Genomic DNA, 57,671 nt, shown 5'->3' with positions numbered 1-57,671 from the left:
TTATTATATGACTGACGTGTTGTTAAACTCGGCTCACATGAAAAATTAGGTGGACCTCCATTTCTTTCTTGTTCCCATTTCCTTCTTTTCATGTAAAAATTTTAGCGACTCTAAAGAGGAAAAACTTTATATCCAGCACTCCCCTGAATTGAGCCCTGAAGTCTTTTAGCTTGGCGTTAAATGATTCGGCGGCAGCGTTCGTGTCCCTGTTTGTTGCTGGTAACCTTTCTCGAACGAAGTTGCCATTTACGACGGCGAACGTGAAGGTAAACGGAACGACCACGTACTAGGAAATCCTGGAGGGTTGTCGTGCCGGTAAAGCTTTTAGATAAAGCACCTTGATCACTGCAATCGCACGGGGAAATGTTTTTATCGTCAAGGTATATATCGATTTGGGTGCTAGCGCTCGTCACCTTCATCACCTCGAATGAATCGAGGATCCCCCAGGGTAAGATTCAATCTAGAAGTTCTTTTATCGCCGTTATTTTGATTAAACACGCAAAGATAAGATATTTGAAGCCTCTCCACCTAATTTTTCATGTGAGCCAAAACAGAACATCTCATTTTTACAAATAACAATTCGACACCACAGATTTATTTTTACTTATCTTTTATTTATAGTTATGAAAATTGATGATAAAGAGTTAGACAACACTTACTTGTTAGATTACGTGGACGATGTTCATACTGTTCATTTACATTACACTCCTGCTAGAGAGTTGGTAAAAAAGTATTTCCCAACTTTATCTGACAAGTTATATGGACAAAAGAAATCTAGGCTTGTAAAGAGGAATAAACGGAAATAATTAATTAAAGCCAGTAGTTTTAGACCACTGGCTTTTTCTATATCAAGTCTACAAATCACTAATTTATAATCTTGTACATAATTCCCGCATTAACTCTTGAGAAGGATCTTTGCCCGCTCTAGAATGATATGTAAAAAGTACTGATGTCCCTTTCAAATTAGTTTCTAGTAAGCAATCGTAGCTTACCCTATCCGGATGATCAACTAAACCAACAATACGGCACAAATCCCCACAATCTAACGATTTTTCTAATTCGAACTTGTATCCCATCCAAATATTTCCACTAGGAGTGGCACTTTTTCCCCACAAATCCCATGAACTTTTATTCTTCACCACGATTAACCGAGGCTGTATAACCTGTTCAATCATTAACTGGCTAAATCGCAAGTTTTGTGCCACAAACTCTAATCCATTTCCATCTTTACAGAAGTCCCATACTACATTTTGATCCGTTTCTCTAAAATTTAATATATCCAAATACTCTACCTTAGCTTTCCAATATTCAGGAAAAAGTTTGTTTATAGCATGAAAATAATGATCATCCCCATTTCTAATAATTTTTTGGTAACTAAAGGTGCTAATGTCCTTGTTACAAGCTGTATCTCCATGTCGATATGAAGGGTTTATACCCGTTACTAGTATCGGGCATGCATGTTTTACTTCTGAATAACAAATTCCTCTTGCAAGAATCTCATTTAATTTATCAGAACTCATTTGTCTTTGGTATTTTTTCCAAAGCTCTACTAAGCGTTTTTCTAACATGGTATTAATCGAATATAGTTAATAGTATAATAATTAAAAATAAAGCACCAAATAAACAAACAGGTATACCTATTATACTCCAGACCTTTTTCCTGTAATAAGACTGTATTGTTTTTTGATAAGGCATTATTTCTGATGATGTCATTCCGTTCTGAACAAGCCTCTGAATCCCTTGTTGGTATTTGCATTTTAAAGCATCCATATACTGGTTTATATATGTTTTACCCTCTTCATTATTTCCAAAAGAATGTGATTTTAATTGAACATCCCACTTGGTTAGCAATCTAATTATTTCATCGTTTGCAAGTGGAAGTTCAAATGCAGCCAAGGCTTCTATCTTTTGTGTAACTTCAGAACGGATCTCGTTCAAACGCTTCTGCTTCAGGTGTTCTTGCTGTATCTCTAATTCCTTTTTTTCTAACTCCTGTTTGTTGCGCAAGCGTTGTCTCTCCAGATCTCGTTCATTTTCAAAACGTTCTTTTTCAAGTTTCATCTTTTCTTGGCGTACGCTAACACGTACAGGCGTAGAATGTTTGTCTCCAAAAATCAAGTTGGAAACAAACTTTCCCGTATCACGCCCTACTTGCCGTTTAAATGAATCTTCAAATTTTCCCATGTTATTTCCCTTTTAAACGTTTAATATCTTCTCTATGACGAGCAATTTCTCTTCGTAAAGCTGCAATGTTTTTTCTACAGCCTTCAATCTGGTATTTTATTTTGCTTTCCTTAGCTCTCGCTAGATTATTCTTTTCAGCCTCAATGTTTCTTTTACACTCCTCTATCCTTATTTTTAGATCGTTGATTGTAGGCTCTCCCGTGAACCAAGAAAAAAATCCCATAATTTGTATATTTTAGTGAGACATAATAAATACTATTTATAAATAATTACTGGTGGAGGCAGAGGTTTGAAATCTTTGGGAATTTCAGCAGTCCTTCGTAAAAGTTTAGGTATAGAGGAACAATTAATTGCGTCATATTCCACGAATTTTTCGTAATCATACTGCCAACTATCGCCATAAGCTAATTTCATTATTCGCTTGTAAATTACTTCTCGTTGTTGAGCGTTAAATCCACCCGTATTTGCCACCATAATACTATTTTCCGTCGCCCGATAAATGTTTTTTGCACAAAGGAAAGCTCCCTCGTATGCTCCTAGTTGTTCATTTGCATATCGTTCGTCTACAATAAACTTACTCCAGAGTATCTCGGAAAGATTATTAGTCATATCTACATTGAGCCACCATCCTTTGGAGTGAGACTCTTTTAAAACTTCTCGTTCAGAATCAGGCATAGTTGCTTCTTGATCATACCAATATTCATCAGCAAATCGGGCAAAGGCATGGCCTATAACCTCATGGTGAATCAATTGAGCAAATTCTTTAGATTCATGTCCATTCTCTGTTGGCAAATAGGAGATTCCTGGCCCGTTGTCAATCCAATAATTACTTCCTGCATGTACTAAAGAGTTCATTACAACAAGTATAACTGTTTCTGATAGATTAATTCCATTGATTTTCGAAGCATACTCTTGGCATTTCTCATGGTCACCCCCAGCACTAACAATTCCATCAAACCATCCATTAAAGACTGTTTCATAACCTTCAATGAATACATTATTTTTAGAAACAGCTTTTACCGTGTACACGTTAAACAAATGACGAAAAGATTTCATAGGTTCTGTGTTGAACAAATTTTCTTTGGCTTGCTGCATGACTTTGTCATATTTGCCACTAGCAAAATCTCTGTCTGTGAATCCATCTCCAAGGAGTACGATATTTACCCCCTTGCCCTCTGTTGCTTGTTGTAATTTTACGATTTTTCCATCCTCACTGTAATCTGTAGATGCATAAGCCGTAAATGTAAGACCATAACCTTCTTTTTGAGGGAGAATAAATGGAGCTCTACTACTCCAATTGGGATGCTCTGTAATTACAATAGGGATTTCCCCTGTCAAACAATTACCCCATACCCCAGGATTAGCATACATAATGTTAGCAAATTCTTCTGGCAAATTGCCCGTAAGATTATTACCCCCTATATAAAAACTTTCAAGGTTTTTATAGCGACAAATTTCAGGAGGTATGTTGCCTGTTAATTGATTATCACCTAATTGAAAATCTGTTAAATTTATTAAATCACCTAGAGTTGTAGGAATATTTCCAGTTAATTGATTCCAACCTAGATGAAGGCTTGTTAAGTTTTCTAATTTTCCAATACTTGAAGGAATATTCCCTGACAGTTGATTTTCAGATAAAGTTAAATTATTAAGGTTGGACAAATTTCCGATTTCAGAGGGTATTGATCCAGTTAAATTATTCTTTTGTAAAGAAAGGTTCATTAATTTCTCTAATTTACCAAGAGCCACAGGAATATTACCAGATAATTCATTGTGAGATAGAAGTAAAAATGCAAGATTAGATAAATCACCTATTTCTATGGGAATTGATCCTGTAAGTTTGTTTGCTTCTAATGCAAGAGTGGTTAAGTTTTCTAGTTTCCCAATACTTGAAGGAATATTCCCTGATAATTCATTTTGAGTTAAATTTAAGTAGGTCAGATTTTGCAAACTACCTATTTCCATAGGGATGCTTCCTGATAATTTATTTTCGCTTAATAACAAACTTTCCACATGCCCATTACTTCCAGAAACACCATACCATTCATTTAAAGGTTTATCACTACACCAATTCGTGTTATTTTTCCATTGATCCCCGTTCGTGGCATAATAAAGAGCAATTAATGCTTCACGTTCTTTCGCAATCTCTTCCTCTAATGCATTTCCTTGAATCACCGTGATTGTTTTGAGAACCTTACCACCGATATCTCGAACCTCGATATAGCCAGTCCGATTTAGTTCTCCCTCGTTTGCTTTGATTGTAAAACGAAAGTTATTCGTAACAAGAGCTCTACTTTTAGATTGTTCATTTGTCCCAATCCATTCAGTTTTAGAGACCGCTTGTATTGCCATGTTGGAAGTAACTTCTAGATTCAAATCACCACCACTTCCTCCAACTTTCACCGTGTTATCTTGTACATTTTCTAAAATAACGATACAAAATGAAATTGCAGACATCACTGTCTTTTCTTTGCCGTCAGAGATAAAAACCAGAACCTCATCATCCGTGATTGGTGTTGGTGCGGTGATCGAGAGCGTTCCACTTAGATTATCTTTTTTGTTCACCGTTGCTTTCCATCCATTTGATGTCATTGCTTTAACTAATGTCTTTTCATTTCCTTGCGAGAGCGTGTAAGCAATTTCCACGGTCTCTCCAGCGGTAATCTTTACTGGCAATGTCTCTGAAAAAGATATTGCAAACGTTGTTTTTTTAGGCACTTGTATCTCTGAACCATCTGCAAAAACGAATCTCACGAAATCTTCTGCGCTATTATCTACCTCTTTAAAAAAAGATTCTCCAGTAGCTTGCCCTACATCATTCCATGTTTTACCTGTATCAATCGAAACAAACCAACGTCCATTTTCTATTTTGAGCTGTGGAGTAACACCACTTACTTGCATTTTTTCCCCATCGTCATCAAACAACCAGTCCCCATCTAATACCCAATAGTACACGCCATCGGAATCTTTTCTTGCACCAAGAAAACTCCCGTTTTCTCCATTGTATATTGTAATTGGTTTATTCTTGGCAAACGTTATTGTATACCCGATTACCACTGTATTTTCTTCCACTGGATTAACCCCTGTAATGTAATCTTGTTGCTTTAAAGCTTCAATAATCGTTTGTATAGATGAAATATTTGTATTCATCTGGGCACATAAAGTTTCTAGAGTTATAACCCTCTGCTCCAGTTCATCTACTTGTTTTTGTAAATCATCATCTTTACATCCCGCAAAGAATACTGAAATACAAATAACTAATAAATAAATAATTTTTTTCATATTGATAATTTTAGATATTGAAAAATAAATTATAAAAATATTTTAGTTTAAATTACCAATCAAGTTCATAATGGTTCATAAAATTTATTTTTATCCTTTCGAAATTGAATTATTCCTCGTAACGTCAAAAAGTGCGTCAATAAAAAAAGTGCGAGTTTGTTAACCTATTTGTCGATGAAGATTTTGGACTACCCAACACGAATAAATCCTCCAACATCAAACTGCAAGTATTCAGGACTCAATTCAGGGGAGTGCTGGATATAAAGTTTTTCCTCTTTAGAGTCGCTAAAATTTTTGCATGAAAAGAAGGAAATGGAAACAAGAAAGAAATGGAGATCCACCTAATTTTTCATGTGAGCCTTAAACTCTTGCTTGTAAGAATTCGTCAATTATGTATAAATTTGTTTGATGGAAAGTGAAGTCTTTTATAGAACAATCGTTATGAGAAAGGTGGAGATTCCCGGATAAGATCTGACAATTGAAACCGAACGTTTTCGAAATAAAGAAATAGAGAAAGTTGGTACGCAAATTATACCTTATGCTAGGGATGATACGAGGCAATACATGGGGGTGGGTGTATTGATGGAGGTTTGTAGTTTGCCTGTTGCTTGTTGGCGTGGGAATATGGTCGATGTTATTTTTGCTTATTGTTTGTTAAAATGGCGGCTATGATCGGGCGATAATCGGGCGACAATGGGGCGATGGCGCCTAATTGCCGCCTAACAGTCAGGTAACGACCAGATAACAGGCAGGATTAAGGGTAGGAAAACCTTATTAAATCCCATGATTTCCGTGCTTGTAAAAAGAAAAGAAATTAAACCGGGATGTCATATTTTTGAAACTGATAAATGTTATTTTTGTGAAGATGTAAAAACAAAACGTGATAAATGGAGAAGACGGTTTATTTTTTGGGGTCGGGTTTTTCTAAGGAGGCCGGGGGATTGGTCCAGAACGAGATTATCAAGACTATTCTGGATGAAGATTTTACACGGGGAAACGAGCGTCTGATCAAGGCCAAGGATAATTTTATCGGGTTCTTGAAGGAGGAATTGCATATTTACGAGGATCATTATTGTAACGTGCAGTTGGAAGATATTTTCACGCCGATTGACCGTTGTGTCTGGGATGGGCTTTCTATCGGGCGGTATAGTGCGCGGGGGTTGGTGGAACTGCGGGAGGAGTTTAACGCGCTGATGGGGGCGGCGGTAAATTACAGTTTTCAGAAAAATAGGGCTTGTTGTGATTATATCGACGAGTTTGCCGAGTATATTAATCAAGTTGCCCGGCGGCGCATGGAGGATGGAGTGGATCGGGTGTCGGTGATCACGACGAACTGGGACGTGATGTTCGACCATGCCTTGAAACGGGCCATCGAAAACGGGCATCCGGAAAAGTTGAGCGTGGTGGATTACTGTTGCTACGTGAGTTCGTGGGAAGCGAATGACGACACGATTAAACCGGGATTGCTTGCCGTGGGGTATGGGGGATATAATATTAAGTTGTTGAAACTGCACGGGTCGATGAACTGGTTTCAATGCCCCATGTGCCAGCGTATGTACGTGCGATTCGGCGAGGAAATCGAGATCATGAAAGCTGCCTATTGTCGGCATTGCCGGAAAAATTATGGGATGTCGGAGATTAACTCGATCAAGTTGCAGAGTAATTTGTTGCTACCGACGTATTTAAAGAACTTGAGTAATATCCAGATCAAGCTGGTGTGGCAGAATGCGGCGATCGAGCTGTCGGAGGCGACGAGAATCGTGTTTATCGGTTATTCTTTACCTGCTGCCGATTTCGAGATCAGGCAGTTGCTGGCACGGATGATTCGTCCCGATGCGGAGATACAAGTTGTTCTTTATCCGAATACTCCGAACGTGGAGGCCGAAGCGGAGCGTTATCGTAATTTCTTCGGGAGCCGGATCTCTGAGCGGGACATCATGAGACTGACCGTGCCGGAATACGTGAAGGAGAAAACTAAAAACTAAAAGATAAAAACTAAAAGATAAAAGTTGTGAAGAGCGGGAGCTTGGGAGATACTTGTAATTTTTATCTTTTATTTTTTAACTTTTATCTTAAAAGTGGTATTTATACTCTATTATGGTAGGTCTGAATGCTTTATTTTTGTACATATAAAGAAATGTACAATTCAAGGAAAGAATTTATGACAAGTTATCATTTAGAGTCAGCATGTTGCGGGACTACTTTTGAGGATAAGGAGTGGGAGTTGGAATGTCCCCATAAGGATGGTGCGGCTTTGATCTATGCAAATTATGCAAAACGTCAATTCGAAGTGAGAAATGATCTGCCCGGTATTTACAGGTATGCTAACTGGATGCCTATTTGCCGGACTTTAGAAGGTTCCGGCGCTCCCGTGACTTACGAGAGCGAGGGGCTGGCTGAATATTTAGGGCTGTCTAATTTGTACATCACGTTTAATGGCTATTGGCCGGAACGGAATGCCATGATGAAAACCGGGTCGTTCAAGGAATGCGAGGCGTTTAGCGTGTGCGCTCGGACGAATGCTTTTAATGACAAGATCATGGTGGTGGCTTCTGCCGGTAATACGGCGCGGGCTTTCGGGCGTGTGTGTTCGGAGAATCATATCCCGTTGTTGTTGTGTATTCCGGAAGATAATTTGGAGGCAATTTGGGCAGATGGGCCGTGGAATGATTGCGTGAAACTGGTTTGCTCGGCTTCCGGGTGCGATTATTTTGATGCGATTCATCTGTCTAATATTATATGCGAGATGGAGTTTTTTTACCCGGAGGGAGGGGCTAAGAACGTGGCTCGTCGTGACGGGATGGGAACGACGGTTTTGTCGGCTGTGGAAAAGATCGGGCGTATCCCGGATTACTATTTTCAGGCCGTGGGTAGCGGAACCGGGGCTATTGCCGCTTGGGAGGCAAATAAACGTTTTGTTGCTGACGGGCGTTTCGGTTCGCATTTGATGAAATTGATGGTTTCACAAAATGCTCCTTTCTCGTTGATGTACGACGCGTGGAAGGCGGGTTCTCGAGCCTTGTTGCCATTGGATGAGGATGTTGCCCGGGAACAGGTGAAAGAGATGTGTGCTAAGGTGTTGTCCAATCGTAAGCCGCCGTATTCTTTGAAAGGCGGATTGTATGATGCGTTGGTGGCAACGGGTGGTGATATGCTGTTGGTGACGAACGAGGAGGCGATGGAAGCACAGAAGTTATTCGAAAAATTGGAAGGAATTGATATAGAACCGGCGGCAGGGGTTGCCTTGGCCTCGTTGATGCAAGCTGTTAAAGAACAGCGAGTGGAGGAGGATGCCGTGATTATGTTGAATATTACGGGTGGCGGTGTGGCTCGTTACAAGAAAGAGTTTAACCCGGTGATGCAGAAACCTGATCTGGTATTTCCGGTAAACCCGGACCCGGAGATGGTGAAGGCGAAGGTGAGAGAATTGATCGGGAAATAATAGACGCTATAAAAGCCCCGTGACGGAAGTCACGGGGCTTTTCATTGTGATTTTTTTATTGAATCAGCGTGAAAAGATTCGATTTTTCATTATGTTTGTCTTGATAAATGGAAATTTGGATGACAATGGGCGTGTCGGATTTGGAGATATTAACAGCTTTTCAAAAGGATATGAACGAGGGGGGAAAATTACTCTTCCAACGTTATTATAAGCCTTTGGTGCTATTCTCCGGTTCAATGCTTGATGATTGCACTTTCCCGGAAGATATTGTACAGGAGGTGTTTTACCATTTTATCAAGAATAATGTTTATCGACAGTTGTCCCCGGAAGTCTTGAGTACTTATTTGTTTCGTTGCGTGAAAAACGCTTGTTTGAACAAGATTCGGGATCAGAGGGAATTTGCACAAGCGGAATTACTGCGGTATGATGCCGTGGAGGAAGAGGCGATGACTGTTTCACAGGAATTGATCGAGGCTATTCGGAAAGCGATCGAGGAATTGCCGCAGAAGACTCGAATGGTGGTAATGGCTGTTGTCGTTGAAGGGAAAAAATACAAGGAGACGGCTGAGGAATTGGGTGTGTCCGTGAATACTGTGAAAACTTTATTGAGTGGTGGTTTGAAACAATTACGCCAACAATTTTCCGATACCCTTTTGCTATTTTTCATTTTGGAGAAAAATAATTTTTAAAAAACTTTCGAAAGTTATTCACCCATTTTTCAATTCTCGTGTTTGTCTTGTAAAATATGAATACAAATACGAGATGATAGATAAGAATGAAAAAGAGACACGAATCCGAGAGTATCTTTCGGGAGAATTAAGCGAGAAGGAAGAACGGGAGTTCAACGAGTGGCTTGTCGGGGACGTGGAGGCTCAACGAATTTTTAAGGAGAGGGTGAAACAGTATGATTTGATTCGTTGGGCAAAGCGGTGGGAATATATAGATGACGAGGTGGCTCGAAAACAAGTGGTGGGCCGGGTGCGTCGTTATCGCTTGAAGATAGGATTTGTAAGGTATGCTGCCGTGATTGCCGTGATACTGGTGTCCGGGGTAATGGTTTGGAATTGGAAATATCGGTCGGTGGAACCTGCCACTTTGGCCACCGTTTCTGTTCCCTTGACCAATGTACCGATTCTGAAATTGGCTGATGGAGAAGAGATCCCGATTTCCTCTCGAAACACGGAGATTATTCGTTCATCCCGGAGGGTTGATATCCAACTGGTTGATTCGGGGAGATTGGAATACGTGGCAAAATCGGATTCGATGGTCGGGCAGGTGGAATACAATACTCTCGTTATTCCCCGGGGGTGCGAGTTTAATCTCGTCTTGGCAGATGGGAGTCGGGTGTGGTTGAATGCGGGGAGTTCGTTGAAATATCCTGAAACATTTTCGAATAGTGAACGACGGGTTTATTTGGAAGGAGAGGCTTATTTTGAGGTGGAACATGATGGGAATGCCCCTTTTATCGTGAACACGAGGTCCATGGATTTGCGCGTACTTGGGACGAGTTTTAATATAAAGGCTTATGATGACGAAAACACGGTTATTACCACTCTCGTGTCCGGGAAAATCCGACAGGAATTCCCGGAAGTGGGTAAGGATGTTACGTTGACCCCTTCACGTCAATCGATATTCGACCGTGTTACCGGAAAGTTAGAAACGAAACAAACCGATGTACAAGCAGCCCTCGCTTGGAAAGAAGGTAAAATTATTGCGAATAACGAACGTTTGGAAGATATTTTCCGGCAATTATCCCGTTGGTATGATTTTAAGGTGGTATACACTCAGCCCTCACTGAAAGATGTCCGCTTTTATCTTCATTCCAACCGGTATGCGGAAGTACATACAATTCTGGAATATCTCCAAACAACGAAAGGGATTCATTTCACTTATGCTGAAAAAACAATTTACGTGAGTCAATAAAATAAGGAGATGCCCTCACATCCCCTTACCTGTTAGCCCCTCAGCTAACACTGTATTAATTTAATAATAAGCTAAACAAAGTTATGAGAAAAAAACGGAAATTTCAACAAACGTTGAGAAAAATGAAATTACTTGCATTTTTTATGCTTTTGGGTTTTTGTGCCTGTCACGCTACCATTAGCGCTCAGGAGGCTCGTATTGACTTGAAAATGTCTGATGCGACGTTAAGTCAAGTGTTCAGAAATATAGAACAGTTGACAGAATATATGTTTATTTATAAATCCGAAGACGTGCAATCTATCCAGCATATCAACGTGGATGTACGTCAAACTATGGTGCGGGATGTTCTGGAGAAATGTCTGGAAAATACCGGGTTGTCATTTTTGTTTAAGGAGAACGTGATTATTATTCAAAAAAAGACTACCGATCAAGAGAAGAAAGAGAACCGGATTACGGGTAAGGTGACGGATGAAAAGAAGGAACCTTTACCGGGCGTGACCGTGATTATCAAAGGCACGAAGTTAGGCACCGTGACGGACGTGGACGGGAAGTATACGTTGGCGGTTCCGGTAGGAAATAATGCCCTAGTGTTTTCAATGATTGGGATGAAACAAAAAGAAGAGGTGATTGGAAAACGTACACAGATTGATGTGGTGATGGAGGAGGAGATAAGTGAGTTAGAGGACGTCGTGGTTACCGGGTACTATACGCAGGCAAAAAATAGTTTTACCGGGGCTGCCCGGACCATCACGGCAGAGGAGTTGCAGATGGGGGGAAATCAAAATATCCTGACAGCTTTACAAAATGTTGATCCTTCTTTCATGAAAATAGATAATAATCTGGCCGGTTCGAACCCGAACGTGGTTCCTGAATTCCAGATCCGGGGAGCCGGGAGTATTTCCGGGATCGAGAGTGAATACGAGGGAAACCCGAACACGCCGGTATTTATCGTTGACGGGTTCGAAACGACGGCAGAGAAGGTGTATGACATGGACCCTTACCGGGTGGCATCTATTACATTGTTGAAGGATGCGGCAGCAACGGCAATTTACGGATCGCGAGCCTCCAATGGAGTCGTGGTTATCACGACCAATGCCCCGGCGAACGGTAAGATGCAGGTGAGTTATAATGTAGATGCCTCGTTTTATATTGCCGATTTGAGTGATTATAACGTGTGTAATGCGGTCGAGAAGTTAGAAATTGAAAAGTTAGCGGGGATGTACACGTCTAAGTCTGTGAATCAACAACTCACGTTGAATAAGTGGTATAACGAGAAGTTGGCGAATATCGAGAGGGGGTATGACACGTACTGGTTGGATAAGCCGTTGGATGCCGTGGCCGTGGCTAATAAACATTCATTACGTTTGGATGGCGGTAATGACAATATCCGGTATGGAATTGAACTGGGGTATAGTAATACACCGGGAGTAATGAAAGAATCCGGTCGTCGTCGTTTGGCTTTGGGAATGGAGTTACAGTATATTTATAAGAATCTGACTTTTAGGAATAATTTGACTTATTCGAATGTAAAGGCGATAAATTCTCCTTATGGCTCGTTTAGTGTTTACACGAAACGTAATCCTTACGTACGGTATAAGGATGATGATGGTAACTATATTTATAAAGTTGATGAATATGTTCCGATCGGTGGTGGCGGATTAGGGAAAGATTACTATAATCCGTTGTATAATACGACATTGAATACGACAGATGAGGAGAAATACAATGACGTGACGAATAATTTCGGGGTGGATTGGAGTATTATGGATGGATTGCGGTTAAAAGGGAGTTTTTCGTTTACACATCAAAATACATATAAGGATAATTTTAAGCCAGCCAAGCATACGGATTTTGCGGATTATGAGGACGATGATTTTGATCGTCGGGGATCTTATGTTGGAAGTCGCGGGGAGAATTACAGTTACGATGCCAGTTTGGTAATGACCTATTTTTATCAATTGGAAAAGCATGTGATTAATGCTAATTTAGGTTGGAATCTTCAGGAGAGTGTGACAAGGGAATTTACGGTAAAGACGGAAGGATTTCCGAATGAAAATTTGGATTATATCAGTTTTGCAACACAATACGAGAAAGACGGTTCTCCGGCTGGAGACGAATATACTTCTCGTTTAGTAGGTTTTTTGGGTAATTTGAATTACAGTTATGATGAACGTTATTTGTTGGATCTTTCTTTTCGTGAAGATGCATCTTCTCGTTTTGGTTCTGACAAGCGATGGGCTCCATTTTGGTCTGTGGGTTTAGGTTGGAATTTGCATAACGAGGGATTTCTGAAAAACGTAACTTTTATCAATCGGTTGAAGATTCGCGGTTCATACGGTTTGACAGGTAGCCAGAATTACAATCCTTATCAGGCGATGACGACTTATAAGTATTTGACGGGAGAGCGTTATCACCATACGGTGGGAGCCGAAGTGATGGCTTTGGGAAACGAAAAATTAGGGTGGCAGCGCACGTTGCAACAAAATTATGGAGTGGATATTGATTTGTGGGATGAACGGATTAATTTCACGGGTAACTATTACATAAAATTATCCAAAGATGTGTTGACTACTGTGACTTTACCGCCTTCTTTGGGTTTCAATTCGTATATGGATAACTTGGGCGAGGTGAAGAATTACGGGTACGAGTTGAATCTGCGCGTGGCGTTGGTGAAAAATCTTTCCAAGCAATTATATTGGAGTGTGAACGCAACAGCCTTACATAACAAGAATAAGCTACTGAAGATTTCGAATGCTTTACGTGCGTATAATGACAATCAGGATGAAGACACGATGTCCGGATCTAAAAGTAAAGAGTCAAATCGTCCTAAAGTTCGTTATGTTGAAGGGAAATCCATGAATTCTATTTGGGTAAATCAGTCATTGGGAGTGGACCCGGCAACAGGAAACGAGTTGTTTCAGGCTGTGAATGGAGATATCGTGACAACTTGGAGTACGGATAATTATGTAATTGGGGGATGTACGGATTCAGATTTGGAAGGTACGTTCGGGACAAATTTGGCGTGGAAAGGACTTCAGTTGAATGTCATTTTCCGTTACAGTTATGGGGGACAAATTTACAATCAGACGTTAGTGGATAAAGTGCAGGATGCGGATTTGCGGGAGAATGTTGATCGACGTGTATTTGAGGAACGTTGGCAGAAACCGGGTGACCGGGTGATGTTTACGAAACTTATCGGTGGTGCTACCGCAAATGCGACAAGTGTGACCAAACCGACATCCCGTTTTATCGAGGATAATAATTGGTTGGAGTTGTCCACCTTGAATTTGTCGTATGAATTTAAAATGCCTTGGATGAAGAAAATCGGATTAAAGCGATTGAAAGCCTTATTCTATATGAACGATGTGTTCCGGGTTTCGACAGTGAAACAGGAAAGAGGTATTGATTATCCGTTTGCCCGTAATTTTAGTATTGGTTTACAAGCCCGGTTTTAATTATTTATGAAATAAATAGGTCAGAATTATGAAATATAGAATTGTAAAATACATTGGGTTGGCAGGAGTCCTTTTGTTGGGTGGTTGCAGTGATTGGTTGGATGTGGACCCGAAATCACAAATAAAACAGGAAGCTTTGTTTGAGTCAGAAGCGGGCTTTCGGGATGCATTGACCGGTATATATACGGTTATGGCGAGAACGGAAATGTATGGTGGGAATGAGACGATGGGTTTTTTAGATATGGTAGGGCAGGTGTATACGGATGTGTCAATTAATTATGAGGATGCTCTCAAGTATGATTATGAGTCAACTAAGGTTGAAGAATGTATTGATGCTATCTGGCGGGGAAATTATAACGCGATAGCGAATTGTAATCATATTCTTGCTAATGTCGATGAAAAGAGAGGTGTTTTTAGTAGCGGTGTGTATGAGACCGTGAAGGCGGAGGCTATGGCATTACGGGGATTCTTGCATTTTGATGTGTTACGAGGGTTTGCTCCATCGTATTTGAGGGGGGCTAATGTGGCTGCAATTCCTTATGTAGAAGAGGTGACCAATAAACCAATAGCCCAATTGACTGTAGCAGAGGTGATCGATAAGGTGATTGATGATGTGGAGGCTGCACGAAAATTGATCAAGGAGGTAGATCCGATCGGGCCATCATTTGATTCGTATACAGAGAAAGGTTACGAGACAGAGGATTATATTCAGGGAGATGGTTTTTGGCTGTATCGGAAATCCCATTTGAATTATTACGGAATGACGGCCTTGCTAGCACGTGTATATTTATACAAAGGCGACAAAACGAAAGCTTTGGAATGTGCAAAGGAAGTTATTGATGGGGAAAAGTTTACTTTGTTGGAGGAATCTCAGTTGGGGGATGGTAATACATGGGGAAGTTTGTGTAGTGAAAATGAATACATATCTTCTTTGTATGTGTATGATATGGAAGAGGGGCGTTCGGATGTGTATTTTGGAGAAGAGAGTACCGTACAATGTCATATTTCTGATACTCGCCGGGCCAGTGTGTTTGGAACTCCCGGCGTGGATATAGATTGGCGGAACCAGAACACGTTTTTTTTGAAAACCGGGGAAGCTAAAACATATATTGGTAAATACCGGGGCGTGAACAGGATTCCTTTATTGAAATTGTCGGAGATGTACTTGATTGCCGCGGAGGCTTCAGGTGATAAAGGTTATTTACAAACCTTGCGTGATCATCGAGGATATGTGAATTATCCGTTGGAGGAGAATTGTGATCTAGCCGCGGAAATCGAGGCCGAGTATCGGAAAGAGTTTATGGCAGAAGGACAATTGTTTTATTATTATAAGCGGCTTGATTATAATACATTGCCCGATATGGGTGTTGTGATGACCGGTAATTACGTGTTCCCGATGCCGGATGATGAAATGGAGTTTGGTGATATTAAATAAAGTGGAATTATGAAAAAGTTATATTATATTTTCTTGTTGTTAATTGCTTTTGGAAGTTGTAAGGATAATGCTGACTATCCTTTTACCGGGAAGGATGCCGTTTATTTCCAGTTGCAGACGGAAAGTTATTATTGGACAAAGACGCTGGACAGTATAGTTTATTCTTTTGCAGGTAAAGGAGTTGACGAGGATACATTGTGGGTTCGGGTAAATTTGGAAGGAAATGCTGCACCTGAAGGTCGTCCGGTGATTGTCGTGGTGGATGAGGAAAAGACAACGGCAGAAGTAGGTTTACATTATGAGGCGTTGAAGGCAGAGTATGAGTTGCCTTGCGATTCAGTATACGTGAATGTTCCGGTGATTATTTATAATAAGGATAAGTCATTGGAAAACAGACAGGTTGTCATCGCTCTAGCCTTGAAATCTTCAGAGAAACTGGAATTGGGAATTACCGAGCGTTTAAGTTGTAGACTGATTGTTTCCAATATGTTGAGTAAACCGAGTTATTGGGAACAGACGATCAAGTATGATTTTGGTGATTATTCCCGGCGAAAACATGAGTTGTGTATGATTGAATTGAAACGGGATTTCCCGGTAGAAGCGAGCGAGTATTCGAATGAGCGCACGATGTGGCAAGTGTATGGAGCCTATATGAGTGATTATTTCGAGGAAAACTACCCGATAAGGGATGAGAACAATGCTATTATAGAACCTTGGTGATTTATTGTGCAACTTAGTAAATGAAAAGAATAAATGAAAAGAATATATTGTTTGTTAGGGTTTATTGTCTGTGCCTTTTATGCCTGTTTGGAGGATAAGGGGAATGATGTATACAGGGAATTAAATGATGTTACTATCGAAAGGATGAAAGATACGACGGTGGAACAATTCACGCATTTGCAAATTACACCGGAGATTGCTGTAAGTGATGGAGATTTCAACCCGGAGAATTACACTTACTTGTGGCACATGTATATTACTTACGGTTCTGGCAATCCCACGAAGTCGGATACTCTATCTTTTGAGAAGGACTTAGATGTGGAAGTTACAAGTATACCGGAGGAATACACGCTCGTTTTCGAGATGACGGATAAAAAAACGGGAATACAGTATGTTCCTGATCGGTTGACACAGGTTACGGTAGTCAATTCCTATTCAAAAGGGATGATGGCGTTGAGTAACGTGAACGGGGAGGCTAACGTGACTTTCGTGAATGTTGTCGGTTCGGCGGTAGAGGATGCCTACCAGAAGGTAAACGGGGAAGTAGCCGGCAAAAAACCGACCGGGGTTCGTTATATAACAAGTATGATTGCTGGAGCGGAAAAGATGGTGGTGATTATGACGGATGATGAGCGAGGTGGAGTAGTGGTTAAACCTTTGGATATGTCGTATGTAATGGATTTTAAAGATATGTTTTATTTCCAACCGGAGATTGTTAAACCACAGTCTTTTGGTACGCATAGTGTTACTTTATATGAATATGTGAACAATAATGGACTTCTTTACCGGAGAGAGAATCGGGCAAACGGTTATCCGAAGTACGGGGTTGCCGTGAAAGGAGACTACGAGAAAATAGCTCCGTTTGATTTCTTTTTTTCTATGGTTAATTACAGGGCTTATTTTTATGATCAGGGGAAAGAGCGCTTTATTTCCATGAAATGTCCTTTACAATGGGATGAAATTATCACTTTACCGGATGATCTGACGGGAGAGTTTAATCCTAATAGCGTGGGGATGCAGATGGTGTGGGGAGGATTGTTTGGTAACGAGTATTCTATGAGTAGCGGACGAGCTGTCATGGTTGATGATTCGGGCGAACATTACATGCTTTCTTTTGAGGTGGGTAAAGATAAGGACGGTAATCCTCAGTTTTCTCCGAAAAAGAAGAGGCAGTTGTCTCATCCGGGAGGTAAGGAGGCTCATACTTTTACGACTTCCCAGAAAGCAAATTTCCTATATTATGGTTATGCCGGAAAGATAGCTTGTGTTAGTTTTGATACGGGGAATTTGTTAATGGAGTATGAAGTTGGAGGAGGAAATGTTGACTATATCGAATGTGATCAGGTTGGAAATACCAACCAGATGTGGGTTGGTGTCAGTGATGGTTCGGGTGCAAAGAACTCGGGTTCTATCGTGGTGCTGGAGATGAGTACGGATGGTTCGTTAAAAGAAGTTGCCCGTTATAAAAATGTTTGTGGGAAAGTAGTCGATTTCGAATATAAAAAATAACGATTGAAAAGATGAAAATTAGATTGATATTATGGGCCGCACTTTTGTGCGGTACCATCTTTCGTGCAAATGCTCAAGGAGTGGAATTTCGTGATCTGACTTTCCGGCAGGCTTTGGAACAAGCCCAAAAAGAGGGAAAGTTAGTGTTCATGGATTGTTATACCAGTTGGTGTGGACCTTGTAAAAATATGTTGAACAATGTGTTTACATTAGCTGAGGCTGGGGAGTTTATGAATGAAGAATTTGTGTGTGTGAAATACGATATGGAAAAGGGTGAAGGAATAGAACTCGGAAAACGTTTTGAAGTGCGTGCTTTTCCAACTTTCTTCATATTACGACCGGATGGTACGGTACAACATAAATTAGTGGGTGGCAGCCAATGGGAGCGATTCCGGATGCGTGTGGAGAGAGGCTTAAATGAAAAGACTTCATTGCTCTACTTGGAGGGGCGTAATCAAGCGGGCAAATTGTCCACAAAAGAATATGCCGCCTATGTAAATGCATTGAGAGATGCTTCACGCGATAAAGAAATTGAAACTTTTTGTCAGGAAGCGTTTGGTAAATTGAATGATAAGGTGAAATGTCGCAGGGAGAACTGGTATCTTTTGGAACAAGAGATGTTGCCGAATGATGAACGGTTTATTTATTTGGTAGAAAATAAGTCGGATTTTGATAAAAATATTGGAGGTACAATTGTAGATGAACGGATTTGTTCCGTGTATTCGGATGCGTTGAATCGTTTACATAGTGATAAAGGGAATACGTGGGTTGAAATGTGTGGATTGATAAAAAGACAATCGGAAAAGATCGAGTTTGATGGAAAAGATAAGATTAGTTGCCTGTTGGAGTATATTGTTGCTTTGAAGGCCCGGGATGTCGAGAACGTGTTGCAATGTTTGGAGAAAAATAAGGAGAATTTGCCGACTTATGTTGAGTTTGATATGCTCGGAGGCTTAAATTTTATCGTGGATCTTGGCGATAACAGTCAAGTTGAACGTTATATCCAGTTAGGGCGAGAGGCTGAGAATAAGGTTGGAACTCCACAATTGAAAGAGCTTATAAAAAGAGCTTTCGATAAATTACAAGGTGAGTTGACAGATCGTACTACTTATGTCGAATTGAAAGGAAAGGTGACGAAGGATAAAATGGAGAATGTAAATCTGTATGAGGTGGTGGATGGTAAGGAACGTTTGGTGGCAACAACTCATATTAGTGAAGATGGGCATTATGGTTTTTCTTTTCAACCTGCATATCAGGGATTTTATACCGTGGGAGGAGAGAAAATTTTAGATCGTGTACGTCTGTATCTGGAGCCGGGTGATCGGGCCGAGGTGAACATCTTAGAAGATACGCTGATGATAACTGACCGTAATACTCCAGAAAATCTTTTACTGGCTCGTTGGGAATCAATGATGATACCTGTGAGGAAAAGATTGGATGATATGAAATATGTTTTATTCGATTACAGGGATTTTTACCCTTATTTTGAGGCTTTTTTACCACAGGCGGAAAAGTTTAAGGACGAAATCACTCTTCGGGATGCGACTTTTGCGGCTTTAGTTAAGCAAACTGTTGATTACGATTTGGATTATGCTGCGTTTAGAATATTGAATGCTTTAAAAGCGACGAAAGAAGTTTATATGCGTGATGGTAGACCGACACATATACCAAGTCGTCCGACTCCAGCAGATTATCCGGAATATTATAAAACAATCGTGGAAAAAGGAAAGTTATCGGATGCTTCTATATTAAGACAACCTTATGGCTACGATTATTTACAACGTTATACAACTTTTGCTTGTGGTGGTGAAAAAGAACGGATTGCTTTGGAGGATCGTTTGGAATGGTTGTCAAGTGATCCGTTGAAAGCTGAAATGATTCTTTGGGAGATGGAAAAATGTAGGAAGTATGAAGATTATATTGAGCTTTTGGATACATACGGGAACTACTTGACAACAGCTAATCATCAACAACGATTAGATGCTGTTTCGGCTAAATTATACAAGGGTGCTGCCGGAAAATTAGCATCTGATTTTACCTACCCGGATCGGAATGGGAAACTGGTTTCCTTGTCGGATTTTCGAGGAAAAGTAGTTGTCGTGGATGTTTGGGCTACATGGTGTGGGCCTTGTCGGGCAGAAATTCCACATTTGCTTAAACTAGAAAAGGAGATGAGGGGAAAAGACGTGGTCTTTATCGGTGTATCTGTCGACGAACAGAAAGACTATAAGAAATGGTTGGAGGCATTGGAACAGGAAGGATTGGAAGGTATCCAGTTGTTTGCTAATGGTGAGAACAAGCAAGGTCGGGATAAAATAATGAATGATTATAAAATTAAAGGGATACCTCGGTTTATGGTATTTGACAAAAAAGGAAAGGTCGTTACGATTAATTCGCCCCGTCCCTCAAGCCCGGAGCTGAAGAGCTTGTTGCAAAAGTTGTTGAAATAAAAAGAACTCCAAGGACAAGGAAATAATAAAATATATTAAAAACCCCGTAACGAAAGTTGCGGGGTTTTTCGTACCTTTGAAACTCGAATATTTGCAAAGAAAAGGGATATGAATAGATTGAAAGAGCATAAGGGGATAAGTCTGTTGCTTCGATATAAAAAAGAGATGCTCCGTCGTATGGATTGTCTGTTGGATTTGGATTATCATTACATGGTTTTGCGCAGGGATTACGGGAATCGTTTCGTGATCACGGAATTCTTGCAGAAGGCGTTGTCTATTGTGGTGGTTTCTTTCAATCGTTTTATCAAGGATGCGTGTACGATTTCGGCTTCGGCACTCACGTTCTATTCGATCCTGTCGTTTATCCCGTTGATGGCACTGGCTTTTGCGTTGGCTGCGGGATTTGGTGCCCGCGAGGCATTGGAGAAGGAGTTTATGTTACAATTGGGCGATAACCAAGAGTTTGCCGGACAGTTGTTGGGGTATGTCACGAAAGCGATTGATCATGCCAAGGGCGGGGTGATTACGGGTGTCGGTATCGTGATTTTGCTTTGGTCGGTGATCAAGGTGTTGAATAGTACCGAAATGACGATGAATCGTATCTGGGGGGTGCGAAAGGGAAGGAGTTTACGGCGGATGTTCACGGATTATTTCTCGATTATCTTTATCGCCCCGATTCTGATGATTCTCGTGAGTAGTCTGAATTTGTTCATGACAGGTTCCGGTTGGCAGGAAAATTTCCCGTTGATCAGTTCTTTTCTCCAAATTGTGATCAAGTTGCTGCCTTATATGCTGGTGTGGATGTTGTTTATCTTCCTCTATATGTTCATGCCGGCGACCCCGGTGAAGTTCAAGCACGCTTTCGTGGCGGCGATGATTGCCGGGACGGTTTACCAGATCATTCAATGGTTTTACATCCGTTTCCAGATCGGCATGAGTTCTTACAGTGCCATATACGGTACGTTGGCCGCTTTGCCGTTGTTGCTGGTGTGGTTGCAGTTAAGCTGGAGTGTCGTGTTGTGGGGGACGGAATTGTGCTATATTTTCCGGAACAGGCATTTCATGTACAAGAACGAATTGTTCGGGGATACGGCTTGGATGGAGACGTTGGAATGTGCGCTGAAAATTATGAAATTCGTGGCTCGGGTGTACGTGAATGGTGGAGGGGGACCTAGTTTGGGGATGATTAACAAGGAATTGAAGATTAATACTGGGAAATTACGTATCGTGTTGCAAGAACTGGTGGATTTGCATATTCTGGTAGAGGCGAAGGAAGAGGATGATTATTTCTATTACCCGGCCTCGGATTTGCACACGATGTCGGTGGGAGATATTATCATTCGTTTTTCCCGGGTGGATGAAAGCCGGGATGAAGTCTGGAAAAAACAATTCAAGGAAACCGTGTTGTCCGGTTTTGCCGGTGATCGGTTGATTGAGGATTCTGTGGTTCAGCAATAACGGGAATGTATTCATTTTAAAGTCTCGTTTTTTCTTGTATATCCGGTAAAACTTTTATATATTGTCGGGCAAATTGAAATGAAGTATGAGGAAAAGAATCGATTTAGAGTACATTTTCTCATCGTCGGTAACAATATTGTTCTCCCGTCTAAGTTCTGCTCCCGGTTTGGCGGAGTGGTTTTCCGATGATGTGAAACATGATGGAAATATCTTCACGTTTGTGTGGGATGGTATTGGTGAAGAAGCGGAGTTAGTGGATATGAAGAAAAATTCTTACGTGCGCTTCAAGTGGCTGGATGCGGACGATGAGGAAGAATTTTTTGAATTTTCGCTCCACGTAGAGCCTTTGACGGAGGAGGTCGCTTTGATCATCACGGATTTTGTGGATGCTGATGAAGAGGGGGATGCCATTGAATTGTGGAATAAACAGGTCGAAATGTTACATCGCACGGTTGGCGGATAAAGTTTTTTTCTATCTTTGTGAATTCGTTTATCACGAGTAAAGTAGAAAAATAAGAAAACCAATATAAGGTGCTAAAGATGAAGAAGCTCCACCTGTTTATGCTTAAAAGCTTTGTCGGTCCTTTCGTGGCCACTTTTTTTATCAGTATGTTCGTCTTGATCATGCAGTTTTTGTGGCGATATATTGATGATCTGGTGGGAAAAGGACTGGAAGGCCATGTTATTTCAGAATTACTTTTTTACGTGTCTTTGACACTGGTGCCGATGGGATTGCCGTTGGCAGTGTTGTTGGCTTCCATCATGACATTCGGTAGTCTGGGGGAGAATTACGAGTTAACGGCGTTGAAAGCGGCGGGTATTTCCCTGTACCGGATTATGAAACCGTTGATCGTGCTGATCGTTATTTTCACGATTGCGGCCTTCTTTTTTTCCAATAATGTTCTTCCTTACGCTAACTTGAAGGCGAGTAGCTTATTGTACGATATAAAACGACAGAAACCGGAATTATCCTTGAAGGAGGGAGTATTTATCAATGATATAGAGGGGTATAGTATCAAGGTGGATAAGATTGACAAGAAGTCGGGTATGATGTACAATATGTTGATTTACAATCACACGGATCGGAGGGGTAATTACGAGATGACGATCGCGGATTCCGGTATCATGGAGGCAGACCCGACAGGGCGGTTCATGGAGGTGGAGTTGTATCACGGTTACACGTACACGGACGAGGGGTTGAAGTCGAATAATAATAAAACCTATCCTTTCCGGCGCGTGCAGTTTGACAAACAGTATTTTATTATCCCGTTGGGTGATAAGGATTTGCAGCGTACGGATGAAGACTTGTTCAAGAATAGCTACGGGATGTTGAATATAGCCCAGCTGGATAGTACGGTTTCGGCCCTGTCCCTACGATTGGATGGCCGGAAACAAAGAAAAGCGCACGATATGCTCCGGGAGAATTACGTGAAGAAGCAGGAGAGAAACCCCAAGCGGGATAGCGTGATTCGTGAAGAGACGAGAGGGGTTGTCAGGAATCTGGATAGTCTTTACCGGACTTTTGACGTGGAGGAACGGAAAAACACGATTGACCAAGCCGTGCAGCTTGCCCGGGGGGCTCAAACGAGTCACATGAATGATTTATCTATCAATAAACGGGACGAAGAGGCCGTTCGTAAATATAATATCGAATGGCACAGAAAGTTTACTTTGTCATTTGCTTGTTTTATTTTCTTCTTTATCGGGGCCCCGTTGGGGGGGATCATCCGTAAGGGAGGATTGGGAGCGCCAGTAGTTGTTTCGATTTTCCTGTTTATCGTGTATTATATTATCTGGATGATGGGGGAACGAGCGGCCCGGGAAGGGGTGCTGGAACCTTGGCAAGGAATGTGGATTTCTTCCGTGATTCTGTTGCCGTTGGGGGCTGTCTTGACTTACACGGCCATGACGGATTCGGCTGTCATGAGTAGTGAATCGTATACTAATTTCATCAAGAAGATCATCGGTTTCTTTAAAAAGAAAGATAAAAATGCGTGAATTGAGAATCGTGTACATGGGAACACCGGATTTTGCGGTGTATCCGTTACAGAAGTTGCTGGAGGCCGGACACAAGGTCGTGGCTGTCGTGACCAATCCGGATAAACCGGCGGGGAGGGGACAAAAGATTCAAGAGTCTCCTGTGAAGAAGTTTGCCATGGAGAAGAGGATTCCCGTGTTGCAGCCGGAGCGTTTCCGGGATGAACGGTTTTTGGAGGAGTTGAGGGCTTTTCAAGCGGATTTGCAGCTCGTGGTGGCATTCAAGATGTTGCCGGAGGTGGTTTGGAATATGCCCCCGTTGGGAACGGTAAATTTACACGCATCACTGTTGCCGGATTACCGGGGTGCAGCCCCGATCAACTGGGCGGTGATGAACGGGGAGACTTGTAGCGGGGTGACGACTTTTCTTTTGAAACACGAGATTGATACCGGGAATTTGATTTTCCAAGAACGGGTGGAGATCGGGCCGAACATGACGGCCGGAGAGTTGCACGATCAATTGATGTACACGGGTGCCGATTTGCTGGTGAAAACGGTGGAGGCTATGACTGTCGGTGATTACCCGTTACAGGATCAGGTCGGGTTGCTGGCCGGGCGTGAACCGAAACACGCACCTAAATTATTCAAGGAGGATATGAAGGTGGATTGGTCACTAGGGGTGGACGCTATTTTTAATCATATACGAGGACTTTCACCTTTTCCGACGGCGTGGACCGAGTTCCGAAACAAGAAGAACGGGGAAATTGTGTCGTTGAAGATTTTCGAGACGGAGCGAATCGTGAAAGATCATGGGAAAGAAGTGGGTCTGTCAACGGATAATAAAACTTACTTGGACGTGTTGGTAAAGGGGGGAGTCATTCGGATAAAAGAGTTGCAGTTGTCCGGGAAAAAGCGGATGAAGACGGAAGAGTTCCTGCGGGGATTTCATATAGAGGATTACTCTTTGTAATCAATTTACTATGCGTGTCGGGCGAGAAACTATGCGAAGGCCGATTCTTAGGTTAGGGATCGGGGGGAGTGTGTTACTCGTTTTGGTGATTGGGTGGTGGTATTTTCTACCAACCCCGTTGTTTATGGTGCCTTATTCTACCGTGATTTTGGATAAGGAGGGAGAGATTATGGGTATGACGGTGGCGAGTGATGGGCAGTACCGGGTGTCGGGCAGGGGGCGCCTTTCCATGAAGTACATGGCTGCTTTGATGTGTTTCGAGGATAAGCGATTTTTGACTCACTCCGGGGTGGACCCGCTAGCGGTGGGACGGGCGTTGTGGTTGAACGTGCGGAGTGGTTCGGTGGTGAGTGGCGGGAGTACGTTGACGATGCAGGTGATTCGGCTGTCACGTGACAACCCGCCCCGGACGATTCCGGAGAAGATATTGGAAATGTTGCTGGCGATTCGTCTGGAACAGAGTTACACGAAATGGGAGATTCTGAATATGTACGTGGACCACGCCCCTTTTGGTGGGAATATCGTGGGAATACAGGCGGCTTCGTTGAAATATTTTAATCGTCAGCCGGATGAACTGAGCTGGGCCGAGGCGGCATTGCTTGCCGTGTTGCCGAATGCCCCGGCTTTGATGTACCCGGGAAAGAATATGCCCGGTTTGAAAGGAAAGCGGGATGCTCTGTTGCGTGAACTTTATGAACAGGGATATTTTGAGCAAGGGGATCTGGAAATGGCGATGGCGGAACCTTTACCGGAACAGGTGTATAGTCCGGAGTGTGTCGCACCTCATTTGCTGGCAAGAGCTTACGGGCAGCGTCGGGGGAAGATCAGCCAGACGTTTATTGATTCCCGATTACAGGAACAGGTGAACGGGATTGTGAGGCGGCATATTGACGTGTTGAAACACAATCATATCTATAATGCAGCCGTGTTGGTTGCACATATCCCGACCGGACAGGTACGGGCTTACGTGGGAAACGGGCCTAAGGTGCGTGATGACGGGGGAAATCAAGTGGATATTATCACGTCGAACCGTAGTTCGGGGAGTATTTTGAAACCGGCGTTGTACGCGCTGATGCAGCAATCCGGGTATATCTTGCCGGGGACGATCGTGTCGGACGTTCCGTCCCGTTTCGGGGGATATGTTCCCTCGAATTTTAACAAGGATTTCCAAGGGATTGTCCCTGCCGACAGGGCGTTGTCAATGTCTTTGAATATTCCTTTCGTGCGTTTGTTGCGGGAGTATGGGGTGGAGCATTTCTATGATGATTTGAAAAAGATGGGGATTACGACGTTAAATCGGAAGGCGGAGAATTACGGGTTAAGCTTGATTTTGGGAGGAGCCGAGTGTAAGTTGTGGGATTTGTGTAATATGTACGGGGGGATGGCTTCCATTTTGAGGCACTATAACGAGTGTGACGGGACGAGTTTTAACCACGAGTTTCGACGTTTACGACTTTGGGAAGGTGAACAGGTGGATAGTGTCGAGGTGCAGAATAACGTGGTCAATGCCGCGGCGGTATGGCTTACACTCAAGGCTTTGCAAGATGTGGAACGACCGGATTTGGAGTCAGGATGGAAGAATTTTGCCTCTTCGATGAATCTTTCTTGGAAGACGGGAACGAGTTTCGGTTTCCGGGATGCTTGGGCGGTGGGGGTGAATCCGGAGTACGTGATTGGCGTGTGGGTTGGTAATGCGGATGGTGAGGGACGTCCCGGGCTGATCGGGGTACGGGCTGCAGCACCGATTTTGTTTGAGGTGGCCTCTTTGGTGAGGACGGATGCCCGTTTTTATATGCCGAAGGAGGAGTTGTCCGCGGTTGCCGTTTGTCGTAAGAGTGGGTATCGGGCATCTTCAATATGCCCGGAAATAGATACTGTTTATGTTGCCCGGGCCGGGGAGAAAACAGAGGTTTGTCCTTACCATCGATTGGTGAATCTTGATCGGGCGGGTAAATTTCGGGTGGATTCGGAATGTGAGTCCGTGTCACGCATGAGGATTGAACCTTGGTTCGTGCTGTCTCCCGTGCAGGAGTGGTATTATGCCCGCACACATTCGGATTACAAGAAATTACCACCTTATCGTGCCGATTGCCAGCGGGGGCAGGATGATGTGATGGAGATGATTTACCCGCAACGGGGATTGCGGGTGTTTATACCCAAAGATTTAGGGGGAGTGGTACGTGGTGTCGTGTTTGAAATGGCTCATCGGGAGCCTTCCACGTTGGTGTACTGGCATATTGACGATCAATTTCTGGGAACAACCCGTTATCATCACCAATTAGAGGTGAACGTGGCCCCCGGACGACATACGCTTTATCTCGTGGATGCAAAGGGGAATTCGCTACGGCAGAGTTTTGTTGTCGTGGATGGGGAAAAGGATTATAAATGAATTAATGTTTGTCGGGTTTTAGAAAATCATTTTTGCTGATCTTGGTGCGATGTTTTTCTTTGTCACCGGATTTTACGACAATAGTTACCGAATCTTTCCATTGCTGAAGGTTTACAAGTGATGAAATATCACATGATACGGTTCCGTAGTCGGTCTGAGTTTTTGACCAATCATCGGGAATATTCGGATTGTAGTAAAGTTGTAATTTCAGTGAATCTTGGGTTTGTTCTTGAGGGTCATATACTAAATTGATTTTACCTTGAATTTTCTCTCCGGTTACCGAGTTTACCGTGGAGAAACCTGCATGTAGATCGAAATAACCATGATACCCATAGCCTACACCGAGGAATGATGGTAATTGACAATTCTCGGCTATGTTTGTATCATTGGCCTCCTCTTTGCTAATCGGGTGAATTATCTCGTATTTTGACCACGTGACGACATGGGCATTGTTGATAAACTTTTCACCGTTTGCGGAGGTTTCCCAGTCTTCCTCGTTATAATAAAAGCCGAAATAGCCTCTTTCCGTATCAGCAAGGTTCTTGTTGTAAGAGGTCACTAATCCCCCGCCATCCAGATAGCAATGGAAACCGTTTGTCGTGTCCCCGATAATCGTGGCAACACACATGAAACCTCTTGAGCCGTCATCTTTGTTGTCATTGCAACTAGAGCCTATTACTAGACATATCAATAGGGTAATGGTAGTCAACAAATTTGTATTCATAGATATTGATCGTATGATTTATTACTGTAAATATAATAAAAATGCACTCTTACAGTGCATTTTTATCTGAATTTTGCACTATGAGAGTGCATTTTTTCAATGAATACTTTTGAATACTCCTATTATTTCCTGTTCACGTCTCTGGAACTAGCTTGAGCGGTAGGCATAATCTGAATATCGTTCAAACAGATGTGAGCCGGACGGGTCACGGCAAACACGATCGTGTCGGCGATGTCTTCTCCCGTGAGGGGGGTAACACCCTTGTACACGTTGTCTGCGGTTTGTTGGTCACCTTTGTAGCGCACTACGGAGAATTCGGTTTCAACCATTCCCGGAGCGATGTTGGTTACCTTGATGTTGTGTTTCAACATATCAATGCGCATGGCTTTGGAAAGGGCGTCCACGGCGTGTTTGGTGGCACAATACACGTTCCCGCCGGGGTAAACTTCCTTACCTGCCACGGAGGCGATGTTGACGATATGTCCTTTTTCATTTTTGATCATCAAGGGGGCTACTTCGTGGGTGATGTAAAGAAGGCCTTTCACGTTGGTGTCGATCATGCGTTCCCAATCATCCAAAATCCCATCTTGGATAGGAGAAGTTCCCACGGCAAGGCCTGCATTGTTGACTAAAATATCTATATTTTGCCATTCTGCCGGTAGGTTGCTGATTGCGTTGTGAACTTCTTGTTGGTTACGAACATCGAATTGAAGAGCCAGTACTTGAATGCCTTTTGCCTTTAATTCGTCTTCCAGTGCGGTCAGACGATCGCCCCGGCGTCCGGTGATAATGAGGTTATACCCGATTTCGGCCAATTTGGTCGCTGTTGCCTTTCCGATACCGGAAGTAGCTCCTGTGATTAACGCTATCTTGTTCATAGTAATTATTGTTTAAATCTGTTGTGCGAAGGTATGATTTTTTTCTTATTTTCGCACGAAATAATAGTTGCAAGTTACAGGTTACAAGTTGCAGGTTAATTACCGAACAAATAATTTTGAACTTGTAACTTGTAACCTGTAACGTGGCGAAGCCACCATATTTATGTATAAAGAAATAGAATTGAGGATTACGCCGGAAGAGGCACATGATCGGGAGATTGTCAATGAACTGTTGGCAAGGATGTTGCACGTGGGGCAGGAGAGGATCGTGCATGTGGAAATTTTGCGAAAATCAATAGATGCCCGTCAACGCAGGGTTGTTATTCAACTGAAAGTTGGTGTTCATCTGGATCGGGTGGAACAGAAGGAACGGGTATTTACTCCCCAATACCGGGATGTTTCGTCTGCCGGGACGGTTGTCGTGGTGGGTGCCGGGCCGGCCGGATTGTTCGCGGCTTTACGCTTGATCGAGTTGGGGAAAAGACCGATTGTTTTGGAGAGAGGGAAATGCGTGGAAGAGCGGAAACAAGATCTGAATCGTTTGTACAAAACCGGGGTAGCGAATGAAGATTCGAATTACGGTTTCGGGGAAGGAGGCGCCGGGACGTTCTCGGATGGTAAATTGTTTACTCGCTCGAAGAAACGGGGGAACGTAGATCGTATTTTGGAAATCTTGGTTTATCACGGGGCGAATTCTAATATATTGATTGATGCTCACCCGCATATTGGTACGGATAAATTACCCCAAGTGATTGTGAATATGCGCAAAACCATCGAGAAGTATGGTGGCGAAGTACGTTTTAATAGTCGGGTGAGGGATATTATTATAGAGCAGAATCGAGTGAAAGGAGTGGTGACGGGTGATCAGGAGATTCGAGCAGAACACGTTATTCTTGCCACAGGGCATTCGGCCCGTGACGTGTACCGGATGTTACAGGCACGGTCCGTGTTGATGCTGCCGAAGGATTTTGCCGTGGGTCTTCGACTGGAACATCCGCAAGAGTTAATTGACCAGATTCAGTACCATAACCCGCAAGGGCGGGGAGATTTTCTACCTGCGGCCGAGTATAGTTTCGTGACGAATGTGGATGGACGAGGGGTATACTCATTTTGTATGTGTCCCGGAGGGGTGGTCGTTCCGGCTTGCACGGGACCGGAACAACAAGTGGTGAACGGTATGTCTGCATCCGGTAGAAACACGGCATGGGCAAATTCGGCCATGGTAACCTCGATTGGGGAGAGTGAATTGACTGGAATGAGATACAAGGGGTTATTTGCCGGGTTGGAATTTCAAGAGGATTTGGAGCGGGCATCTTGGGAACAGGGAGGGAAGAACTTGTATGCTCCGGCTCAACGATTAACTCATTTTCTGAGAGGACATTTAAGTGAAAATTTACCAAAAAGTTCTTATAAACCGGGAGTACAGTCAACCTCTTTTCGGGAATGGTTACCCGAAGTCATTTACCAGCGTCTTTGTGCCGGATTGGAGCAGTTTGGGAAAAAGGCCCGGGGGTTTATCACGAAGGATGCCCTTCTGTTGGGTGTGGAGAGTCGTACTTCTTCTCCATTGAGGATTCCGAGAGAAACAGAAAAGATGATGCATCCGGAAATTGTCGGGCTGTATCCTTGTGGAGAAGGAGCCGGATATGCCGGGGGAATTGTCTCGGCTGCGATGGATGGAGAAGGCTGTGCAGAGGCTATTTGTTAAGAAACAAGAAGGGGAGGGACTGGTTATAACCGAATGTGTTAAAGTGACTTCGTTTTTTTGGTAAAAAATTTGCATTCATCAATAAAATATCTACATTTGCGAATGTATAAAGAATTTATTAGTTCTAATCCTAAAACTGTCTATTATGAATAAAGCTCAATTAATTGACGCAATTGCTGAAAAAGCTGGATTATCAAAAGCTGATTCTAAGAAAGCATTAGAGGCTTTTGTAGCTACGATCGGAGAATCTTTGAAAAAAGATGAAAAAGTAGCATTGGTTGGTTTCGGATCTTTCTCTGTATCTGAAAGAAGTGCAAGAGCAGGTAGAAATCCGCAAACCGGGAAAACAATCCAAATTCCGGCTAAGAAGGTGGTGAGATTTAAAGCTGGTGCTGAGTTAGAAGGCCAACTATAATTACCATTTAAGAGATTTAAAGGGGGGTGTTTTGAGACACCCTTTTTTTGTTCATCATCAAATTGATTTGGTGATGAACAAGTTGCAAGTACAGGTTTCCCGGTTGCAAGTTGTGAATACCGGAGCGAAATGAACTTGTAACCTGCAACTTGTGAACTTGTAACTTTTAACGTGACGAAGTCACCTTAAAATAGCATTATGCATACTGTAAGAGAGCAGGTTGAGTATCTGAGTGAGTTTGTGACGGATTACAAAAATGATTTGTTTCGTCGGTTAATCGCGGAACGAACGAGTTATGTCACAATGGTACTTGAGGATTTTTACCAGCAACATAATTGTAGTGCCGTGTTGCGTTCGTGCGATTGTTTCGGGATTCAGAACGTTCATGTGATTGAAAATATGAATTCTTTCACGGATAATTCCGAGATTTCTATGGGAGCTGCCGACTGGTTGACCGTTCATCGGCATCGGAAGAGAGAGAATAACACGGTGGAGACGATCGAGATGTTGAAATCACAGGGGTACCGGATCGTGGCGACAACTCCGCATGAACGAGATACTTTTATTGATGACATTGACCTTTACAAGGGGAAGATGGCTTTTTTCTTGGGAACGGAGCTGACGGGATTGTCGAATGACGTGTTGTCGAGGGCCGACGAGTTTGTGAAAGTACCCATGTATGGTTTTACGGAGAGTTATAACGTGAGCGTGTGTGCCGCTTTACTGATGTATAGCGTGGTACAGCGTTTGCGGCAAACAGATATAGACTGGCATTTACCGGAGGAGGAACGTTACGAAGTGTTATTTGCTTGGTACAAGCGTTCGATCAAGGCTTCGGCTCAGATATTGGAAAGGTTTAATCATAACGAGTGAGAGATGTATTATTTGAAATGTAAACATTGTAATCACCTGAACGAGGTGAAGTCCGAGTACTTGGTGGTATGTGGTTTGTGTAACCGGAAACTGGAGGATAATTATAAGGATTGGAAAGTGAAACACCCGGAGAAGTCATTCGAGGATTTCCAGCGAGAGGTTTGTTTGACGGAAGAACAAGTGAAGAAGGGAAATATGATGAAACCGACTGGGAAGAAAGGGAATAAGAAAGGTTTGATTGCCGGGTGCATCGGGGGAGTACTGGTCATATTGATGGTAGCGCTTGTTATAAACGGGATGAAGGATAGTTATGACGAGTTGTATGGAGATGATGATACCCCGGTGTTGGAGCAGCAATGGTACACGGGAACATACGCGGGAGGGGTGTCCCTTGCCACGCCCAAGGCGATGAAATCCGTGGGGAACGTGATGAATAAGTTGCCCGAAGAAGTGCGTCCTTTGATTAAAGAGATGCAAACTTTTAGTTATAAAGGGAACGGTTTGGAGTTTATGTATTTATATACCGAGTACACGCCTGAAGTCGGACAGGTTGATTTGGAGGGGGCTGTAAACGGGGGATTGAATCAGTTGAAGAGTCAGCCGGGAGTGTTCGATCTGAAAAATGATATTGCTTACGTGGAGGAGGGTGATTTGAGTGGGGTCGTTATGCAGGGAACATACGTGCAAAGAGGGACGGAATATGAATTTAAAATTACTTTATACACGACCGGATTGAAACTTTATCAATTTATTTCGAGTAATAAGAAGGGAGATGACACGGCCAGAGGTGTTGTGCGTCGAATATATGATTCGTTGAAAATCAGCGGACATGGAACATCAGAAACAGGAGGTGCAGAATGAAAGAACAAGTGTATTTATTGGAACAGTTTGACGATATAAAGATATTACGTTACGATGTCCCCGCTTTTGAGGGGTTGTCCTTGCGGGAAAAGTTATTTGTTTATTACTTGAGCCGGGCGGCTTTGGCCGGAAGAGATATTCTCTGGGATCAGAATAATAAATACAATCTTCGGGTCCGGGAGGCGTTGGAAAGTATTCTTCGGGCATATCAAGGAAACCGGGAGACGGAAGAGTTTCAGGCTTTTTTGGTGTATGCTAAAAAAGTGTTTTTTGCTAACGGGGTACATCATCATTACTCGATGGAAAAGTTTACCCCTTCCTTTACTCCCGAATATTTTGAATCACTTCTTCGGGAAGTGGGAGCGGAACAGTTGTACGGGGAAGTGGAACGTGTTATTTTTGATCCGAAATATATGGCGAAGCGGGTGGTACTGGACGAGGGGAAGGATTTGGTGCAGGCGTCTGCTAATCATTATTACGAGGGGGTGACACAAGAAGAGGTGGAGAAATTCTACGGGGAGAAGAAAAAAGAGGATGCGTTGCTTTCTTGGGGATTAAATTCTACGTTGGTGTGTGACGAAAAAGGCCAGTTGCAAGAACAGGTGTGGTTTGCCGGGGGAAAATACGGGAAAGAAATTCGTCGTATTGTGGAATATTTGAAAAAGGCCGCGGAATATGCTTGTAACACACATCAGAAAGAGGTGATCGAGTTATTGATCCAGTATTACGAGACGGGTGATTTATCCTTGTTTGACCGCTACTCTATTGAATGGGTGAAGGAGGTGGCAGCCCCGATAGATTTTATCAACGGTTTTATTGAAGTGTATGGAGATCCGTTAGCATACAAGGCCAGTTGGGAATCCGTGGTTCAGATTATGGACGAAGAGGCCTGCAAGCGTACACGTAAATTGGCGGATAATGCTATGTGGTTTGAACGGAATGCTCCGATTGATGAGCGTTTCAAGAAGAGTGAGGTGGTGGGTATTACGGCGAGAGTGGTACAGGCTGCCATGCTGGGAGGGGATTGCCATCCGGCAACTCCGATCGGGATTAATTTGCCGAATGCCGAATGGATCCGGGAGCGTTATGGCAGTAAGTCGGTAACACTGGATAATATCACGTACGCATACGACCGGGCTTCACTGAATTCCGGGGTACTGGATGAGTTTGCCTATTCGGACGAGGAAAAGGAACTGGTGAGAACGTACGGGTATATCGGGGGAAACGTGCATACCGATTTGCATGAATGTCTGGGACACGGTTCCGGAAAGATGCTACCGGGCGTGGGACAGGAGGCGTTGAAAAATTATTATTCCACGATAGAAGAGGCTCGTGCGGACTTGTTCGCGTTGTATTACGTGATGGACCCGAAACTGGTGGAGTTGGGGGTAATTCCCTCGTTGGAGGTGGCAAAGAGCGAGTATTGTAATTATATCCGCAACGGTTTGATGGTTCAGTTGACCCGGGTGAAGTTGGGAAATAATTTGGAAGAGTCACATATGCGTAATCGCCAGTTGATTGCCTCTTGGGTTTACGAAAAAGGCAAAGCGGATAACGTGATCGAGCGGGTAAGTCGGGATGGAAAGACGTATTTCACGATCCGGGATTGCGAGGCTTTGCGGAAACTGTTCGGGAGGTTATTGGCCGAGGTGCAACGGGTGAAGTCGGAAGGTGATTTCGAGGGAGCTAGGAATTTGATCGAGAATTATGGGGTACGGATTGATCCCGTGTTGCATCAGGAAGTGCTGGAACGTTATCAAAAACTGAACGTGGCTCCATATGCCGGGTTTGTTAATCCGAAATATAGATTGGTGGAGGAAGAGGGAAAAGTGGTTGATGTGAAAATAGAATACCCGACAGATTTTCTGGCACAGATGCTGGAATACGGGGATAATAAATAATAATGATGTTTATGTTGCAAATGACACTGGCCGCGATAACCCTGCCGTTGACGGACCCGGTTTTGAAGTTCCTGTTGATTTTGGTAATTATCTTGGCGGCTCCTTTATTGTTGAATAAGTTGAGGATTCCCCATTTGTTGGGATTGATTATTGCCGGGGCAATTATCGGGCCGAATGGTTTTAACTTGGTGTTGCGGGATAGTAGTATTATTCTTTCGGGAACAGCCGGGCTTTTGTATATCATGTTCTTGGCGGGGCTGGAGATTGATCTGGGGGATTTTAAAAAGAATAAATGGAAGAGTTTGACCTTCGGGATGTACACGTTTTTGGTGCCAATGGCCTTGGGAACGCTTGTCGGGCTTTACGTGTTGAATTTCTCCATGTTGACTTCTATATTGCTGGCGAGTATGTTTGCCTCCCACACGTTGATTGCTTACCCGATTATCAGTAAACTGGGGATCACGAAGGATAAGGCTGTGGGAATTACCGTGGGAGGGACGATGATCACGGATACTTTGGCGCTGTTGGTGTTGACGGTGATCGTGGAGATGGCCGTGGGGGATGTGGACGATTGGTTTTGGTACAGGCTGGGGGCGGCAATTATCCTCTTTTTTGCTTTCGTGATGATCGTGTTCCCGATCGTGGGACGTTGGTTTTTCAAACGGTGTGAGGATAACGTGTCACAATATATATTCGTGCTGGTCATGGTTTTCTTGGGGGCTTACTTGGCGGAATTGGCCGGACTGGAGTCTATTATCGGGGCTTTCCTCGCTGGGATGGCGTTGAACCGTCTGATTCCTTCGACTTCTCCTTTGATGAACCGGGTGGAGTTCGTGGGGAACGCGATCTTTATTCCTTTCTTCTTGATAGGGGTGGGAATGTTGATCGACTACCGGGCGTTCTTTACCAACTGGGACACGATTAAAGTAGGGGCGGTGATGATCGTGGTGGCCACCGTGGCTAAATTCGTGGCGGCTTGGCTCACGCAGAAGACGTTCCGTATGTCCGTAGATCAGTGGCGGGTGATTTTCGGATTGAGTAATGCACAGGCAGCGGCAACTTTGGCAGCCGTGATGGTGGGGTATAACGTGATTCTAGGAGAGACCCCGGCGGGAGAACCGATTCGTCTGTTGAACGAGAGCGTGTTGAACGGTACGATTTTGATGATTCTGGTCACTTGCACGATGGCATCTTTCTCCGCGCAGAAAGGGGCGCATAATATTGCGATGAATGACGTGTCGGAAGAGAAAGAGGGAACTGGGGAACATCAGGAACGCATCCTGATTCCGGTGTCCTACGAGAAGAACGTGACCGAGCTGGTGAATTTGAGTACGGCAATCAAGTCGAAGAAGAATAAGAACGGGCTTTTTGCCTTGAATGTGATTAATAATCAGTCATCGGACGATAAAGCCTTCAAGCAATCCAAGAAGGTGCTGAATATGGCCGTCACGACGGCCTCGGCCACGGATAACATGTTACAGGATTTGTTGCGGTACGATCTGAACGTGGCGAATGCTATTATCAGCGTGATTAAAGAGCAGGGTATTACGGATTTGGTTTTGGGATTACATCAGGGAAAAGGTGTCGTGTCCTCCTTCTTGGGGAATATGACCGAGGCGATTCTGGGGCAGAGTAACGTGACTACATTAATTTATCGCCCCATACAACCTATTGCCACGGTGAAACGTCATCTGGTAGTGGTTCCGGCCCGGGCGGAAAAAGAGGTCGGATTCCCGATGTGGGTGAATAAGGTATGGAATATTATCCACAATTCGGGTGCGAAGGCCGTGTTCTACGCGTCAGAAGACACGATGGTGTACTTGAAGGAGATGTATAAAAAAAGGCCGATCGAGGCAGAATTTTCGTCCTTTGATGATTGGGATGATTTCTTGATCATGTCCCGGGAAATAAAGAGTGACGATACGTTGTGGGTGGTGATGAGTCGTCGGGAACGGCTGTCCTATCATGCCAATATGAGTAGGATTCCCAATTATTTGAACAAGTATTTCCAATCCAATAGTTTCGTGTTGGTTTACCCGATACAGGCGGGAGAGACGAATAATCGGTATTTGGTATAGTTGAAAAGTAAAATTTAACACGCTGTCCACTCCCCAATTATAGGGAGTGGACAGCGTGTTTTTACCCGATTTTGAGGATGTGGGTTTTCAGGATGTATTTGTAATTTTGAAAGCTTGAAATATCATAAATAATTCTATAAACTAATGAATAAACTTGGTGTTGAATCAATTATTTCCAATATTTGCGGTAAAAATAAGGATATGAATTCACATCTATTTTCCGCGGATATGAAACTGGCAGACGTCATTCATGCCGATTATTCACTGTTGTTACTGTTACATCGGTTTGGAATAAATCTGGGATTCGGGGATAAAACAGTCCGGGAATGTTGCGAGGCGAATCATGTTTCGTGTACGTTATTCCTGATGATTTGTAACGTGTACAGCAACGAGCAATACTTGCCGACGGAGAAAGAGATCGAGGGAATAGGGGGGAACGTGGACCAGTTGATTGCTTACTTGAAAAATTCTCATTCTTATTACTTGGAAAACCGGATGCTTTCCATACAAGAACAGTTAAAGGAAATTTCCGAAGGGTGCGAACAGCAACATCAGCAAATATTGAATCTTTTTTTCAATGAATACAAGAATGAGGTGATTCGTCATTTTGATTACGAGGAAGTGACGGTCTTCCCTTATATCTCCAATATGGTGAAAGGCGCTCGTCCGGGAGATTACGAGATCGGGGTGTTCCGGGAGAATCATAGTAATATTGATGATAAACTGAATGACTTGAAGAATATCATCATGAAATATTTGCCGGGAGATACTTTATCGGATATGCGGATCCGGGTGTTATTCGGGATCTTTGCCTTGGAAGAGGATTTGAGTAAACATTCTTTGATTGAGGATAAAATACTTGTTCCTTTAGTAATGAAATTAGAGCAACGGTATGCAAAACAATAATAAAAGTTACAAGATTGTTATTATTGAGCCGTCCATGATTATTTCAACCGGACTGAGGAAGTTGATCGAAATGAGGAATGAGTTTGAGGTGGTAGCGGTTATTGCCGATTGTTTTCATTGCTTGGAAAGGATCAATCACTTGAATCCGGATATTATCATCATTAACCCCTCGGCCGTGGAGCTGAAGAAACGGCAGCATCTAGAAGAGTTGTTTGAAGGGGTGAAGGACACGGCTTTCGTGGCGCTAGTTTACCAGTATATCGATCCTGAGATTCTGAAACAATATCACACGACGATTGATATTGCCGATGATGGTGATAAGATTGCCCAGAAGTTATTACATTCAATCGACGCGTTAAGTGCCCCGGCTGATTTGCTTGATAAGAATGAACTCTCCGAACGGGAGAAAGAGATTTTGATTTCCCTCGCGAAAGGGAAGATTAACAAGGAGATCGCGGATTTGCATCATATATCGGTACACACCGTGATTACTCACCGGAAAAATATCATCCGGAAAACCGGGATAAAGTCTGTTTCCGGGCTTACTGTATATGCTATTTTGAACAATCTCATCGATATTAATGAGGTGGAGTGATATTTTGATTGAAATATCCCCATTATAAGGGATTGCGGGAAAGGGTGGAATTGTTGATCTTTGTAATGTTAATAATAATATGATTTTTTTCTTTTCAACGTAAGCCATTGAAAGAATTTTGCCAAAAAAGACTGTTTAGCTATAAAAGTTATTCAGTCTTTTTTTATTGGGGGAGTCCCCGTGCGTCCCCTTGGGATTTTGGGTGTATGAAAGCTGCATATCCGGGGTTGAAGGAATATTCTAGGCTTGCTAAATCTAAAATAATTTAAAATATGGTTATTAAATGATCATCAAATTCTTATCATATTGTTAGCCGCTCCCATTCCGCTCCCATTCCTCCCCTATTCCGCTCCTATAATAATAATGAAATATTGTAGAGTTATAGTATATGTTAACATTCGGATAGATGTATAATAGTAACTTGATCACGTAAATATAGCTCTATCCGGTAGAAACTTTACCCGACGATTGATTTTACGAGGATAAAACCTCGCTTTCCCCTGCGGTTTGCATGGGCGAGAGCGGATGGTCACCTTTGTTAGTTTTCCATCAATTTCGAGCCTTTATAAGCGATGGCGTACAAGATGAACGTGAGTAGAATCAATCCGGCGATAAACCATTGCCAACCGAAGTGGTCGAGAACGACCCCGGTGGCTGATCCCCAAACACTGGACCCCATGTAATAGAACAGGAGGTAGATGGAGATGGTGACCGAACGTTTTTGGAGGTTGTAGTCACTGACGATTCGGTTACAGATCACGTGTACCACGAAGAAATTGAACGTGAAAATGGCCAGTCCGAGCGTGACGATCCAGAAGTTGTTAATGTAAAGCAAAAGCAGTCCTGCCACGGAAAGGGCGATGATTGTTTTCAGTATTTTGAAGTGGTTGTACAATGCTGTTAATTTTGCCGTGGCGATAGAGCCGAATACCCCGAACAGGTACATGAAATAGATATAGTGAATCAAGTACGGGGAGAAGTTAAACGGTTCTTTTATCAGATAAAAACCGAGGTAGTTGTACAGGCTCACGAATATCCCTAACATGAGGGAGCCGATCAGATAGAAGGGGATCAGTTTCACGGAGACGATCAAGTGAAGGTTGGAAACGATCAATGATTTGAAATTTTCCCGTTTGGGCTTGAAATTGACAGAACGGGGACTGAATATCAGGAATGATATGGCAAATAAGGCACATAGTACACCTATGGAGACGGAGGCGATGCGCCACGAGAATTCACTACTGAGGTAAGAAGAAATTACTCGTCCACCCATTCCCCCCAAGGCGTTTCCGGCAATGTAGAGTCCGGTAATTTTTCCTTTATTCCGGGGTTGAACTTCTTCAGATATGTAAGCCAGTGACACGGAAGTGGCTCCCGATAGCAAGAATCCTTTCAGGGCGCTTAATGCAACCAACAAGAAGAAGGAGGGCGAATAAGAGCAGATCACCGAAAAGACGGCCGACGATAATAGCGCTGCGCTAATCAGTTTCTTCCTTGAAATCGAGTCTGCCACGAACATTGCCGTGAACAGTCCTACTACCATTCCCAGCGTGGAGAATGATATGGCCAGACTACTGTAGCTGGCTGATAATCCAAACTCTTGAGCCAGATCGGGCAAGAGAGGCTGGAAATAGTATAACTGGGCAAAACAAGAGAACCCGGACAAGAAGACACAAATGGAGATCTTGCGGTCCTTGGTCATATTCTCCGGTGTGATAATTACTTGACTTGTATTCATGACTTTTCTTTATCCGGTGCAAAAGTACGTATTCTATGAGCAGGTTATTCTTTCGCGGAGAAGTTTTTCATCGGAAACTTTCTTTTCTTTTTCTCGTTAGAATGAGTATCAGAAAATAAGATTGTTAAACAGATAAATTTGAGAAAGATTATGAGAGGAAGGATTTTAATGGTGACGCTATGGATGGCATCATTGTTTGTTTTTGCCGCTTGTCATGATGACGACGACGATGATGATAAGGGGTACACCCCCGGAAAGAGTGTCGTGGCCGCTTTTGAGGCGAAGTTCCCGAATGCAGTGGCCGTGAGCTGGGAGAAAAAAGGAGAGTATGAAAAGGCGGAATTTCATCAGAACGGGCAGGAAGTGGATGCTTGGTTTGATGCATCCGGAAAATGGATGATGACGGAGACGGACATTCTGTTTGCCAATCTCCCCGCGGAGGTGAAGACGGGTTTCAACGAGAGCATATATAGCGCTTGGCAAGTGGAAGATGCCGATGTGCTGGAACGGTTGAATATGCCCACGGTTTACCGCTTGGAGATCGAGAAGGGAAACGAGGAGATGTTGATTTATTTCAACGAGAAGGGGGAGCTGGTAAAGGAGGTAAATGAAGAGGCTTCCACGTTACCAACGGCGGTGAGTAGTTTCATTACCCAGCAGTACCCGAAGGCTTTGGTTATTACGGTTGACCGTTGGCAGGATGGTATGTTGGAAGTCGGTATTCTGGATGGCAGCTTGGTAAAAGAAGTTTTGTTTGACCGGAATAACGGTTGGATGAAGACTTCTTGGCCGGTGTTGAAGGCCGATGTACCTCAGGTGGTGCTTGATGTGTTGAAGGGCGAGGCGTATAACAGTTTTTCCATTGCCAGCGTGCAATACATAGAATACGCTTCCGGTAGTGACGTTTACCATTTTGTTTTGCAGAAAGAGCATTCGATGGATATAAGTGTAGAAATAGATCCTCAAGGGAATTTGGTTTTAGATTGATACTATATTTTATGGGAAGAGGGCTGTCCCAAAAGTCATTTTATTTCAAAAAACTCCTCCGTCACTTCGTGCCACCTCCTCTATAAACAGAGGAGGAGCTGGTGACTCTTCCCGAAGACAGGGAGTATTCCAGCTCTCCCTCTGTTTATAGAGGGAGTACCCCGCAGGGGGGAGGGAGTTTGAAAAATGACTTTTGGGGACAGCCCATTTTGTTTTATTTTAAAATTCAGGATAAAATCGTACATTATTGTAATATAATTGTTTATTTTGTGGAATCAATCTATGTGAATGAATCGATCAGAAGAAATATTGGCCGCATTGAAAAAAGGAGAAAAGAGCGCGTTTCAGGCTTTTTTCTCGGAGTATTATGAAGTGCTGGTATTGTTTGCCACGGGGATATTGAAAGACGTGGATGCTGCCGAGGACGTGGTGCAGGATTGTTTCGTGAATGTTTGGGAGAATCGCCATTTTGAAAAGCTGGCGGACGGGTTGGATCGTTATATGTTTCATCTGGTAAAGAATGCCGCATTAAATGATCTTCGAGGGACTCAACGTCGGGAGTTACGACATGAAAAGGTCATGGCGGAAATGACCTCTGAGAATGAAAACGGGGGAGAAGGTGAGCTACATGAAATGGAAATTCTGTATGCAGCTATAAATCAGCTGCCCCTTGAACGTCGTCGGGTTTTTATGATGATCTGTGCCGAAGGTATGAAGTATCAAGATGTTGCGGATACGTTGGGTGTCAGTATTAATACCGTGCGAACGCAAATGGGACGCTCTATGAAATTTCTTCGGGAAAAATTGAAAGATCAGGTGTTCTCTTCTTTGCTTTGTTTCTGGTTGAAGGTGAAGAAACAATTTAAAACAATTCGATAGGGTTTATTTTTAGAAAATCAGCATACGGAATCCCGCCTGTGCCTACGAGTAATACCTTTTCCGGATGAAATTTTTGGGCAAAAACGCTCATGCCGGTATTATCGGAATGTATGCCGCTTTTTACTTCTAGGGCTATCGTTTTATTTCCTTTTTCCATGATAAAGTCAACTTCTTCATTTCCTTCTCTCCAATAATAGAGATTGTACCGTTCGGATATAGAATAATTAATCAAATGGGCTCCCACGGAGGATTCCACTAAACGACCCCACTCTTTTGGATTTACACGTATCTCTTGAAATGTCGTGCCGTTTTGAGCTGTTAAAAGGGCGTTGTTGTGGACTTGGAATTTTGGAGAAGATGAACGTTTACGAATGACATCTCCGGCATATTTTTCTAATCCGCTTAAAAGTCCGCAATCAGAAAGTAATTTAAGATAGTTAGCTAACGTTGTTACATTACCGGCGTCTTGTAGTTGTCCTATAATTTTCGTGAACGATAAAATTTGTCCTGAATACAATGAACCCAATTCAAATAATTGTTTTAATAATGCCGGTTTGTCAACACGGGTGAGCATTAGAATATCTTTGGAGATACTTGTTTCAATAAGTGCATCATTGATGTAGTTTTTCCAGCGATTTTCTTCTTCAATTAAAGATGCTGATCCCGGATAGCCGCCGAAATATACGTATTGTTCAACGCCCCATCCGAAAGCAGCCTGCATTTCGAGATAAGACCAATGTCCTAGATACAAAGTTTCGAATCTTCCTGTTAATGATTCTGTGAGTCCTTTTTGTATCAGAAGTCGTGATGATCCTAGTAATATAACTTTAATGTTTGTTCGTTCTCGGGAATCTTGATCCCATTGTTGTTTGATTACTTCACTCCAATTGTTGATTTTTTGGATTTCATCAATGACTAATAAATATTCATTTGTTTTACTGACCTTCATTTGCAATCGGGCTGTTTCCCAAACCTGTAATAGCCAAGTTGAGTTGGTTGCGGATATCGCATCAGCTGATTCAAACGTGTAAGGTATATTTATTTGTGATAACAATTGTGTCATCATGGTAGTTTTACCTACTTGTCTGGGGCCTAATATAACTTGAATGAATTTTCTTGATTCATTAATTCTTTTCTTAATAGTCTGTAAATGAATTCTTTCAAACATAGGTAACTAATTTACTCAATATCTTGAGTAAAATTACTCAATATGTTGAGTAAATCAAATAATAGGATTGATATTTTTTTGAAAAAAATCACTTTTCCTGTCACATGATTTTGAATCTGCGGTGTTTTATGGGAAATATTGCAGATCATGGAAGATGAGATTTATGAAATTATAGCCAAAGTGGTTGCCGGGGAGACGCTATCGGACGAAGAGCGACAAGATTTGAAGGTTTGGAGGGAGGAACACGAGAGGGAGTATCAGTTGTTGGTCCGGTTGGAAGAACCCGTGCGATTTATTCGGGAACGAGGGGGAATTGTTCGGGAAGTCGCCTATAAACGGGTAGCAAGGCGGCTTGAACAGGGTAAACAAAGGAAAATTAGACGGTATGCGTATATTTCCGCGGTTGCGGGAGTGTTGCTGGTGATAGGAATTGCCTTGACGTGGTGGGGGGTACCGTTTGGGGAGCGAGAGGCGATGGTGCAACCATTCAGACCGGGAAGCGGGCAGGTGATGCTTACATTGAAACATGGGGAAGTGGTTCCGTTGAAAAGGGATGTGAAAGAAGTGATCGTGGCTGATACCACGTTGCGTGTGACTAACGAGGGTAATACTCTCGTGTATTCTGTGGTAGAAGGTGATGTGCAGGAAGATACTTACAACGTGTTGACGGTTCCGGTCGGTGGGGAATTTCGGGTTATTCTATCCGATGGAACAATGGTGTTTTTGAATTCCGGTTCGGAGTTACGTTACCCGGAAGCTTTTCGTGACGGGCAGAGGGAAGTCTTTTTAAAGGGAGAGGCTTGGTTTGAAGTGACGAAAGATAGCGTGCGTCCTTTTAGGGTACACGCGGGAGAAATGGACGTTCGGGTACTGGGAACCTCTTTTAACGTGAAAGCGTACGAACGGATGGAAGCGATAGCCACGACGCTCGTGACGGGAAGTGTTGAAATCACGTGTAATAATGAATCATTCCGGATTGTTCCGGGTGAGCAATTCGAATACCGTAAAGGGCCAAGATTGGCAAGTGTTAGTGAAGTCGATACCGAGTTATACACTTCGTGGAAAGACGGGTACTATAAATTTAGGCAAGCCTCGTTGGAAGAGATTATGACGACACTTTCCGTGTGGTATGGTTTGGAGGTCTTTTACCAGAATGAGGAGGCGAAACGGCTGGAGTTTACGGGAAAAGTGAAACGGTACGAGGATGTCGGGAATTTACTTCGAAAATTTGAACAGACGGAGAACGTGGTATTTAATCGAAAAGGAAATAACGTTATTATTCAGTTGAAATAAAAAGCTGTTCACGATGGGCGGGAACAGCTCTTAAAAGTAAAGCATGAGGGTTAGTCTGGTGGTACATGCAAACCCTGTATGCTATGTGTAACTTTCAAAGTATAAAAGTATGAAAAAAAATCGAATCGGCACAAGATCCGATGGTTGGATTTTTGTCCGAAAATGCGTGTTGATGATGAAATTTGTATTTATTTTTATGATGTGTTGCCTTTTTCAGATTCAGGCAGCGGTGTATTCTCAACAGGCGAAAGTGTCTGTGGAGTTTCGGAACGTGTCGTTGGAAAAAGTGTTTCAAGAGTTGGAACGACAATCTAATTGTAGTTTCCTTTACAATCACCGGGTGGTGGAAGCTCGGGGTAGGGTGAGTATTCAAGTTGTTGATAAAGAGTTAAGTCAGGTTCTTGACGAGTTGTTGACAAAATTGGGACTGGGGTTTACTTTCGATGATAATCTGGTGATTATAAAAGAACGTACTTCGATGTGGGGGAAAGATTCTGTTCAAAAAGGATTGCGGATCGTGGGGAGAGTCGTTGACGAAAAAAAACAGGCCATGCCCGGCGTGACGGTGAAATTGACGGGAACGACTTTAGGAACGGCGACGGATTCCAAGGGAATTTTCACTATGACGTTACCTTTGGCCAAGGGGGCGTTAGAATTCTCTTTCGTGGGCTATAAGACGCAGAGCTTGACTTTTTCGGCAACCACGCGAGATACGATTCGAATCGTGATGCAAGAAGATATACAGGCTTTGGATGAGGCGGTTGTGGTGGCATACGGAACGACAACCCGTCGGGAGGCAACCGGGGCTATCTCGGTGATTAAAGCGGATGAATTGAGGGGAATTCCGTCGGGGAGTATTGCCAGCCTGTTACAAGGACGGGTCGCGGGAATGGACGTGACGAACATTACCGGGGCGCCCGGGGGAGGTGGGACGATTATTACTATCCGGGGATATAATTCTTTGGACGTGGAACAGAAGAGTCGCCAGTTTTCGAATCCCTTGTGGGTGGTTGACGGGGTGCCATTGAATTCGTTTACTTCACCGATTACGGGTACGAACCTGTTGGCCGAGATAAACCCCGATATGATTGAATCCGTGCAGGTCTTGAAAGATGCCTCGGCAGCCTCTATTTATGGGTCTCGTGCGGCAAACGGCGTGATTATCGTGACAACGAAAAAAGGACGAGCGAATCAAAAGGCTACTTTTTCAGTCAATGTTTCCCAAACGTGGAGCGTGTTACCTAAGTTACCGACGCTGATGGTCGGACGGGCTGAACGATGGTGGCGGATAAAGGCATTGCGGAATATGCCTAAAGCTTATCTGGATTGGGAAAACAGGCAATATAAATACCCTAGTTCTATATCCGAGATGGAAAAGAATCGATTATCTTTTTTGGATTGGTTTTATCCCAAAAGTGATTCACAACCGGCAGACGGGATTATTCTTCAGGATAGTTTGAATGCGTTTTATAATCATGCCACGAATTTCTTTCCAATGTACTTTGAAACGGGGAAAGTGACGAACGCGAATATACAGACCTACGGGGGATCGGACAGGATAAACTATGGTATCGGTTTGGGATATTATAACGAGGCAGGTGTGTTGAAAGGAACTGGATTTAATCGTGTCGATTTAACGACCAACCTAAACGTCATCCCGGCAAATCGTTTAAACGTGGATTTGCGTTTCTATCTTTCATTGACGAATCGTAAAAGAAGTTCCGAGAATCAAATGGAAGGTTTTCAAACCAGTACGAACGTGGATGTTATTCCCGGTGATCCTTTTGAATTGACAACCCTACTTCCCGGTAAAGGGAGCGTGGTGTGGGACGAGGTGTTGAAATCTCTTCAGGGTATAAAAGAAAAGAATCGATCCGTGAGGGGAAGGGCCAACATAAAGATCGGGTATGATGTGCTGGATGGTTTGAACGTATCGACCTCTCTTGCTGCGGATTACTCGATTCATAGGCGGCATTATTTCTCTCCGTCTTATCTGGATACGGACGGGTATTCTATAAGCATAGGGGAGACCGGAATTAACGTGATGGCCTTGAGCGAAACCATGTTAACCTACACGAAGACACTTAAGGAAGACCACACGTTTAATGTGCTTGCGGGGTTTTCCTACCAATATGATCAAGAGGAATATAATGGGGGCAGTGGCCGGAATTCTCCCAGTGATAAGATCCAGTATGTACCAAGTGGTTTCCCGACGTTAGCGGAAAAAGAAATTTACGATTATAAGGAGGTGATTCCCTTGCAGGCATACGAATCAGACATGAAAGAAAAATCCTTACTATCGTGGTTTGCCCGTTTGGAGTACGATTATCAGAAAAAGTATTTCATTTCAGCAAGTTTTCGTCGGGATGGAAGTTCAACCTTCGGGGCGAAAAATAGATGGGGAACCTTTCCTTCCATTGCCGGGGGATGGAATTTTAGCGAGGAGAGTTTTATCAAGGATAATCTGGAATGGTTGAGTTTTGGAAAGATCAGGGCCAGTTGGGGACGTTCCGGGATGCATTTCGAGGAGTGTTACTTGGCTTTGGGATCGCTGTATTCCGGACAGCCGTTTATGGGAGAGAGTACCTTGTCGTGGGGAAACGGGTTGTATAACGAGGAGTTATCGTGGGAGAAAACAGACCAGTATGATTTCGGGTTGGATATGGATATGTTCAATTATCGCTTGGGTTTGACGTTAGATTATTACTATCGTTATTCAAGTGATAAGTTATGGCAGATTGAATTACCGGGGGATTATAACGGTTTTGCTTATCAATGGAGAAATGCAGCGGCGGTATCTAACGAAGGGATTGAATTGTTGATCCGGTACGAGATATTCCGGAATGATAATTTGTATTGGAAGATTTCAGTGAACGGGGCCAAGAATTGGAATCGATTCGAGAAGTCATACACGGGGGAGGATATTCCCCGAATTGGTATTATCGGGAAGGCTTTAAATGGGATATATGCCTTGGCGACAGATGGTTTTGTGAATAAACAGGATGAATTGCCTGTTACTTACAATAATGCGGGAATCAGTTCTTATTTGAATAATGGAGATAAAAGTACATTTTATAAGCCGGGAGATTATAAATTTATAGATGTAAATGGGGATGGAATTATCAGTGAAGATGATCGGATTTACCAAGGGAGTGCCTTACCTGTCGTGACGGGAGGTATCGTGAACGAGGTTCGCTGGAAGAATTTCGATCTGAATATGTCGGTTACTTTCCAGATCGGACGACATATCGTGAATACACAAGCAAATGCCTCGCTAACGACAAGTTATCCGAACGAAATTTTGCATCCGTTTTTGCTGAATATGAATAAGCAGCATTTCTGGCAGCAGCCGGGAGACACGGGAGCGAGATACACGCAATGGCAAACCGATCAAGGGGTTGGGAACTATAATACTACAGATCGGGATGTGGAAAAGGTGAATTGGTTAAAGTTAAAAACATTGTCTATCGGGTACACGTTGCCGACATCTTTAATGAAATCTTGTAAATTGGAACAGGTACGTTTCTTCGTGAGCGGGGAGAATCTTTTGTCTTGGCACAATTATTCCGGTCTCGATCCCGAAATCGTGGACGTGCGCACGGGATTCGATGATGGGAAAAATTATCCCTTGGCACGTAAGTTTACATTGGGTTTAACGGTTAAATTTTAAGCAGATGAGATATTTTATTATTCTAATAACAAGCATTTGGTTGCTTGCCGGGTGCGAGGATCTTTTAGAAATGGAACCTAAGAATTCCTTGACTTACGGGAATAGCATGACAGAGAAAGAGTTGGAAGCATCTGTTCGGGGGGCGCAAGCGATTATCAGGACTTATATGATGATGCACTATAATAATGGTTCAAATTATGTGAATGGTAGTTATGCTGATGAGGTGGAATATACTCTTTCTTTGAGACGGAATCTGGACCCGCAAGTGATTCCGGGTGGAGATTGGGGGCAGCAATATAACGTGATTTCCGTGGCTAACCGGACGATATATTTAGCGAAACACAGTGATCTTGATCAAGATCGGAAGAATTTGTATCTTGGTCAAGGGTATTTTCTAAAGGCTTTTATTTATTATGATTTATTGAAAGAATGGGGGGAGTGCGTGTTGATTAAAGATGAGGTGGAACCCGAGCCGGTGGCTAAATCCCCGTGGACGGAAATTGCAGATTACGCGATAGAAGTGGCACAGGAGGCCGTGGATGCATTACCCGATTTCTCGGAAATAAAGGATTCTAAAGGGCAGTTTGCCCGCTATAAATCAACTCCTTGTAAGGGTGCAGCGAATGCTTTGTTAGCTCATTTATGCGCATGGAAAGCCGGGGGAAAGTATTTTGCCCGGGAAGACCAGAGAGATTACGACGAACGGGAACTTTGGCTAAGAGCGGAACGGGCTTGTTCGTGGGTAATCGATTCGTCTATTTATCAATTGGCCTCCTCCCCGGAAGAGGTTTGCACGGAGGTCATGGTTGGGGGGAGTAAGGAAAGTATTTTCGAATCCGTGTACAAGGACCAATGGGTGGAAATGGGGGGCATGTGGGAAGCGTTGAAATTCAATCCTGCAAAAGATTACGAGAACTGGCCGATTAATAATCTTGCCATGCCTTCGGACAATGAATGGAATGCTTTTAATATTAAAACAACGACTGTACAGGAGATGTTTCCCGATGGTGATTTGCGTAAAGACGCTTATTTTTATAAGTTTGAGGAAATGGCCCATCCGGATAGCGTGGAAATAACTCATGGCTTTGCTTATCCCTATAAATGGAGATATGGTTATTATAAAGATGATGGATGGGGAAAATATTGGCGTAATATTAATCAAAACAAAATTTGGTGGCGTTTAGCTGATATTATCCTGTTGCGGGCAGAATGTCGGGCTCGTTTGGGAGGGGAATATGTTGCTGGGGCGATAGAGGATTTGAACACGATTCGCCGCCGGGCAAATGCTAAACTCTATTCTTCTTCAGAATATGGCGGGGATTTACGTTATGCAATTTTTAAGGAACGGGAGAAAGAGTTGTTGATGGAGGGATACCGGTATTATGACGTGATCCGGAATGGATACGTGCGGACGGAGTTGGAAGAAGGTTTCCGAAAAGCCTCCGATCAAGATTTTATAGACGGGTGTTTCTTTAATGCAATTGGAAGTGGCGCATTTAGTAAAAATACGTTGATGCGCCAGAATTCATACTGGTTGCGGTATATGTAATTTAGAATTTTAAAATTTAGAATAATGAGAGTTATAATATTGATATTGTGTTGTATGGGAGTTTTGAGTGCTTGCACGCAACAGGATGTGATTAATTCGGGAGTATCGTCACCTTACCATGATTGTAACATGATGGATTATATGCGTGGAGATACCTATAATTGGGAATTAACAGTACAAATGATTGAACATGCCGGGTTGACGGATTTGTTCGAGGGAAAAGTGGACACGATGCCGGTGATCACATTTTGGGGAATACCTTCTTATTCCATACAACGTTTTATTTTTGATTCACACGAGAATGAAGATTTGACGAAGGTGTACACGAAGGTTTCGGATATTCCGAAGTCGCTTTGTAGGGAATTCCTGTTGAAGCACGTTACGAAAGGAAAGATTTTAAAGGAGGACATTGCTTATAAAAATAAAGAGTTCGAGATCAATGAATCGGGGCAGGACGGGGGAACTTGGATTACCTGTTTGGCGGGGAATCGTTTTATCGCTTACCGGGAGGGTAGCGATTACGCCGGGGTACCGGATTCCGGAGAGGTAAGTTTGAGATGCTGGTCGCCTTCGTGGGGAAAGATTCCCATGTCTTCTCCGGATATTCAACCGACGAATGGCGTGGTACACGCGTTGAATTACTCGTATCGATTAGGACATATTTAATTGGATGGTTATGAGAAATATAATATGGATATTGTTTGTGGCGGTCTTGACTTCTTGTCAGGATGTGACCATTGGGTTCTTAAATGTTGAAAAGGCCGGTTATGAAATTGATTCATTGGAAGTAAAGGCTGTTTTGGATAATGCTGTTCCGGAAATTATCCCTAACCCGGAATACGAGGAATATATTGATATGGGATTTGATCCTGAAAGTTGCATTGAAATGGGAATTTATCCCACGCTTGAAATAGGAGGAGGCGAGGATTATACACGGGATAAATATAACATCCCGTGGACGAGTACCCCGATTGAAGGGGTGGACGGAACGGCTCCGATTTATGTTTCGATTAAAAGCGTGGTGAGTAATGATGGAGATGCCGGAAAATTGAAAGCCGTGTTGACCGTGAAAGGAGATGGTATGTTGAATGTGCCTTGTCATCATGATATTCCCGTGGGACGTTATGTGATTTCGCTTACATTTTCGAACGAGGGGTATTCTAAAGACGTGGATAATTGTTTCACGATTATCGTGAAATAGTGTGTTTTTAATTTCGATTTGTTAGATTTGAAAGTCGGGTTAGCATAATATGCGGCCCGACTTTTGTTGTTTTCTTTGTTGGAATACGGGATTTATCTTCGTGCGGGCTTGGCTATTTTGTGAGATTGACGGTCGAAAAATTTATTTGAGGGGGACTGAACAAGATATTATTAAACTACGTATGTTTGCGTAGTTTTAATATACAAAAACAAAAAATGATAAAGGAGAGATTCCAAGGAATCTAGCAATTATGAAAACAGGTGTAAGCGATTTGCCCCGATCGATGAATCAGGGAAATGAGTTCTTAATGTTACGGGAAAAAAAGCACAGTGTTAGGATTGAAGGTGAGGGATTCGTGGTGCGTGAATGGCGTTTTTCGGATTGTGATTCTTTAGCCGAAAATGCCAATAATGAGAAGATTTGGAATAATGTTATGGATCACTTTCCGCATCCATACACGAAACAAGATGCTTTTGATTATATCAGTATGGTTCATGCCATGCCTGCTCCTTCGATGCGATTCGCAATCGAGGTGGATGGGAAAGCGGTAGGAAGTATCGGGTTTGGTTCAGAAGGTGATATTGAACGGGTAACTGCCGAAATCGGTTACTGGCTGGGAGAACCTTACTGGGGACGGGGAATCATGCCTAGAGTCGTGGCTGCCGTCACGCGATATGCGTTTGAAACGTTCGGTTACCAAAAACTTTACGCTTTGGTTTTTGATTACAATCCGGGATCCATGCGTGTATTGGAGAAAGCGGGGTATCAGTTGGAGGCGGTGTTGCACAAGGCGGCCGTGAAAAATGGGAAGGTGATAGATTTCTATTATTACAGTATCATGAAAGAGAATTAATTAAAAAAGCAGTATCCGTAAGGATGCTGCTTTTTTAATTTCATGTTTACCAGTTGATTTCTTGAATACCCTTACTTCGTAGAAAAGCATTGGCTTTACTGAAATGTTTACAACCGAAGAAACCATACTCGGCAGAACGGGGAGAGGGGTGTACGGTGGTTAACACAAGATGTTTGCGAGTATCAATAAGTGACATCTTTTGTTTGGCATAACTTCCCCATAACATGAAAACCAAGTTCTCCCGTTCATCACTTAATTTTTTGATCACGGCATCGGTAAAAATTTCCCAGCCTTTGTCTCTGTGAGATCCCGTTTCGTGCGCCCGAACCGTGAGTACCGAGTTTATGGGGAATACCCCTTGGGCTACCCAATGGTCCAGATTCCCGGAGGTCGGGATGGGTGTCCCTAGGTCCATGTGTATTTCTTTAAAAATATTTGCCAGAGAGCCGGGAATAGCTACCCCATCCGGAACGGAAAAACATACCCCGTAATATTGGCCCGGATTAGGATAGGGATCTTGTCCCAAGATGACAATTTTTACTTTTTCAAAGGGGCAGGCGTTGAATACATGAAATATCTGGTGTCCCGGAGGAAGTACATGAGCTTTCTTGTATTCACTCTTGACAAACGCCACTAATTTCTCGAAATAGGGCTTGTCAAATTCATCCTGCAAGCGTTGTTGCCAACTTTCTTCTATTTGAACCTTCATAGATGCGTTTGGGTTGCTAAACGAAGACAAAAGTAAACATATTTTTCATTCGTTTATTTCCATTTTTTCAGAATTTTATTGTTTTACAAAGCTTTGATATTCATGATAGGTTTGATCGTGTCGATGATCGTTGCCGTGTTTTGTATCGCCTGCATGATCAAATCTTTATCTTTATACGCCATCGGGGATTCATCAAGGGTTTGTCGGCAGACGGAGGTGGAATAGATGCCTTCCATTTCTTTCGTGAATTCCTCCATATCCAGTGTTTTCAGAGCTTTGTTTCGGGCAAGCACCCTTCCGGCTCCATGAGGGGCGGAACAATTCCAATCCGGGTTACTTTTTCCTTCACAAATCAACAATCCGTCACGCATGTTGAATGGAATAACCATTTTTTCACCTTGATAAGCCCGAATGGCTCCTTTTCGGATGATCCAGTCAGTCGTGTCGATGAAATTATGCATGGAGTAAACCGTATCCACGGCTTGGTAATTTTCACCCAAGTCTTTGAATATGGCTCTTGCCATGGCTTTATGGTTGAATTGCGCGTAAGTTTGAGCAATAACCATATCGATAAGATATTCATACATGTCTTCTCCTTCAAGCATATACTCCCTTTTCCCGATGTGGTAACGCTTGTTTAATTCTTCCAGTTTCTGGGGAATATCACTTGTTGGTAGTGTATCACGCGTGATACACTTGAATTCTTCATGGTACTCTTCCGGAAGAACGGTCGTTTTATGCATTTTCTTGGCATGATAATTACACACCTTCAACCCGAAATGACGAGAACCGGAGTGAATGGTCAGGTAATGTGATCCATCCTTGGCAGATTCTCCCAGCTCGATAAAATGATTTCCACCACCTAGTGTACCCACGGAACAATAGAAGGTACTTTCTTTGATACCGATTTTCTTACACAAGCTGGTGATATATTCTTTATCGACTAGAATGGAATCTTTGGTTTCCCCGAATCGCTGGAACCATTTTTGTTGAAAGGCATGAAGGTTATTATTCACGGTTTCAAAATAGGGGATAATCCACCAGTCATCCAAGTTCTTCTCCTTTCGGATATGCATTCCCATGGGGATGGAACGCCGGATGGCGTGGTCCAGTGTAGGGAATCGTTCTTCTTCGATTCGCTGGTTTAATTTGAACGTGGTGACGGAACAACCGATGTCTACACCAATATAGTTCGGGTTGACCATTCGTGTCACGGGCATGGTGAATCCGATCACGATTCCCTTACCCACGTGGGTATCCGGCATGATTCGTACTTGTACTCCGGCAGAGATTTCTTGATTCAGAATGTTCCGGACCAACTCGATGGCCTCGGTTTCCACTTCGTCGATAAAGATTTTGCAATCTTGATTATATGTTCCTTTTAATTCTATCATAATTTTTGTTTTTAATATACGCGAAGCAACGGGCAAACAAGGATCGTACGGGATTCGAACCCGTGGTGACCACTTTAACGAAGTAACCCTGTTTTACGGCATCCGCGTGAGTTTCATTTGTAAAAAACAGGAGTAACAAGCGAGAAAGGAAACGGGGCATGACATGCCGGAGTCGAACCGGATAGTCTCGTCGATTTTACGACCTCACTATTCCTCCCCTAAACTGAGTCGAAGTAACCCTTCTCTACGACATCCTGTTTTAGTAATTTAAAAGCAAGGCTACAAGCGATAAGAGACTGTTTCCTGCTCTACCCACTGAGCTACACTCCCTTGTTCGTGATTTACTGATCGTGGAAGTGGCGGGATTCGAACCCGCGACCCGGGCGTTATATGCGAAGTAACTCTTGTCTACGGCACTTGCTTTATACTGTTGTTTCAAAGAACGCTTTTATATTTCTATTTTCATTATTTCGTTGACAACCGAGGAACCTTGTTCGATATAATATATCATATCGAATATTTTTTCGCTCCACCCGCTGACGAGGATTACGTTACCGTTGTCTTTGGTCATGCTGTTCCCGTAACCTCTCAAGTCAACCGTGTAGACTCTCACGTCCGGGTTGATCTTCAGGTATTTCTGGAAAAGGCGGTTGAAGTTTTCTCCCCGATTTCCTTTGTGATCGTACCAGTTACACCCGTCACCGACTTGACAGTCAGAGAATATAACGATTCTGTCTACAATTGTTTTTGATTTTATCAAATATTCCATGTAGTCGAATATTCCTCTTTCCGTTGCCGGGCCGCATTTCTTGGCAGCTTGGTTAATGATGTTGAAATTCTCGAACACGTTTACCGAGCGACTCAAGTTCGCATCAATTAACCGATCACCAAACAGTCCGACGTAAGTGTCTTTGCATTTGTTCCAATACAACACGGCAAACAAGTTGGCAATATCCGAAGTTTTCCGTTCGCTCATGGCTGACACTAGGGATTTCCCACCCCGGTCCCCGTACATACTTCCGGAGTTATCGGATAGTATCACGGTTTTTCCCTTGCGGGTCGGGATATTGTCACAACTGATTACCAGCGCTTTTTCCAAAGCTGCCAAGGCTTTCTTTATTTTCGCTTTTTCTCCTTCGAATATAGAGGTTTCTTTGGCCAGTTTGTCTATTTCCAAGAATGCTGACAGGTAACGGAAAGGCATCTGTTTCGCTTTTTTGATCCGGTATTCGTTTGTCAAGATATTCAAGGTCATATCCAATGCTTTATCAGTGCTTTTCGTGACGATATTCCGCAAGTTGCGTAATAGAGCCATATAACCCACTTGACCGCTTGACACGAGTTCCTCCCATTTTTCGGAAACAGCGTGGGCTTTCGCTTTCTCGTTTTCGAACGCTTGTTTACCTAGTTCGGATAATTCGGTTTCCCACGTGTAAGGAATAGCCAGTTGCCCCGATACTATTTTGTCAAATACAGCTTGTTGTGCTTCATCCTTTGCTTTCGGGTGAACCAGAAACAAAGCGTCTCGCAGGCTTACAGCCGAGTCGGTGTTGTATTTGGCGAATTGATACTCGTCAAACCTGTTGAACGATTCGATCAATCCTTTTTGTATTTGTTTTGACAATCGGTTTAACTTTTTGGTTCCTTCCCGTGTGTTGGCGATTTGGTAATAGGCGAGTATTTCGGTGATCTCGTCAGCTCGTTTTACTACGCTTGCTACGGTACGTTTTACAATTTCGTTACCGGAATACAATCTTGCCAATTCAACAACCAGTATTATCGGTACTGAACGCAAGTTCATTTCCGAGCGAGCATATGCCGCGAGTCTGGCTACAAACTCGGGACTGCATTTCGCGATCAGGTTTTTGATCCTGCAAACACGGACAGGGTTTGATTCGTAGTATGAATCATCAACCATGCAGGTGACTACGGTTGAATAGAGTTCCATTTCCGGCGTCATTTTGTAAGCCTTGGCTCCCATGTAATTCACGGTAGTGTCTTTTCCTTTGTTTGTAAAATTGAATTTCATAATTGTATCTTTTTTTGTTTTACACCACAAAGATGCATAGGTGGGTGCGCAAGCTTTTTGCGTAACTGAAATTATTTTCATATTTTTGAAAAAATAATTTTTATCCTGTTCTTATGCCAGCGAATCGTAATGCCCTAATCCGTTATAAAACAATAGATAATTGCCTGCGTAACAAATATAGAAGATGGACGCTCGAAGATTTGATTGACGCGTGTTCCGATGCCTTGTACGAGTACGAGGGGATCACGAAAGGAATCAGTCGACGCACGATTCAGATGGATATACAGATGATGCGTAGCGAGAAATTGGGGTATAATGCCCCGATCGTGGTATATGATAACAAATACTATAAATACGAAGACGAGGAGTATAGTATCACGAACACACCCTTGTCGGAACAGGATTTGAAAGTGATGTCGGAGGCCGTGGAGGTGTTGCGCCAGTTTAAAGGGTTCTCTTATTTCTCGAATATGGGGGATATTATCAGTCGTTTGGAGGATCATGTGACTTCAGCCCGTCAGAAAACAATCCCGGTGATTGATTTCGAGAAGAACGAGAGTCTGAAGGGGATTGATTATCTGGATATGATTTATCACGCGGTGGTGAGCAAACAAGTGCTGCGGATGAAATACCGGTCTTTCAAGGCCCGATCTGCGTCCTCGTTTTTGTTCTATCCTTATTTACTGAAAGAGTACCGGAATCGTTGGTTCGTGTTCGGGGTAAAACAAAGAACGTCCGTGCTTGTAAATTTGGCCCTTGACCGTATTCATAGCCTTGAGATTGCTAAAGAGGAATCTTACAGGGAAAACACGGTGTTTGATCCGGTCACGTTTTTTGACGATCTTGTCGGGGTGACTAAAAACACTGGATCAAGGGCTGAGGTGGTTCGTTTTTGGGTAGATCGACTCAACGCTCCATACGTGGAAACCAAACCCCTGCATAAGTCGCAACGGGTGGTGGAAAGACAAAAAGACGGGTCTATCGTGTTCGAGATAGAGGTGGTTATAAATCAAGAGCTAAGACGGGAGATTTGTGGATTTGCCGAAGGGATTCGGGTGTTATCACCGCCTGTTCTGGTACATCAGATGGCATCCAAGTTTCAGCAGGCAAATGATTTGTATCGACAGGAATAGTTTTAGATTCCTTTTTTGATAATGGTATAGCCGAAGAATCCTTTTTCTAGGGTTAGTGTCCTAGTTGCGTTCGTACGTGTCTTGTTATAGGTGGAGAGTGAAACCGGGAGTTTTTTTCGTGTCCCGTTTTCGAAAATTACTTGCAGGTAATATTCTTTTCTTTCCCCGGCTGGAACATAACGGTGGTTTCCGACTCTACGGGTTTGCTTGTGTGTTTCGATATGTTTTGAGAGTACGGTTACTTTTTCTTCCCGAGTAGAAGACGGATCAGCCAATATAAAATTCCCGCCTAATATTAAGAAATAACAGAGAGCGCTTACATGAAATAGATGGCATATACCATTCAATATTTTACTATTGGAACGAGTTAACCATTGCCAGTTTTTATACAAGAACAGAGTAGCGATAGCGAGTATAAGAGCCATCGAGAGAGGTTCCCACCAATCAATTAGTGTTTCCCCGTAAATGGCATATCCGATTCCCCAGGCTATCATGGCGAGTAGCACGGTTACGTAAGGGATGATTTTGATGAATAGCGCTTTCATAACGATTCTTGTTCGGTTGCAAAAATAAGAAATATTTCTGGTAGATCAACGGGAGGCCTTGGTCGCCTCCATGTCTGTCCGACTTTTACTACGTGTTACTTTTTTAGCGACCACAAAAGTAGAATAAGAAAGAATTTTTTCCAGTATAATTCGAACAATTTATTTGATTAGATTTTTACTCTATGGTCATTTGGTTGACCTTCTGGTTGACAAAATGTATGGGATTTCTTGCTGATTCTGGTTTTCGGTTTAATTCTTGGTTTAAACATTGGGCTGAAAATGACATTTTTTGAGATAAAAGAAAAGAGAGTTACAACAGTAACTCTCTCATTTTCAGTGGTACCACCAGGAATCGAACCGGGGACACAAGGATTTTCAGTCCTTTGCTCT

The 57,671-nt window shown here is 43.0% G+C and carries 45 protein-coding genes and 1 pseudogene; 31 read left to right on the top strand and 15 right to left on the bottom strand.

The features are described from left to right. Positions 1-88 precede the first annotated feature (88 nt). The 6 genes and pseudogenes from QVC79_RS14470 to QVC79_RS14450 form a co-directional block, all read right to left on the bottom strand. Positions 89-211 (bottom strand): annotated as a pseudogene (locus QVC79_RS14470) (DDE transposase); the annotation flags it as partial. Further along, a complete protein-coding gene (locus QVC79_RS17825; RefSeq protein WP_431833118.1) occupies positions 177-419 on the bottom strand; it encodes an ISAon1 family transposase N-terminal region protein in 243 nt (80 codons plus the stop codon). The pseudogene QVC79_RS14470 and the gene QVC79_RS17825, both read right to left, overlap by 35 nt. Before the next feature lie 450 nt (positions 420-869). Next, entirely contained in the window at positions 870-1,568 is a 699-nt protein-coding gene (locus tag QVC79_RS14465) for a hypothetical protein (RefSeq protein WP_270593224.1), read from the bottom strand. A gap of 4 nt (positions 1,569-1,572) precedes the next feature. After that, positions 1,573-2,184: a hypothetical protein gene (locus QVC79_RS14460; RefSeq protein WP_270593225.1), complete on the bottom strand. Its 612-nt coding sequence runs from the start codon at positions 2,182-2,184 to the stop codon at positions 1,573-1,575. A gap of 1 nt (position 2,185) precedes the next feature. Further along, on the bottom strand, positions 2,186-2,407 hold the full coding sequence (locus tag QVC79_RS14455) for a hypothetical protein (RefSeq protein ID WP_270593226.1): 222 nt from the start codon (positions 2,405-2,407) through the stop codon (positions 2,186-2,188). A 32-nt stretch (positions 2,408-2,439) separates the two neighbouring features. Beyond that, entirely contained in the window at positions 2,440-5,466 is a 3,027-nt protein-coding gene (locus QVC79_RS14450) for a PL29 family lyase N-terminal domain-containing protein (RefSeq protein ID WP_270593227.1), read from the bottom strand. A gap of 887 nt (positions 5,467-6,353) precedes the next feature. Here QVC79_RS14450 and QVC79_RS14445 point away from each other — a divergent pair. From QVC79_RS14445 to pbpC, 14 genes are all read left to right on the top strand, one after another. Next, complete coding sequence (locus QVC79_RS14445; RefSeq protein WP_087420533.1) at positions 6,354-7,451, top strand: SIR2 family protein; 1,098 nt, start codon at positions 6,354-6,356, stop codon at positions 7,449-7,451. Between the two features lie 176 nt (positions 7,452-7,627). Continuing rightward, positions 7,628-8,908 carry a cysteate synthase gene (locus QVC79_RS14440; RefSeq protein ID WP_270593228.1) on the top strand — a complete coding sequence of 427 codons (1,281 nt, stop codon included), beginning with the start codon at positions 7,628-7,630 and terminating at the stop codon, positions 8,906-8,908. A 107-nt stretch (positions 8,909-9,015) separates the two neighbouring features. Continuing rightward, positions 9,016-9,597 carry an RNA polymerase sigma factor gene (locus QVC79_RS14435; protein ID WP_270593229.1) on the top strand — a complete coding sequence of 194 codons (582 nt, stop codon included), beginning with the start codon at positions 9,016-9,018 and terminating at the stop codon, positions 9,595-9,597. Positions 9,598-9,670: 73 nt separating this feature from the next. Further along, positions 9,671-10,831, top strand: a complete 1,161-nt coding sequence (locus QVC79_RS14430; protein WP_124317596.1) for a FecR domain-containing protein — start codon at positions 9,671-9,673, stop codon at positions 10,829-10,831. A gap of 122 nt (positions 10,832-10,953) precedes the next feature. After that, positions 10,954-14,286: a SusC/RagA family TonB-linked outer membrane protein gene (locus tag QVC79_RS14425; protein WP_270593230.1), complete on the top strand. Its 3,333-nt coding sequence runs from the start codon at positions 10,954-10,956 to the stop codon at positions 14,284-14,286. Between the two features lie 28 nt (positions 14,287-14,314). Beyond that, complete coding sequence (locus QVC79_RS14420) at positions 14,315-15,721, top strand: RagB/SusD family nutrient uptake outer membrane protein (RefSeq protein WP_124316584.1); 1,407 nt, start codon at positions 14,315-14,317, stop codon at positions 15,719-15,721. A 9-nt stretch (positions 15,722-15,730) separates the two neighbouring features. Continuing rightward, a complete protein-coding gene (locus QVC79_RS14415; RefSeq protein WP_270593231.1) occupies positions 15,731-16,441 on the top strand; it encodes a DUF4843 domain-containing protein in 711 nt (236 codons plus the stop codon). Positions 16,442-16,474: 33 nt separating this feature from the next. After that, the gene (locus tag QVC79_RS14410) at positions 16,475-17,950 is read left to right on the top strand and encodes a PKD-like family lipoprotein (RefSeq protein ID WP_270593232.1); all 1,476 of its coding nucleotides are present in this window, start codon (positions 16,475-16,477) and stop codon (positions 17,948-17,950) included. Positions 17,951-17,961: 11 nt separating this feature from the next. Then, complete coding sequence (locus tag QVC79_RS14405) at positions 17,962-20,400, top strand: TlpA family protein disulfide reductase (RefSeq protein ID WP_270593233.1); 2,439 nt, start codon at positions 17,962-17,964, stop codon at positions 20,398-20,400. Positions 20,401-20,508: 108 nt separating this feature from the next. Beyond that, positions 20,509-21,858 carry a YihY/virulence factor BrkB family protein gene (locus QVC79_RS14400; protein ID WP_270593234.1) on the top strand — a complete coding sequence of 450 codons (1,350 nt, stop codon included), beginning with the start codon at positions 20,509-20,511 and terminating at the stop codon, positions 21,856-21,858. 85 nt (positions 21,859-21,943) lie between these two features. After that, entirely contained in the window at positions 21,944-22,321 is a 378-nt protein-coding gene (locus QVC79_RS14395; protein WP_118258286.1) for an START-like domain-containing protein, read from the top strand. Positions 22,322-22,398: 77 nt separating this feature from the next. Further along, complete coding sequence (locus QVC79_RS14390; RefSeq protein WP_124316579.1) at positions 22,399-23,856, top strand: LptF/LptG family permease; 1,458 nt, start codon at positions 22,399-22,401, stop codon at positions 23,854-23,856. After that, entirely contained in the window at positions 23,843-24,805 is a 963-nt protein-coding gene (gene fmt / locus QVC79_RS14385; RefSeq protein ID WP_270593400.1) for a methionyl-tRNA formyltransferase, read from the top strand. The genes QVC79_RS14390 and fmt overlap by 14 nt, the downstream gene beginning before the upstream one ends. A 31-nt stretch (positions 24,806-24,836) precedes the next feature. Further along, on the top strand, positions 24,837-27,194 hold the full coding sequence (gene pbpC, locus QVC79_RS14380) for a penicillin-binding protein 1C (RefSeq protein WP_270593235.1): 2,358 nt from the start codon (positions 24,837-24,839) through the stop codon (positions 27,192-27,194). 1 nt (position 27,195) lies between these two features. On the opposite strand, the gene QVC79_RS14375 is transcribed toward pbpC, so the two are convergent. Then, positions 27,196-27,918 (bottom strand): hypothetical protein, encoded by a 723-nt coding sequence (locus QVC79_RS14375; RefSeq protein ID WP_270593236.1) that lies wholly within the window; start codon positions 27,916-27,918, stop codon positions 27,196-27,198. 122 nt (positions 27,919-28,040) lie between these two features. Next, positions 28,041-28,796, bottom strand: a complete 756-nt coding sequence (locus QVC79_RS14370; RefSeq protein WP_270593237.1) for an SDR family NAD(P)-dependent oxidoreductase — start codon at positions 28,794-28,796, stop codon at positions 28,041-28,043. A 163-nt stretch (positions 28,797-28,959) separates the two neighbouring features. On the opposite strand from QVC79_RS14370, the gene QVC79_RS14365 reads away from it, so the two are divergent. The 8 genes from QVC79_RS14365 to QVC79_RS14330 all read left to right on the top strand — a co-directional run bounded on the left by QVC79_RS14365 (position 28,960) and on the right by QVC79_RS14330 (position 38,133). Beyond that, complete coding sequence (locus QVC79_RS14365) at positions 28,960-30,504, top strand: NAD(P)/FAD-dependent oxidoreductase (protein ID WP_270593238.1); 1,545 nt, start codon at positions 28,960-28,962, stop codon at positions 30,502-30,504. 145 nt (positions 30,505-30,649) lie between these two features. Then, on the top strand, positions 30,650-30,919 hold the full coding sequence (locus QVC79_RS14360) for an HU family DNA-binding protein (RefSeq protein ID WP_087420520.1): 270 nt from the start codon (positions 30,650-30,652) through the stop codon (positions 30,917-30,919). A gap of 198 nt (positions 30,920-31,117) precedes the next feature. Further along, positions 31,118-31,792 carry a TrmH family RNA methyltransferase gene (locus QVC79_RS14355; protein ID WP_270593239.1) on the top strand — a complete coding sequence of 225 codons (675 nt, stop codon included), beginning with the start codon at positions 31,118-31,120 and terminating at the stop codon, positions 31,790-31,792. 3 nt (positions 31,793-31,795) lie between these two features. Continuing rightward, positions 31,796-32,653 (top strand): hypothetical protein, encoded by an 858-nt coding sequence (locus tag QVC79_RS14350; RefSeq protein ID WP_270593240.1) that lies wholly within the window; start codon positions 31,796-31,798, stop codon positions 32,651-32,653. After that, on the top strand, positions 32,650-34,554 hold the full coding sequence (locus QVC79_RS14345; protein ID WP_270593241.1) for a dipeptidyl-peptidase 3 family protein: 1,905 nt from the start codon (positions 32,650-32,652) through the stop codon (positions 34,552-34,554). The genes QVC79_RS14350 and QVC79_RS14345 overlap by 4 nt, the downstream gene beginning before the upstream one ends. A gap of 11 nt (positions 34,555-34,565) precedes the next feature. After that, on the top strand, positions 34,566-36,632 hold the full coding sequence (locus QVC79_RS14340) for a cation:proton antiporter domain-containing protein (RefSeq protein ID WP_416336072.1): 2,067 nt from the start codon (positions 34,566-34,568) through the stop codon (positions 36,630-36,632). Positions 36,633-36,833: 201 nt separating this feature from the next. Next, on the top strand, positions 36,834-37,538 hold the full coding sequence (locus QVC79_RS14335) for a hemerythrin domain-containing protein (protein WP_270593243.1): 705 nt from the start codon (positions 36,834-36,836) through the stop codon (positions 37,536-37,538). Continuing rightward, complete coding sequence (locus tag QVC79_RS14330; protein WP_087420514.1) at positions 37,525-38,133, top strand: response regulator transcription factor; 609 nt, start codon at positions 37,525-37,527, stop codon at positions 38,131-38,133. The genes QVC79_RS14335 and QVC79_RS14330 overlap by 14 nt, the downstream gene beginning before the upstream one ends. Before the next feature lie 538 nt (positions 38,134-38,671). Here the strand turns inward: QVC79_RS14330 and QVC79_RS14325 are convergent. Continuing rightward, positions 38,672-39,871, bottom strand: coding sequence for an MFS transporter (locus QVC79_RS14325; protein ID WP_124317819.1), 1,200 nt, complete (start codon positions 39,869-39,871; stop codon positions 38,672-38,674). Between the two features lie 150 nt (positions 39,872-40,021). Here QVC79_RS14325 and QVC79_RS14320 point away from each other — a divergent pair, with 150 nt between their 5' ends. Both QVC79_RS14320 and QVC79_RS14315 read left to right on the top strand, forming a co-directional pair. Then, complete coding sequence (locus QVC79_RS14320) at positions 40,022-40,858, top strand: PepSY-like domain-containing protein (protein WP_270593244.1); 837 nt, start codon at positions 40,022-40,024, stop codon at positions 40,856-40,858. 288 nt (positions 40,859-41,146) lie between these two features. Further along, on the top strand, positions 41,147-41,737 hold the full coding sequence (locus QVC79_RS14315; protein ID WP_270593245.1) for an RNA polymerase sigma-70 factor: 591 nt from the start codon (positions 41,147-41,149) through the stop codon (positions 41,735-41,737). Here the strand turns inward: QVC79_RS14315 and QVC79_RS14310 are convergent. Further along, the gene (locus tag QVC79_RS14310) at positions 41,721-42,905 is read right to left on the bottom strand and encodes an ATP-binding protein (RefSeq protein WP_270593246.1); all 1,185 of its coding nucleotides are present in this window, start codon (positions 42,903-42,905) and stop codon (positions 41,721-41,723) included. The two genes, QVC79_RS14315 and QVC79_RS14310, sit on opposite strands and share 17 nt — an antisense overlap. Before the next feature lie 147 nt (positions 42,906-43,052). Here QVC79_RS14310 and QVC79_RS14305 point away from each other — a divergent pair, with 147 nt between their 5' ends. From QVC79_RS14305 to QVC79_RS14280, 6 genes are all read left to right on the top strand, one after another. Beyond that, the gene (locus QVC79_RS14305; RefSeq protein ID WP_270593247.1) at positions 43,053-44,198 is read left to right on the top strand and encodes a FecR family protein; all 1,146 of its coding nucleotides are present in this window, start codon (positions 43,053-43,055) and stop codon (positions 44,196-44,198) included. A 172-nt stretch (positions 44,199-44,370) separates the two neighbouring features. Continuing rightward, a complete protein-coding gene (locus QVC79_RS14300) occupies positions 44,371-47,868 on the top strand; it encodes a SusC/RagA family TonB-linked outer membrane protein (RefSeq protein WP_287642503.1) in 3,498 nt (1,165 codons plus the stop codon). 4 nt (positions 47,869-47,872) lie between these two features. Beyond that, positions 47,873-49,417, top strand: a complete 1,545-nt coding sequence (locus QVC79_RS14295) for a RagB/SusD family nutrient uptake outer membrane protein (RefSeq protein ID WP_270593249.1) — start codon at positions 47,873-47,875, stop codon at positions 49,415-49,417. Between the two features lie 24 nt (positions 49,418-49,441). Next, positions 49,442-50,083, top strand: coding sequence for a hypothetical protein (locus QVC79_RS14290; RefSeq protein WP_270593250.1), 642 nt, complete (start codon positions 49,442-49,444; stop codon positions 50,081-50,083). A gap of 10 nt (positions 50,084-50,093) precedes the next feature. Further along, entirely contained in the window at positions 50,094-50,618 is a 525-nt protein-coding gene (locus QVC79_RS14285) for a hypothetical protein (RefSeq protein WP_270593251.1), read from the top strand. Positions 50,619-50,868: 250 nt separating this feature from the next. Next, entirely contained in the window at positions 50,869-51,471 is a 603-nt protein-coding gene (locus QVC79_RS14280; protein WP_270593252.1) for a GNAT family N-acetyltransferase, read from the top strand. Positions 51,472-51,517: 46 nt separating this feature from the next. Here QVC79_RS14280 and ung read toward each other — a convergent pair whose 3' ends face one another. The 3 genes from ung to QVC79_RS14265 form a co-directional block, all read right to left on the bottom strand. Further along, the gene (ung, locus tag QVC79_RS14275) at positions 51,518-52,180 is read right to left on the bottom strand and encodes a uracil-DNA glycosylase (protein ID WP_124317155.1); all 663 of its coding nucleotides are present in this window, start codon (positions 52,178-52,180) and stop codon (positions 51,518-51,520) included. An 83-nt stretch (positions 52,181-52,263) separates the two neighbouring features. Next, positions 52,264-53,574: an RtcB family protein gene (locus QVC79_RS14270; protein ID WP_270593281.1), complete on the bottom strand. Its 1,311-nt coding sequence runs from the start codon at positions 53,572-53,574 to the stop codon at positions 52,264-52,266. 448 nt (positions 53,575-54,022) lie between these two features. Continuing rightward, positions 54,023-55,603 carry a TROVE domain-containing protein gene (locus QVC79_RS14265; protein ID WP_270593283.1) on the bottom strand — a complete coding sequence of 527 codons (1,581 nt, stop codon included), beginning with the start codon at positions 55,601-55,603 and terminating at the stop codon, positions 54,023-54,025. Between the two features lie 113 nt (positions 55,604-55,716). Between QVC79_RS14265 and QVC79_RS14260 the strand changes: the two genes are divergently transcribed. Beyond that, a complete protein-coding gene (locus tag QVC79_RS14260) occupies positions 55,717-56,736 on the top strand; it encodes a helix-turn-helix transcriptional regulator (RefSeq protein ID WP_270593284.1) in 1,020 nt (339 codons plus the stop codon). A gap of 2 nt (positions 56,737-56,738) precedes the next feature. On the opposite strand, the gene QVC79_RS14255 is transcribed toward QVC79_RS14260, so the two are convergent. Next, positions 56,739-57,281 (bottom strand): hypothetical protein, encoded by a 543-nt coding sequence (locus QVC79_RS14255; RefSeq protein ID WP_270593285.1) that lies wholly within the window; start codon positions 57,279-57,281, stop codon positions 56,739-56,741. 167 nt (positions 57,282-57,448) lie between these two features. After that, positions 57,449-57,671, bottom strand: a 223-nt coding sequence (locus QVC79_RS14250) for a hypothetical protein (RefSeq protein ID WP_287642502.1), incomplete at its 5' end; no start/stop codon positions are given.

It is taken from the genome of Butyricimonas sp. (assembly GCF_019423355.1).
GTDB lineage: Bacteria > Bacteroidota > Bacteroidia > Bacteroidales > Marinifilaceae > Butyricimonas > Butyricimonas faecihominis.
Note: the sequence above shows the minus strand (reverse complement) of the source record. Positions and strands in the feature narration are given on the sequence as shown.

Coding starts and splice junctions, on each gene's coding strand:
- QVC79_RS14270 (WP_270593281.1), bottom strand. CDS start 53,574: ATGATAGAATTAAAAGGAACATATAATCAAGATTGCAAAATCTTTATC.
- QVC79_RS17825 (WP_431833118.1), bottom strand. CDS start 419: ATGAAGGTGACGAGCGCTAGCACCCAAATCGATATATACCTTGACGAT.
- QVC79_RS14415 (WP_270593231.1), top strand. CDS start 15,731: ATGAAAAAGTTATATTATATTTTCTTGTTGTTAATTGCTTTTGGAAGT.
- QVC79_RS14365 (WP_270593238.1), top strand. CDS start 28,960: ATGTATAAAGAAATAGAATTGAGGATTACGCCGGAAGAGGCACATGAT.
- ung (WP_124317155.1), bottom strand. CDS start 52,180: ATGAAGGTTCAAATAGAAGAAAGTTGGCAACAACGCTTGCAGGATGAA.
- QVC79_RS14295 (WP_270593249.1), top strand. CDS start 47,873: ATGAGATATTTTATTATTCTAATAACAAGCATTTGGTTGCTTGCCGGG.
- QVC79_RS14455 (WP_270593226.1), bottom strand. CDS start 2,407: ATGGGATTTTTTTCTTGGTTCACGGGAGAGCCTACAATCAACGATCTA.
- QVC79_RS14420 (WP_124316584.1), top strand. CDS start 14,315: ATGAAATATAGAATTGTAAAATACATTGGGTTGGCAGGAGTCCTTTTG.
- QVC79_RS14280 (WP_270593252.1), top strand. CDS start 50,869: ATGAAAACAGGTGTAAGCGATTTGCCCCGATCGATGAATCAGGGAAAT.
- QVC79_RS14450 (WP_270593227.1), bottom strand. CDS start 5,466: ATGAAAAAAATTATTTATTTATTAGTTATTTGTATTTCAGTATTCTTT.
- QVC79_RS14400 (WP_270593234.1), top strand. CDS start 20,509: ATGAATAGATTGAAAGAGCATAAGGGGATAAGTCTGTTGCTTCGATAT.
- QVC79_RS14370 (WP_270593237.1), bottom strand. CDS start 28,796: ATGAACAAGATAGCGTTAATCACAGGAGCTACTTCCGGTATCGGAAAG.
- QVC79_RS14310 (WP_270593246.1), bottom strand. CDS start 42,905: ATGTTTGAAAGAATTCATTTACAGACTATTAAGAAAAGAATTAATGAA.
- QVC79_RS14445 (WP_087420533.1), top strand. CDS start 6,354: ATGGAGAAGACGGTTTATTTTTTGGGGTCGGGTTTTTCTAAGGAGGCC.
- QVC79_RS14300 (WP_287642503.1), top strand. CDS start 44,371: ATGATGAAATTTGTATTTATTTTTATGATGTGTTGCCTTTTTCAGATT.
- QVC79_RS14330 (WP_087420514.1), top strand. CDS start 37,525: ATGCAAAACAATAATAAAAGTTACAAGATTGTTATTATTGAGCCGTCC.
- QVC79_RS14460 (WP_270593225.1), bottom strand. CDS start 2,184: ATGGGAAAATTTGAAGATTCATTTAAACGGCAAGTAGGGCGTGATACG.
- QVC79_RS14320 (WP_270593244.1), top strand. CDS start 40,022: ATGAGAGGAAGGATTTTAATGGTGACGCTATGGATGGCATCATTGTTT.
- QVC79_RS14340 (WP_416336072.1), top strand. CDS start 34,566: ATGTTGCAAATGACACTGGCCGCGATAACCCTGCCGTTGACGGACCCG.
- QVC79_RS14390 (WP_124316579.1), top strand. CDS start 22,399: ATGAAGAAGCTCCACCTGTTTATGCTTAAAAGCTTTGTCGGTCCTTTC.
- QVC79_RS14305 (WP_270593247.1), top strand. CDS start 43,053: ATGGAAGATGAGATTTATGAAATTATAGCCAAAGTGGTTGCCGGGGAG.
- QVC79_RS14440 (WP_270593228.1), top strand. CDS start 7,628: ATGACAAGTTATCATTTAGAGTCAGCATGTTGCGGGACTACTTTTGAG.
- QVC79_RS14410 (WP_270593232.1), top strand. CDS start 16,475: ATGAAAAGAATATATTGTTTGTTAGGGTTTATTGTCTGTGCCTTTTAT.
- QVC79_RS14405 (WP_270593233.1), top strand. CDS start 17,962: ATGAAAATTAGATTGATATTATGGGCCGCACTTTTGTGCGGTACCATC.
- QVC79_RS14335 (WP_270593243.1), top strand. CDS start 36,834: ATGAATTCACATCTATTTTCCGCGGATATGAAACTGGCAGACGTCATT.
- QVC79_RS14395 (WP_118258286.1), top strand. CDS start 21,944: ATGAGGAAAAGAATCGATTTAGAGTACATTTTCTCATCGTCGGTAACA.
- QVC79_RS14260 (WP_270593284.1), top strand. CDS start 55,717: ATGCCAGCGAATCGTAATGCCCTAATCCGTTATAAAACAATAGATAAT.
- QVC79_RS14465 (WP_270593224.1), bottom strand. CDS start 1,568: ATGTTAGAAAAACGCTTAGTAGAGCTTTGGAAAAAATACCAAAGACAA.
- QVC79_RS14255 (WP_270593285.1), bottom strand. CDS start 57,281: ATGAAAGCGCTATTCATCAAAATCATCCCTTACGTAACCGTGCTACTC.
- QVC79_RS14265 (WP_270593283.1), bottom strand. CDS start 55,603: ATGAAATTCAATTTTACAAACAAAGGAAAAGACACTACCGTGAATTAC.
- QVC79_RS14430 (WP_124317596.1), top strand. CDS start 9,671: ATGATAGATAAGAATGAAAAAGAGACACGAATCCGAGAGTATCTTTCG.
- QVC79_RS14350 (WP_270593240.1), top strand. CDS start 31,796: ATGTATTATTTGAAATGTAAACATTGTAATCACCTGAACGAGGTGAAG.
- QVC79_RS14435 (WP_270593229.1), top strand. CDS start 9,016: ATGGAAATTTGGATGACAATGGGCGTGTCGGATTTGGAGATATTAACA.
- QVC79_RS14325 (WP_124317819.1), bottom strand. CDS start 39,871: ATGAATACAAGTCAAGTAATTATCACACCGGAGAATATGACCAAGGAC.
- QVC79_RS14425 (WP_270593230.1), top strand. CDS start 10,954: ATGAAATTACTTGCATTTTTTATGCTTTTGGGTTTTTGTGCCTGTCAC.
- pbpC (WP_270593235.1), top strand. CDS start 24,837: ATGCGAAGGCCGATTCTTAGGTTAGGGATCGGGGGGAGTGTGTTACTC.
- QVC79_RS14315 (WP_270593245.1), top strand. CDS start 41,147: ATGAATCGATCAGAAGAAATATTGGCCGCATTGAAAAAAGGAGAAAAG.
- QVC79_RS14290 (WP_270593250.1), top strand. CDS start 49,442: ATGAGAGTTATAATATTGATATTGTGTTGTATGGGAGTTTTGAGTGCT.
- QVC79_RS14375 (WP_270593236.1), bottom strand. CDS start 27,918: ATGAATACAAATTTGTTGACTACCATTACCCTATTGATATGTCTAGTA.
- QVC79_RS14285 (WP_270593251.1), top strand. CDS start 50,094: ATGAGAAATATAATATGGATATTGTTTGTGGCGGTCTTGACTTCTTGT.
- QVC79_RS14360 (WP_087420520.1), top strand. CDS start 30,650: ATGAATAAAGCTCAATTAATTGACGCAATTGCTGAAAAAGCTGGATTA.
- QVC79_RS14355 (WP_270593239.1), top strand. CDS start 31,118: ATGCATACTGTAAGAGAGCAGGTTGAGTATCTGAGTGAGTTTGTGACG.
- QVC79_RS14345 (WP_270593241.1), top strand. CDS start 32,650: ATGAAAGAACAAGTGTATTTATTGGAACAGTTTGACGATATAAAGATA.